This is a genomic window from Rhizobium phaseoli (assembly GCF_003985125.1).
GTDB lineage: Bacteria > Pseudomonadota > Alphaproteobacteria > Rhizobiales > Rhizobiaceae > Rhizobium > Rhizobium phaseoli.
The window spans coordinates 282,774-339,561 of the sequence record NZ_ML133570.1 but is presented as its reverse complement, the minus strand read 5'-3'; the positions used below and the strand labels follow the sequence as shown (position 1 = coordinate 339,561).

At 61.9% G+C, this 56,788-nt stretch carries 53 protein-coding genes (2 of these 53 only partly in view); 32 read left to right on the top strand and 21 right to left on the bottom strand.

Features of this window, described 5'->3' with window-relative positions; translation table 11 throughout:
- From EFD56_RS13425 to EFD56_RS13410, 4 genes are all read right to left on the bottom strand, one after another.
- Positions 1 to 183: the 5' portion of an SDR family oxidoreductase gene (locus EFD56_RS13425; protein ID WP_126905503.1), read on the bottom strand. It extends 597 nt beyond the left edge of the window; only the first 183 of its 780 coding nucleotides appear in the window; the start codon lies at positions 181 to 183; its stop codon lies beyond the left edge, outside the window.
- 79 nt (positions 184 to 262) lie between these two features.
- The gene (locus tag EFD56_RS13420) at positions 263 to 658 is read right to left on the bottom strand and encodes a DoxX family protein (protein WP_004668719.1); all 396 of its coding nucleotides are present in this window, start codon (positions 656 to 658) and stop codon (positions 263 to 265) included.
- A gap of 155 nt (positions 659 to 813) precedes the next feature.
- The gene (gene dgoD / locus EFD56_RS13415; protein ID WP_126905502.1) at positions 814 to 1,962 is read right to left on the bottom strand and encodes a galactonate dehydratase; all 1,149 of its coding nucleotides are present in this window, start codon (positions 1,960 to 1,962) and stop codon (positions 814 to 816) included.
- A gap of 66 nt (positions 1,963 to 2,028) precedes the next feature.
- A complete protein-coding gene (locus EFD56_RS13410) occupies positions 2,029 to 2,793 on the bottom strand; it encodes a FadR/GntR family transcriptional regulator (RefSeq protein ID WP_406550342.1) in 765 nt (254 codons plus the stop codon).
- Positions 2,794 to 2,995: 202 nt separating this feature from the next.
- On the opposite strand from EFD56_RS13410, the gene EFD56_RS13405 reads away from it, so the two are divergent.
- The 10 genes from EFD56_RS13405 to EFD56_RS13360 all read left to right on the top strand — a co-directional run bounded on the left by EFD56_RS13405 (position 2,996) and on the right by EFD56_RS13360 (position 16,056).
- The gene (locus EFD56_RS13405) at positions 2,996 to 3,979 is read left to right on the top strand and encodes an arabinose ABC transporter substrate-binding protein (protein ID WP_126905501.1); all 984 of its coding nucleotides are present in this window, start codon (positions 2,996 to 2,998) and stop codon (positions 3,977 to 3,979) included.
- Between the two features lie 69 nt (positions 3,980 to 4,048).
- Positions 4,049 to 5,575, top strand: a complete 1,527-nt coding sequence (gene araG / locus EFD56_RS13400; protein WP_126905500.1) for an L-arabinose ABC transporter ATP-binding protein AraG — start codon at positions 4,049 to 4,051, stop codon at positions 5,573 to 5,575.
- Positions 5,572 to 6,522 carry an L-arabinose ABC transporter permease AraH gene (gene araH, locus EFD56_RS13395; RefSeq protein WP_126905499.1) on the top strand — a complete coding sequence of 317 codons (951 nt, stop codon included), beginning with the start codon at positions 5,572 to 5,574 and terminating at the stop codon, positions 6,520 to 6,522. Before araG ends, araH begins: the two co-directional genes overlap by 4 nt.
- A complete protein-coding gene (locus EFD56_RS13390) occupies positions 6,519 to 7,409 on the top strand; it encodes an aldose 1-epimerase (RefSeq protein WP_012485312.1) in 891 nt (296 codons plus the stop codon). Before araH ends, EFD56_RS13390 begins: the two co-directional genes overlap by 4 nt.
- Complete coding sequence (locus tag EFD56_RS13385) at positions 7,409 to 8,188, top strand: SDR family oxidoreductase (protein ID WP_016737329.1); 780 nt, start codon at positions 7,409 to 7,411, stop codon at positions 8,186 to 8,188. The genes EFD56_RS13390 and EFD56_RS13385 overlap by 1 nt, the downstream gene beginning before the upstream one ends.
- A gap of 148 nt (positions 8,189 to 8,336) precedes the next feature.
- Positions 8,337 to 8,768, top strand: a complete 432-nt coding sequence (locus EFD56_RS13380) for an OsmC family protein (protein WP_004668726.1) — start codon at positions 8,337 to 8,339, stop codon at positions 8,766 to 8,768.
- Positions 8,769 to 9,002: 234 nt separating this feature from the next.
- On the top strand, positions 9,003 to 9,611 hold the full coding sequence (locus EFD56_RS13375) for a TetR/AcrR family transcriptional regulator (RefSeq protein ID WP_126905498.1): 609 nt from the start codon (positions 9,003 to 9,005) through the stop codon (positions 9,609 to 9,611).
- 49 nt (positions 9,612 to 9,660) lie between these two features.
- The gene (locus tag EFD56_RS13370) at positions 9,661 to 10,800 is read left to right on the top strand and encodes an efflux RND transporter periplasmic adaptor subunit (protein ID WP_126905497.1); all 1,140 of its coding nucleotides are present in this window, start codon (positions 9,661 to 9,663) and stop codon (positions 10,798 to 10,800) included.
- Positions 10,801 to 10,824: 24 nt separating this feature from the next.
- Positions 10,825 to 13,971, top strand: a complete 3,147-nt coding sequence (locus tag EFD56_RS13365; protein ID WP_126905496.1) for an efflux RND transporter permease subunit — start codon at positions 10,825 to 10,827, stop codon at positions 13,969 to 13,971.
- A 174-nt stretch (positions 13,972 to 14,145) separates the two neighbouring features.
- Positions 14,146 to 16,056, top strand: a complete 1,911-nt coding sequence (locus EFD56_RS13360; RefSeq protein ID WP_126905495.1) for a beta-N-acetylhexosaminidase — start codon at positions 14,146 to 14,148, stop codon at positions 16,054 to 16,056.
- Here the strand turns inward: EFD56_RS13360 and EFD56_RS13355 are convergent.
- Positions 16,053 to 16,970: an ROK family protein gene (locus EFD56_RS13355; protein ID WP_126905518.1), complete on the bottom strand. Its 918-nt coding sequence runs from the start codon at positions 16,968 to 16,970 to the stop codon at positions 16,053 to 16,055. The genes EFD56_RS13360 and EFD56_RS13355 overlap by 4 nt on opposite strands.
- A 258-nt stretch (positions 16,971 to 17,228) precedes the next feature.
- Here EFD56_RS13355 and EFD56_RS13350 point away from each other — a divergent pair, with 258 nt between their 5' ends.
- From EFD56_RS13350 to EFD56_RS13310, 9 genes are all read left to right on the top strand, one after another.
- Positions 17,229 to 17,807 (top strand): exopolysaccharide biosynthesis protein, encoded by a 579-nt coding sequence (locus EFD56_RS13350; protein ID WP_183818945.1) that lies wholly within the window; start codon positions 17,229 to 17,231, stop codon positions 17,805 to 17,807.
- Between the two features lie 137 nt (positions 17,808 to 17,944).
- Complete coding sequence (locus EFD56_RS13345; RefSeq protein WP_037141475.1) at positions 17,945 to 18,898, top strand: sugar-binding transcriptional regulator; 954 nt, start codon at positions 17,945 to 17,947, stop codon at positions 18,896 to 18,898.
- A 145-nt stretch (positions 18,899 to 19,043) separates the two neighbouring features.
- The gene (locus EFD56_RS13340; protein WP_126905494.1) at positions 19,044 to 20,354 is read left to right on the top strand and encodes an ABC transporter substrate-binding protein; all 1,311 of its coding nucleotides are present in this window, start codon (positions 19,044 to 19,046) and stop codon (positions 20,352 to 20,354) included.
- A gap of 134 nt (positions 20,355 to 20,488) precedes the next feature.
- Complete coding sequence (locus EFD56_RS13335; RefSeq protein WP_004668735.1) at positions 20,489 to 21,361, top strand: carbohydrate ABC transporter permease; 873 nt, start codon at positions 20,489 to 20,491, stop codon at positions 21,359 to 21,361.
- A gap of 1 nt (position 21,362) precedes the next feature.
- Positions 21,363 to 22,193 (top strand): carbohydrate ABC transporter permease, encoded by an 831-nt coding sequence (locus EFD56_RS13330; RefSeq protein ID WP_126905493.1) that lies wholly within the window; start codon positions 21,363 to 21,365, stop codon positions 22,191 to 22,193.
- 16 nt (positions 22,194 to 22,209) lie between these two features.
- Positions 22,210 to 23,208 carry an ABC transporter ATP-binding protein gene (locus tag EFD56_RS13325; RefSeq protein WP_004668737.1) on the top strand — a complete coding sequence of 333 codons (999 nt, stop codon included), beginning with the start codon at positions 22,210 to 22,212 and terminating at the stop codon, positions 23,206 to 23,208.
- Between the two features lie 83 nt (positions 23,209 to 23,291).
- Positions 23,292 to 24,773 carry a mannitol dehydrogenase family protein gene (locus EFD56_RS13320; protein ID WP_126905492.1) on the top strand — a complete coding sequence of 494 codons (1,482 nt, stop codon included), beginning with the start codon at positions 23,292 to 23,294 and terminating at the stop codon, positions 24,771 to 24,773.
- A gap of 89 nt (positions 24,774 to 24,862) precedes the next feature.
- Positions 24,863 to 25,552 carry an HAD family hydrolase gene (locus EFD56_RS13315; RefSeq protein WP_012485299.1) on the top strand — a complete coding sequence of 230 codons (690 nt, stop codon included), beginning with the start codon at positions 24,863 to 24,865 and terminating at the stop codon, positions 25,550 to 25,552.
- Positions 25,552 to 27,135, top strand: coding sequence for an FGGY-family carbohydrate kinase (locus EFD56_RS13310; protein WP_126905491.1), 1,584 nt, complete (start codon positions 25,552 to 25,554; stop codon positions 27,133 to 27,135). The genes EFD56_RS13315 and EFD56_RS13310 overlap by 1 nt, the downstream gene beginning before the upstream one ends.
- A gap of 134 nt (positions 27,136 to 27,269) precedes the next feature.
- Here EFD56_RS13310 and EFD56_RS13305 read toward each other — a convergent pair whose 3' ends face one another.
- The gene (locus tag EFD56_RS13305) at positions 27,270 to 28,124 is read right to left on the bottom strand and encodes a MurR/RpiR family transcriptional regulator (protein WP_012485297.1); all 855 of its coding nucleotides are present in this window, start codon (positions 28,122 to 28,124) and stop codon (positions 27,270 to 27,272) included.
- Between the two features lie 235 nt (positions 28,125 to 28,359).
- Between EFD56_RS13305 and EFD56_RS13300 the strand changes: the two genes are divergently transcribed.
- Complete coding sequence (locus tag EFD56_RS13300) at positions 28,360 to 29,073, top strand: sulfate transporter family protein (RefSeq protein ID WP_126905490.1); 714 nt, start codon at positions 28,360 to 28,362, stop codon at positions 29,071 to 29,073.
- 3 nt (positions 29,074 to 29,076) lie between these two features.
- On the opposite strand, the gene EFD56_RS13295 is transcribed toward EFD56_RS13300, so the two are convergent.
- Positions 29,077 to 29,502 (bottom strand): VOC family protein, encoded by a 426-nt coding sequence (locus tag EFD56_RS13295; RefSeq protein WP_126905489.1) that lies wholly within the window; start codon positions 29,500 to 29,502, stop codon positions 29,077 to 29,079.
- Positions 29,503 to 29,582: 80 nt separating this feature from the next.
- Here EFD56_RS13295 and EFD56_RS13290 point away from each other — a divergent pair, with 80 nt between their 5' ends.
- On the top strand, positions 29,583 to 30,161 hold the full coding sequence (locus EFD56_RS13290; protein ID WP_183818699.1) for a TetR/AcrR family transcriptional regulator: 579 nt from the start codon (positions 29,583 to 29,585) through the stop codon (positions 30,159 to 30,161).
- Here the strand turns inward: EFD56_RS13290 and nth are convergent.
- A complete protein-coding gene (gene nth / locus EFD56_RS13285; RefSeq protein ID WP_041683779.1) occupies positions 30,126 to 30,908 on the bottom strand; it encodes an endonuclease III in 783 nt (260 codons plus the stop codon). The genes EFD56_RS13290 and nth overlap by 36 nt on opposite strands.
- Positions 30,909 to 30,930: 22 nt before the next feature.
- On the opposite strand from nth, the gene EFD56_RS13280 reads away from it, so the two are divergent.
- Together EFD56_RS13280 and EFD56_RS13275 are read left to right on the top strand one after the other, a co-directional pair.
- Complete coding sequence (locus tag EFD56_RS13280; RefSeq protein WP_126905517.1) at positions 30,931 to 31,428, top strand: DUF2244 domain-containing protein; 498 nt, start codon at positions 30,931 to 30,933, stop codon at positions 31,426 to 31,428.
- Positions 31,429 to 31,508: 80 nt separating this feature from the next.
- Positions 31,509 to 32,381 carry a methylated-DNA--[protein]-cysteine S-methyltransferase gene (locus EFD56_RS13275; protein WP_126905487.1) on the top strand — a complete coding sequence of 291 codons (873 nt, stop codon included), beginning with the start codon at positions 31,509 to 31,511 and terminating at the stop codon, positions 32,379 to 32,381.
- Positions 32,382 to 32,407: 26 nt separating this feature from the next.
- Here EFD56_RS13275 and EFD56_RS13270 read toward each other — a convergent pair whose 3' ends face one another.
- Positions 32,408 to 33,388: a sugar-binding transcriptional regulator gene (locus EFD56_RS13270; RefSeq protein ID WP_037141442.1), complete on the bottom strand. Its 981-nt coding sequence runs from the start codon at positions 33,386 to 33,388 to the stop codon at positions 32,408 to 32,410.
- A gap of 422 nt (positions 33,389 to 33,810) precedes the next feature.
- Here EFD56_RS13270 and tal point away from each other — a divergent pair, with 422 nt between their 5' ends.
- The 3 genes from tal to EFD56_RS13255 all read left to right on the top strand — a co-directional run bounded on the left by tal (position 33,811) and on the right by EFD56_RS13255 (position 36,095).
- The gene (tal, locus tag EFD56_RS13265; protein WP_004668751.1) at positions 33,811 to 34,776 is read left to right on the top strand and encodes a transaldolase; all 966 of its coding nucleotides are present in this window, start codon (positions 33,811 to 33,813) and stop codon (positions 34,774 to 34,776) included.
- A 93-nt stretch (positions 34,777 to 34,869) separates the two neighbouring features.
- Positions 34,870 to 35,538 (top strand): DUF1345 domain-containing protein, encoded by a 669-nt coding sequence (locus EFD56_RS13260; RefSeq protein ID WP_164736827.1) that lies wholly within the window; start codon positions 34,870 to 34,872, stop codon positions 35,536 to 35,538.
- Positions 35,539 to 35,651: 113 nt separating this feature from the next.
- A complete protein-coding gene (locus EFD56_RS13255) occupies positions 35,652 to 36,095 on the top strand; it encodes a DoxX family protein (RefSeq protein WP_126905485.1) in 444 nt (147 codons plus the stop codon).
- A 92-nt stretch (positions 36,096 to 36,187) separates the two neighbouring features.
- On the opposite strand, the gene EFD56_RS13250 is transcribed toward EFD56_RS13255, so the two are convergent.
- The 7 genes from EFD56_RS13250 to EFD56_RS13220 all read right to left on the bottom strand — a co-directional run bounded on the left by EFD56_RS13250 (position 36,188) and on the right by EFD56_RS13220 (position 43,080).
- Positions 36,188 to 36,361 carry a DUF1328 domain-containing protein gene (locus EFD56_RS13250; protein ID WP_004678026.1) on the bottom strand — a complete coding sequence of 58 codons (174 nt, stop codon included), beginning with the start codon at positions 36,359 to 36,361 and terminating at the stop codon, positions 36,188 to 36,190.
- A gap of 121 nt (positions 36,362 to 36,482) precedes the next feature.
- Entirely contained in the window at positions 36,483 to 37,910 is a 1,428-nt protein-coding gene (locus EFD56_RS13245; protein ID WP_126905484.1) for a gamma-aminobutyraldehyde dehydrogenase, read from the bottom strand.
- Between the two features lie 13 nt (positions 37,911 to 37,923).
- Positions 37,924 to 38,736: an ABC transporter permease gene (locus EFD56_RS13240; protein WP_004678022.1), complete on the bottom strand. Its 813-nt coding sequence runs from the start codon at positions 38,734 to 38,736 to the stop codon at positions 37,924 to 37,926.
- The gene (locus EFD56_RS13235; protein ID WP_012485285.1) at positions 38,726 to 39,688 is read right to left on the bottom strand and encodes an ABC transporter permease; all 963 of its coding nucleotides are present in this window, start codon (positions 39,686 to 39,688) and stop codon (positions 38,726 to 38,728) included. Before EFD56_RS13235 ends, EFD56_RS13240 begins: the two co-directional genes overlap by 11 nt.
- Positions 39,685 to 40,671: an ABC transporter ATP-binding protein gene (locus tag EFD56_RS13230; protein WP_126905483.1), complete on the bottom strand. Its 987-nt coding sequence runs from the start codon at positions 40,669 to 40,671 to the stop codon at positions 39,685 to 39,687. Before EFD56_RS13230 ends, EFD56_RS13235 begins: the two co-directional genes overlap by 4 nt.
- Before the next feature lie 219 nt (positions 40,672 to 40,890).
- The gene (locus tag EFD56_RS13225; RefSeq protein WP_037117428.1) at positions 40,891 to 42,051 is read right to left on the bottom strand and encodes an ABC transporter substrate-binding protein; all 1,161 of its coding nucleotides are present in this window, start codon (positions 42,049 to 42,051) and stop codon (positions 40,891 to 40,893) included.
- A gap of 120 nt (positions 42,052 to 42,171) precedes the next feature.
- Positions 42,172 to 43,080 carry a LysR family transcriptional regulator gene (locus tag EFD56_RS13220; protein ID WP_004678014.1) on the bottom strand — a complete coding sequence of 303 codons (909 nt, stop codon included), beginning with the start codon at positions 43,078 to 43,080 and terminating at the stop codon, positions 42,172 to 42,174.
- Positions 43,081 to 43,258: 178 nt separating this feature from the next.
- Between EFD56_RS13220 and EFD56_RS13215 the strand changes: the two genes are divergently transcribed.
- On the top strand, positions 43,259 to 43,996 hold the full coding sequence (locus EFD56_RS13215; RefSeq protein WP_126905482.1) for a hypothetical protein: 738 nt from the start codon (positions 43,259 to 43,261) through the stop codon (positions 43,994 to 43,996).
- A 67-nt stretch (positions 43,997 to 44,063) separates the two neighbouring features.
- On the opposite strand, the gene lysS is transcribed toward EFD56_RS13215, so the two are convergent.
- From lysS to EFD56_RS13190, 5 genes are all read right to left on the bottom strand, one after another.
- On the bottom strand, positions 44,064 to 45,560 hold the full coding sequence (gene lysS, locus EFD56_RS13210) for a lysine--tRNA ligase (RefSeq protein WP_037117420.1): 1,497 nt from the start codon (positions 45,558 to 45,560) through the stop codon (positions 44,064 to 44,066).
- A 22-nt stretch (positions 45,561 to 45,582) separates the two neighbouring features.
- Positions 45,583 to 47,037, bottom strand: coding sequence for a glutamate--tRNA ligase (gene gltX / locus EFD56_RS13205; RefSeq protein WP_126905481.1), 1,455 nt, complete (start codon positions 47,035 to 47,037; stop codon positions 45,583 to 45,585).
- 242 nt (positions 47,038 to 47,279) lie between these two features.
- Entirely contained in the window at positions 47,280 to 48,029 is a 750-nt protein-coding gene (locus EFD56_RS13200; protein ID WP_126905480.1) for a TerC family protein, read from the bottom strand.
- Between the two features lie 153 nt (positions 48,030 to 48,182).
- A complete protein-coding gene (locus tag EFD56_RS13195) occupies positions 48,183 to 49,022 on the bottom strand; it encodes an AraC family transcriptional regulator (protein WP_126905479.1) in 840 nt (279 codons plus the stop codon).
- A 106-nt stretch (positions 49,023 to 49,128) separates the two neighbouring features.
- Positions 49,129 to 49,809 (bottom strand): TetR/AcrR family transcriptional regulator, encoded by a 681-nt coding sequence (locus EFD56_RS13190; RefSeq protein ID WP_010003423.1) that lies wholly within the window; start codon positions 49,807 to 49,809, stop codon positions 49,129 to 49,131.
- A 151-nt stretch (positions 49,810 to 49,960) separates the two neighbouring features.
- Here EFD56_RS13190 and EFD56_RS13185 point away from each other — a divergent pair, with 151 nt between their 5' ends.
- The 5 genes from EFD56_RS13185 to xylA all read left to right on the top strand — a co-directional run.
- Positions 49,961 to 51,175 (top strand): HlyD family secretion protein, encoded by a 1,215-nt coding sequence (locus tag EFD56_RS13185; protein ID WP_004678003.1) that lies wholly within the window; start codon positions 49,961 to 49,963, stop codon positions 51,173 to 51,175.
- A gap of 27 nt (positions 51,176 to 51,202) precedes the next feature.
- Positions 51,203 to 52,801 carry a DHA2 family efflux MFS transporter permease subunit gene (locus EFD56_RS13180; protein ID WP_126905478.1) on the top strand — a complete coding sequence of 533 codons (1,599 nt, stop codon included), beginning with the start codon at positions 51,203 to 51,205 and terminating at the stop codon, positions 52,799 to 52,801.
- A gap of 208 nt (positions 52,802 to 53,009) precedes the next feature.
- Positions 53,010 to 54,035 (top strand): LacI family DNA-binding transcriptional regulator, encoded by a 1,026-nt coding sequence (locus EFD56_RS13175; protein ID WP_004677998.1) that lies wholly within the window; start codon positions 53,010 to 53,012, stop codon positions 54,033 to 54,035.
- 18 nt (positions 54,036 to 54,053) lie between these two features.
- Positions 54,054 to 55,508 (top strand): xylulokinase, encoded by a 1,455-nt coding sequence (gene xylB, locus EFD56_RS13170; protein WP_126905477.1) that lies wholly within the window; start codon positions 54,054 to 54,056, stop codon positions 55,506 to 55,508.
- A gap of 189 nt (positions 55,509 to 55,697) precedes the next feature.
- Positions 55,698 to 56,788: the 5' portion of a xylose isomerase gene (xylA, locus tag EFD56_RS13165; RefSeq protein ID WP_126905476.1), read on the top strand. The gene runs 220 nt beyond the window's last position; 1,091 of the gene's 1,311 nt are visible here — the first part of the coding sequence; its start codon is at positions 55,698 to 55,700; its stop codon lies off the right edge, out of view.

Genomic DNA, 56,788 nt, shown 5'->3' with positions numbered 1-56,788 from the left:
GGCGGTCAGTGCGATCGACTTCCCGCCAGCGGCAGCAATTTCCCGGTGGGTTTCCAGTACCTCGCTTTCCGTACGGCTGAGCACCGCGACCTTTGCGCCTTCGGCTGCGAGCTTCAACGCGGTTGCTTTGCCGATGCCGGAGCCTGCCCCGGTCACCAATGCGCTCTTTCCTTTCAGTACCATGGCCGTTCCTCTTTGCGATCGGTGGTAGAAGCAATGATCGCGGCGGCTCTTGGTTCCGGAACGGTGTCGGACCGACGCCTTATTTGACGAGGCTGTGGCGAAGCGCCCATTTCTCCGGCCCGTGGACGGCGGCGAAAAGGAGGCCGGCGAGGAAGGTGAAGTGATCGACGAAGAAGCCGAACTCAGCCTGATTCTGCTGCCAATGGGATGGCCCATGGAAGGCAAAGGCGAGGAAGATCACGTAGATGCCTGCCAGTAGGCTGGCCTCGGTGAAGAAGGCGCCGGATATGAAGGCGAGCGCCAGCGCAATCTCGAAGAAGGCCGCGACCCAGGAGAGGAAGGTCGCCATCGGAAAACCGGCAGCGGTGATATAGGCCGCCGTCGCACCGATGTCGGCGAACTTGAAGCCGGCGGCCATGAAGAAGATGAAGCTGAAGATGATGCGGGCGACGATGATTGCGATTGCTCTGGCCATTCTCAAATCTCCTCTTTGAGTTTCCAGTATGACGGATGAGGCGCGCGATATCCGACACGGCGAACAAAAAAGGGCCGCCTGCGCGACCCCCTATCACTGTGAACTGCGTATAATCCTTTCCGAAAGTCTGTTCCGATTTTCGGGGTTATGCGCTTTTACCACTCGGCGAAACTGCCGTCGGCATGGCGCCAGATCGGGTTGCGCCAGCGGTGACCCTCCTTGGCCCGTTCGATGACATAGGCCTCGTCGACCTCGATGCCGAGACCTGGACCCTGCGGGATCGAGACGAAACCATCGGCATAGTGGAACACCTCCTTGTTGGAGATGTAGTCGAGGATGTCGTTGCCGGTGTTGTAGTGGATGCCGAGGCTCTGCTCCTGAATGAAGGCATTGTAGCTGACGGCGTCGACCTGCAGGCAGGCCGCAAGCGCGATCGGGCCGAGCGGGCAATGCGGCGCCAGCGCCACGTCATAGGCTTCGGCCATGGCCGCGATCTTGCGGCATTCGGTGATGCCGCCGGCATGCGAAAGATCCGGTTGGATGATGTCGACGTAACCGTCGGACAGCACCTGCTTGAAGTCCCAGCGCGAATAGAGCCGCTCACCGAGTGCGATCGGTGTCGACGTATGGTTGACGATATCGCGCAGCGCTTCCTTATTCTCCGAAAGAACCGGCTCCTCGATGAACATCAGCTTGTAGGGCTCAAGCTCCTTGGCGAGAACCTTGGCCATCGGCTTGTGGACGCGGCCGTGGAAATCGACGCCGATGCCGATATGCGGGCCGATCGCCTCGCGTATGGTGGCGATGGTCTCGACCGCCTTCTCGACCTTCTCATTGGTGTCGACGATCTGCATCTCCTCACAGCCGTTGAGCTTGATCGCCTTGAAGCCGCGGGCAACAACCTCCCTGGCATTGTTGGCGACATCGGCGGGACGGTCGCCGCCGATCCAGGAATAGACCTTGATGCGGTCGCGCAGCTGGCCGCCGAGCAGCGAATGGATCGGCTGGCCAAGGGCCTTGCCCTTGATGTCCCAGAGCGCCTGGTCAATGCCGGAGATCGCGCTCATATGGGCCGCGCCGCCGCGATAGAAGCCGCCGCGATACATCACCGTCCAATGGTCCTCGATCAGGAAGGGATCCTTGCCGATCAGATAGTCTTCGAGCTCGTGGACGGCAGCCTCGACGGTCAGTGCGCGGCCTTCGACAACCGGCTCACCCCAGCCGACGATGCCTTCGTCAGTCTCGACCTTCAGAAACAGCCAGCGCGGCGGAACAATATAGGTGGTGAGTTTGGTGATCTTCATCGCGGTTCTTTCAGTCTCTTCTCATGTTTCAAGCGGTGGCATGGCCGCTCATTCTCTTGGGAAACATCATTTCGTTCTGCCGATCACCTTTTCGGCGGCGGCAAGGTCGCGCACCGCAAGATCGAGCATGCGGTTGGCGCATTCGCGGGCGCCCGTTTTGTCGCGCATGCGCAAGGCCTCGACCAGTTGGCCGTGAACGAGTATGGCATCCTCCCGGTTTTCGACGGCGATATTGGAGGCATGCAATGCATATTTCAGCGCCGCGTGGATGGCGCTCGACAGGCGGCGGAACACCTGGTTGTGGCTGGCGGTGAGCAGCACCGTGTGAAACATAACATCGGCATCGGTGAAGCTTTCCGGTTCGCCGGCGCTGTCGCGCATCTGCCGCCAGGCCTTGTCGAGATCGGCGATCTCCTGGGCGCTGGCGCGTTCGGCGGCATATTCGGCGGCTGCCGGCTCGATCGTGCGCCGGGCTTCGAGAATGCAGCCGAGCAGGTCGAAGTCCTTGATGTAAGGACCCATCCACTCGAGCACTTCGGCATCCAGAATGTTCCAGTCGTCCCTGTCGCAGACGGTTGTCCCGACCCGTGGCTTGCCGCGGACGAGCCCCTTGGATTCCAGCACTTTCAGCGATTCGCGAATGACGGTGCGGCTGACGCCGTAGAGTTCGCAGAGATCGTTCTCGCGGGGCAGCGGCGAGCCCGAGGGATAGCGGTCCGCACAGATATCCTGAGCGATCGCCACTGTCACGTTGCGGCGTACGCGCGGCCGGCGTTCGCTGCTGCTGGAGCTTTTTTCCGCTCGGCTTTGTCCCTCAGATTCCAACTTCACCTCTCCGCAACCCTCCCCGGGAACAAACCGAACCTCATTATCCGAATTCCATCGGCTTTGCGACGGGTCCTGCCGGCTCCCATTGCTATCCTATTATTCTAATCATCATACATTGGCAATTGACTGGTATGATGATTTAACATAATTCATGACACACTGCCGGGGAGGCAGTTGCTCGATTTCAGAGTTTAGGGAGAGAGACATGCGCTTGTTAAAAGCAGCTATTGTGGCTGGCACTTTCGCCATTCTGACAGCCGGCTCGGCATTTTCCGCGGACGTCAAAATAGGCTTCATCGTCAAGCAGCCCGAGGAGCCGTGGTTCCAGGACGAATGGAAATTTGCCGATCAGGCCGCCAAGGAAAAGGGCTTCACCGTCGTCAAGATCGGTGCGGAAGACGGCGAGAAGGTTCAGTCGGCGATCGACAATCTCGGTGCCCAGGGCGCCCAGGGCTTCATCATCTGCACGCCTGACGTCAAGCTCGGTCCCGGCATCGTCGCCAAGGCCGAAGCCAACCAGCTGAAGCTGATGACGGTCGACGATCGCCTCGCCAGCGCCGACGGCAAGCCGCTGGAAGACGTGCCGCATATGGGGATTTCGGCGACTAAGATCGGTGAAACGGTCGGCCAGGCCATCGTCGACGAGATCAAGAAGCGCGGCTGGGACATGAAGACTGTCGGCGCGATCCGGGTCTCCTACGACCAGCTGCCGACCGCCGTCGATCGCGTCGAGGGCGCCATCTCGGTGCTGAAGGCTGCAGGCTTCCCTGCCGAGAACATCTATGACGCGCCACAGGCGAAGACCGATACGGAAGCGGCGCTGAATGCCGCGACCACGGTTCTCAACAAGCATGCCGACGTCAAATACTGGGTCGCCTTCGGCCTCAACGACGAAGCCGTTCTCGGCGCCGTCCGCGCGTCCGAATCGGTCGGCATCCCGGCGGCCAACGTCATCGGCGTCGGCATCGGCGGTGCGGAGTCGGCGATCAACGAATTCAAGAAGCCGGCCGCGACGGGCTTCTTCGGCACGGTCATCATCTCGCCGAAGCGTCACGGCTATGAAACGGCGCTGAACATGTACGACTGGATCGCCAACGACAAGGAGCCGGAAAAACTGACCCTGACTTCGGGTTCACTGGCGCTGCGCGACGATTACGAGAAGGTCCGCAAGGACCTCGGCATCGAATAATCATTCCCGAATGATGCATCTACGGCGGCCGCTTACGCGTGCCGCCGGAACTTTCGCGGCGGAGTGACGATGGCTTTCCTCGAATTCAAACACATTTCCAAGGGCTATCCCGGCGTGCAGGCGCTGGCCGACGTCTCCTTCAGCGTCGAGAAGGGCGCCGTCCACGGCCTGATGGGTGAGAACGGCGCCGGCAAATCGACGCTGATCCGGGTGCTTTCCGGCGATCAGGCCGCCGATGCCGGCAGCATCCTCATCGACGGCGAGGAACAGAGATACGGTTCCGTTCGCGACGCTTTCCACGCCGGCGTCATCGTCATCCATCAGGAACTGCAACTCGTTCCGGAGCTGACGGTGGCCGAAAATCTCTGGCTTGGCCGCTTTCCCGCCAAGGGCGGCGTGATCAATGGGAAAACCCTGATCGAGACGGTCCGGTCAAAGCTCGAAGAGATCGGTATCGATGTCGATCCGTCGGCCAAAGTCTCCTCGCTTTCAATCGGCGCCCGGCAGATGGTCGAGATCGCCAAGGCCGTGATGCTTGACGCCAGGGTCATTGCGCTCGACGAGCCGACGTCCTCGCTTTCCTCGCGCGAAAGCGAAATCCTGTTTTCACTCATCGAAAAGCTGAAGGCGAAGGGCGCGGTCATTCTTTACGTCTCGCATCGTCTCGACGAGATTTTCCGGCTTTGCGACAGCCTGACGGTGCTGCGCGACGGCAAGCTTGCCGCCCATCATCCCGAGATCGCCGGAACCACGCGCGAGCAGATCATCTCCGAGATGGTCGGCCGCGAGATCAGCGATATCTGGGGATGGCGCGCGCGCCCGCTCGGCGAAATGAGACTGGAGGTCAAGGACCTGTCGGGACCGAGACTGCGCAATCCGATCAGCTTTTCAGTCCGTCGAGGTGAGATCCTCGGCTTCTTCGGCCTGATCGGCGCCGGCCGCAGCGAGATGGCGCGGCTGCTCTATGGCGCCGATGCGAGAGACCAGGGCCAGGTGAGGATCGATGGCGCCGCCGTTTTGCCGGACGATCCGAAAGCGGCGATCGATGCCGGCATGGTGCTCTGCCCCGAGGACCGCAAGTCCGACGGCATCGTTCAGGGACGGTCGATCGAAGAGAATATCGCCATCTCCTCGCGCCGGCATTTCTCGCCCTTCGGGATTTTGAATCCCAAAAAGGAGGCGGCGCTGGCTGACGAGTTCATTGCGCGGCTTCGGGTGCGAACACCGTCACGCAAGCAGGACATCATCAATCTCTCCGGCGGCAACCAGCAGAAGGTCATTCTCGGCCGATGGCTTTCGGAACAGGGCGTCAAGGTTCTCGTCATCGACGAGCCGACGCGCGGCATCGACGTCGGGGCGAAATCCGAGATCTACGACATTCTTTATGAGCTGGCCGCCGGTGGAATGGCGATCGTGGTGATATCGAGCGAATTGCCCGAGGTCATGGGTATCTCCGATCGCATCGTGGTGATGTGCCAGGGCAGGGTGGCGGCCAATGTCGCCCGACCGAATTTTGACGAGCGCAGCATTCTGACGGCGGCGCTTCCCGACAAGAATGCCGCCGGCACCATCCAGCATCAGGAACACGGACGATGAACTCGTTGAAAAAAATCCTTCTCGGCGAACAGGGACTGGTGGTGATCTTCGCCGCCGCCTTCGTGATCGTTTCGCTCTTCGTTCCGAACTTCCTCACCGAGCGGAACATGCTGGGGCTCCTGCAGTCGGTGGTCACGATCGGCATCGTCGCCTGCACGATGATGTTCTGCCTCGCGTCTCGCGATTTCGACCTTTCGGTCGGATCGATCGTCGCTTTTTCCGGCATGGCTGCGGTGATGGTCTCAAACGCTACCGACTCCATCCCGGTCGGTCTGCTGGCCGCCCTGCTCTGCGGCGCGATCGTCGGCTTCGTCAACGGCATCGTCATCGCCCGCTTCCGCATTAACGCGCTGATCACCACGCTCGCGACCATGCAGATCGTGCGCGGGCTGGCGCTGATCGCTTCGGATGGCCGCGCCGTCGGCATCAACGATCCCGCCTTTTACCAGCTTGCGCTGTCGCGCTTCGTCACCGTTCCGACGCCGATCTGGATCATGCTCATCCTGTTCGTCTTCTTCGGTTTCGTGCTCAACCGCACCGTCTTCGGCAAAAACGCGCTGGCGATCGGCGGCAATCCGGAGGCCTCGCGGCTTGCTGGCGTCAACGTCGTCAACATGCGCGTCTGGATCTTTGCGCTGCAGGGCCTCGTCTGCGGCATTGCCGGCATCCTGCTTGCCTCGCGCATCACTTCCGGCCAGCCGAATGCGGCGACCGGGCTCGAGCTTTCGGTGATTTCGGCCTGCGTTCTCGGCGGCGTCTCGCTGGCCGGTGGCCGGGCGGCGATGAGCGGCGTCATTGTCGGGGTGCTGATCATGGGCATTGCCGAAAACGTTATGAATCTGCTGAATATCCAGGCATTCTATCAGTATGTCGTGCGCGGGCTGATCCTGTTGATCGCGGTGCTGCTCGACAATCTGAGGTCTTCGGCGGCAGGACGGCGTGGATGAGCAAGGGACATGGCGGAGATGAAATCGCGCTGAGCCACGGCGATCTCTCGGTCCGGGTCAGCCGCCGGGGCGCCGCCCTGACCGCCGCAACGTTTCGGGCCAAGCCCTTTCTCCTTCCAGCCGGCGGCCCAAGCGGAAATTTCGCGAATTTTCCCATGGTGCCGTTCGGCAACCGGGTGGAAGGCAACGCCATGTCGTTCGGCGGACGCGACTATGTCTTCCAGCGAAATTGTCACGATCCCCTCTATCTGCACGGCGATGGCTGGATCAGTCTTTGGCAGCTGGAGGAATCGAGCCCCGGGCATGTGCGTCTCTGCTTTTCGCGTGATGCCGACGGGATCTCGCCCTATGCCTATCTCGCCCGGCAGGAGATCCGCCTCGCCGGCAATCGGCTGGCGCTGACGCTTTCCGTGGAGAACCGGGGTGAGGCGGCTCTGCCCTTCGGCCTCGGCCAGCATCCGTTCTTCGTCAGGACGCCGGACACGCGATTGACGATTGCCGCCGAGCGCTTCTGGAACGAGCGGCACGATCATCTCCCAGGCGAACCCGGCCCGGTTCCCGCTGCTTTCGATTTCAGCTCCGGCAAGCCGCTGCCGCGGCTCTGGATGAACAATGCCTTCGAGGGATGGGACGGGCGGGCGGCGATCGCCTGGCCGGAGCTTGGAATTGAGGCGGCGCTGGAAGCCGATGCCGCGCTCGGCCGGTTCATGCTGTATATGCGGACCGACCGCACCGATTTCTTCTGCCTCGAGCCGATGAGCCATCTGCCGAACGGCCATCACCTGCCCGAGCTCGGAGGCCTCATACCGCTTTCGCCGGGTGAGGTTCTTTCCGGCAAGGTCACGATCGAGCTGTCGGCGCTGCCGGTTCAACCGGAGGGAAGATGATGAGCAACCGCCTACAGGGCAAGAACATCCTGATAACGGGCGCCGCGCAAGGGATCGGCCTAGCGATCGCGAAGGCATTCATCAGCGAAAATGCGGCCGTCTATCTCGTTGACCGCGATGCGGCGTTGCTGGCTCGGGCAGCGGGAGAGCTCGCGAGCACCGGCGCCCGGGTCGGCTATCTGCCGGCCGATATAACCGATGCCGGGACGATCAGGCTGGCGGTTGCCGAGGCGAATGAGGAGATCGGCCCGCTGAACGCGCTCGTCAACAATGCCGGGGTCAATGTCTTCGCCGAACCGCTCGCCACGACGGATGAAGAGTGGAGCCGCTGCTTCGACGTTAACCTCAAGGGCGCATGGAATTGCTGCAAGACAGTGCTGCCCGGCCTGATCGAGCGGGGCGGCGGCGTCATCCTCAATATCGCCTCGACGCATGCCTTCACGGTCATTCCGCATACCTTTCCCTATCCGTTGGCGAAACATGCGCTGCTCGGCATGACGAAATCCCTGGGCCTGGAATATGCCGCCCGCAATATCCGCGTGAATGCGCTGGCGCCGGGCTATGTCTCGACGCAGAAGGTGATCGACTACTGGAACAGCTTTCCCGATCCGGAAGCCGCCAAGGCTGAGACGATGAGGCTGCATCCGGGCGGGCGGATCGCAACGCCGGAGGAGATCGCCATGGCGGCGGTATTCATGATCTCCGACGAGTGCCCGTTCATGAACGCGACCTGCCTGACGATCGATGGTGGGCTCAGCATGTTGCAGCATTCGGTCTGAATGCTTCAAGCGCCGCCGATTTTTACAAGCCTGTCGTCTTCTGGAGATAGAGCATTATATTGCCCGTCGGGGGCTATCTGATCTCCCGCAGGCTCGGAGCGGCGCCCTGCCGCTTCCTTGAGAGCACAATCGAAAACAGGAGGACGGCATGCAGATCAATCGCACGGCTTCGGCTCATTGGAGCGGCGGCCTCAAGGACGGCAAAGGCCTGATCTCGACGCAGAGCGGCGCCCTGAAGGATTATCCCTACGGCTTTGCCAGCCGCTTCGAAGGCATTCCCGGCACCAATCCGGAAGAACTGATCGGCGCTGCCCATGCCGGTTGCTTCACCATGGCGCTGTCCTTGATCCTCGGTGAAGCCGGCTTCACGGCTGAACATATGGAAACCTCCGCCAAGGTGACGCTCGAAAGCGTCGAGGGTGGCTTTGCCGTCACTGCCATTCATCTTTCGCTTTCCGGCCGCATCCCCGGCGCCGATGAGGCGACCTTTACCGAACTCGCCAATAAGGCAAAGGCCGGCTGCCCGATTTCCAAGGCGCTCGCTGCCGTGCCGATCACGCTCGACGTCAAGCTGGCCTGATTTCCGTTATCCCTCGACGACGTGCCGCGCGCTTTCAAGCCGCGGCACTTTTCCATCTCGCTGGATCGTGATCATCCGGTCGCGCCAAAATCCTGATTTCACGAAACTCCGTCCGTCGGTGCAACGGGTCGCGACCCCCGCTGCCCCGGCTCCGGAGTATTGACAAATGATGCCTGATATTTTACGACTGACGAAATTCGAAAATCGTCAGTCGTAAAGTCGAGCATCGAAACTATGAACGACACCACAGAAAATACGCTTGATGTCACGCGGCAGGAGAATGTCACGCGCATTCTCGACGCGGCCGAGCGGCTGTTCCGCCACTATGGCTATAGCAAGACGACGGTGGCCGACATTGCGCGCGATCTCGGCATGTCGCCGGCCAATATCTATCGATTCTTCGCTTCCAAAGTGGAAATCCACCAGGCGCTCTGCGGGCGAATGCTCGCGACCGCTTATCAAATCGCCTATGACATCCGCCATCAGCCGGTCAGTGCCAGCGAGCGGCTGCGCCGCTATGTCGAGACCCAGCATCAGTTGACGCTCGACCTGATGCTCGACGAGATGAAGGTGCACGAGATGATCATCGTCGCGATCGAGCGCGACTGGCATGTCATCGAGAAACATATCGATCGCGTTCATGATCTGATTGCCGAAATCATTGCCGAAGGGATTGCTGTCGGCGAGTTCGCCGAGCAGGACCCGGTTGTTGCGTCACGTTGCTTCGGCGCGGCGACAATCAATCTCTGCCATCCGCAGATGGTGGCGCAATGTCTTGCCAAAACCAACCGCGCCAGCGTCGACGAACTGATCGACTATGTGATCAGGGCGCTGAAGAAATAACGGGCGGCAGCCGCCGTCGAATCCCCGAAACGATCCAGGAGTGCGGACGATGTTTTCGCTCAAGACCCTTAGCCACCGCATGCCGTCCGTCGCCGGCCTCGTGCTCGTCAGCGCCGTCGGCATCGGCCTTTCCGCCTGCTCGGAGGAGAAGGCCGAGGTGAAAGAGGTCATCCGGCCGGTGAAGGTCGTCGAGATCGCCAGAGCCGGCGACACCCGCAAGCTCGATTATTCCGGTTCGGTCAAGGCACGCACGGAGATGAATCTCGGGTTCCGAGTCGCCGGCAAGATCACCGAACGCCTGGTCGATATCGGCGATCGGGTGACGCCGGGCGATGCGCTCGCCCGCATCGATGCCACGGATTACCAGCTGGCGGTCAAGACGGCGGAAGCCAATCTCGCCGCAGCCGAAAGGGGCGTGGAAACCGCCGATCTCGCCAACAAGCGCGCCGAGCAGCTTTTCGACAAGAGCGTCGCTCCGAAGTCGCAGCTCGAACAGGCGGCGCTGAGCCATGACCAGGCGATTTCGCAGCGCGATGCCGCGCTTTCCGCGCTCGACCAGGCAAAAAACCAGGTGAGCTATACCGATCTCAAGGCCGGCCAGAACGGCATCGTGACCGCGATCAATGCCGATATCGGCCAGGTCGTCGGCTCCGGCACCCCCGTCGTCACCGTTGCCGTCGATGGCGAGAAGGAAGTGCAGATCGCCGTTCCGGAAAACGACATCGCCGAATTCAAGCCCGGCAAGACGGTCAAGGCAAGCTTCTGGGCCGACGACAGGCTGGTGCTCGATGGTAAGGTGCGCGAGGTTTCCGGCAGCGCCGACCAGCAGTCGCGCACCTTTGCGGTGCGGGTGAGCCTGCCGAACGATCCGCGGGTGCTTCTCGGCATGACGGCGACGATCGAGGCCGATATCAGCAACGGCAACAGCTACGTCTCGATCCCGCTCAGCGCGCTCGCTGAAAAGGACGGCAAGCAGATGGTCTGGACTGTCGACCGCGACACGGCGACCGTGCATGGCCGCGATATCAAGATCGCCGATTTCACTGGCGACGGTGTGCACGTGACCCAGGGCCTCGATACCGGCGATCTCGTCGTTGCCGCCGGCACGCAGTTCATGAGCGAAAATCTGAAGGTGAAGGTGCCGGACCAGCAATCGGCCTTGGCCGCCACGGGCCAGACGGTTCGCTGATCGCGTCGCGAAGGGAAGAAGACCATGGATGCCACCACCACTGAAAAGCGGCCCTTCAATCTGTCGCGCTGGGCGATCGGCCATCCGAGCATCGCCCGCTTCCTCTTCGGCCTGATCATCATTACAGGTGTGCTCGGCCTGATGCGCATGGGCCAGCGCGAGGATCCCGAATTCACCTTCCGCGTCATGGTCGTCCAGGCGATCTGGCCGGGCGCTTCCATCCAGGAGATGGAAGACCAGGTCGTCAACAAGATCGAGCGCAAGCTGCAGGAAACCCCGCATATCGACTGGGTCAAGTCCTATACGCGGGCGGGCAGCGCGATCATCACCCTGCAGGTCAAGGGTGATACGAATTCGAAGGACGTGGCGGATGCCTTCTACCAGGTGCGCAAGAAGGTCGGCGACATCTCCAGCGAGCTGCCGCAGGGCCTGCTCGGCCCCTATTTCAACGACGAATTCGGCGATACCTTCATCACGCTGCATTCGGTCAGCGGTGACGGCTATTCCTATCCGGAACTGAAGAAATTCGCCATTCAGGCACGCGACATGCTGCTGACGACGCCGGGCGTCGAGAAGGCCGCCATCATCGGCGATCAGCCGGAAAAGATCTATATCGACGTCTCGTCCAAGGCGCTCGCCGAGCGCGGTCTGACGATCCTCGACCTGCAGAACGCCGTCAAGGGCCAGAACAACGTCGATCCGGCCGGCTCCGTCGATACCGGCCTGCGCTCGGTGCGCATCTCCGTCGAAGGCGACGTGAAGAAGGCAGCCGATATCCGTGAGCTGCGCCTTCGCGCCGGCGGCCAGGTGACGCGCCTCGGCGATATCGCCACAGTCAGCTCCGGCCTGGAGGATCCCTATCAGCGCAAGTACCGCTTCAACGGCCATGATAGCGTCCAGGTCGGCGTGGTGATGGCCAAGGGCTTCAACGTGACTGATGTCGGCAAGGACGTCGAGGCGACCTATCAGCGCTTCGAGGAAGCGCTGCCCTACGGCGTGGCCGTCGACCAGATCGCCAACCAGCCCGACGTGGTGACCGATGCGATCAGCGAGTTCATGCATGCGCTCGGCGAAGCGCTCGTCATCGTGCTTGTCGTCTCGTTCCTGTCGATCGGCTGGCGCTCGGGCCTTGTCATCGCCATTGCCATTCCCTTGGTGCTCGCCGCCACTTTCGCGCTGATGTACGAACTCGGCATCGACCTGCAGCGCATCTCGCTCGGGGCGCTGATCATCGCGCTCGGCCTGCTCGTCGACGATGCGATGATCGTCGTCGAGATGATGGAGCGAAAGCTGGAGGAGGGCCTGGTCAAGGTCGAGGCGGCGAGCTTTGCCTATTCCTCCACCGCCTTCCCGATGCTGACGGGCACGCTGATCACCACGGCCGGCTTCATTCCCGTCGGTTTCGCCGCCTCGACGGCCGGTGAATACGTACGTTCGCTGTTTTATGTCGTGGGCATCGCACTGGTGACTTCGTGGTTCGTCGCGGTCTATTTCACGCCGTGGCTCGGCTACATGATCCTCAAGCAGCGCCATCACGCCGGCGAGCATCACGACGCCTTCGACACGCGGTTCTATCGCCGGCTGCGCGGCACGGTCGGCTGGGCGGTTCGCCATCGGGTCATCGTGCTGCTTTTGACGCTCGGCACCTTCGTCACCAGCCTCTGGGCTTTCCAGTTCATCCCGCAGAATTTCTTCCCGCAGTCCTCGCGGCCGGAAATCCTGGTCGATCTCTGGCTGCCCGAAGGCACCAGCATCAAGGAGGTCGAGGTTCAGGCCAAGGCGCTGGAAGCGAAGATGATGGACGATCCCGACAAGAAGTTCATCGCCACCTATATCGGTGAAGGCGCGCCACGCTTCTTCCTGCCGCTCGACCAGCAGCTGCGCAATCCGAACTTCGCCCAGCTTCTTGTCATGGCCAAGGACGAACCGGCCCGCGAACGGCTGATCGTCAAGTTGCGGACGATCCTTGCGGAAGATTTCCCCTCGATCCGCGGCAAGGTCGACCGCCTGTTCCTTGGGCCTCCGACCGGCTGGCCGGTGCAGATGCGCGTCATGGGGCCGGACCGACAGGAGGTGCGTGCGATCGCCGACCAGGTGAAGGCACGCTTTGAGGCCAATCCGATGCTCGGCGCCATTCATGACGACTGGCTGGAACAGGTGCCGGCAATGAAGCTGGTGATTGACCAGGACCGCGCCCGGGCGCTGGGCGTCACCTCGCAGCGGGTGCGCCAGATGCTGCAGACCGCCATGTCCGGCGCGCCGCTCGACGATTTCCGCGACGGCGAGGAGACGGTCTCGATCGTCGCCCGTGAGCCGGATTCCAGCCGTTCGCTGCTGTCGGCGGTCAATTCGGTCTATGTCCCGACGGATTTCGGTGGCTTCGTGCCGGTCTCGCAGGTCGCCAAGGTCGTGCCTGTCATGGAGCAGGGCATCGAATGGCGTCGCAACAGGCTGCCGACCATCACGATACGGGCGACGCTGCCCGATGGCGTCCAGCCGAACGACGTGGTGATGAAAATGTATGCCGACATGAAGGACCTGCGCGACAGCCTGCCGGCCGGCTACAAGGTCGAGATCCAGGGCGGCGCCGAGGATGCGGCGGAAAGCCAGATGTCGATCGCCGCCAAGGCGCCGATCATGCTTGCCGTGATCATCGTGCTGCTGATGGTGCAGCTGCAGCATTTCGGCAAGGCGATGCTGGTGCTCGCCACCGGACCGCTCGGCATCATCGGTGCGGCAGCCGCCTTGCTGATCAGCGGCGCGCCCTTCGGCTTCGTAGCGATCCTCGGCGTCATCGCGCTGCTTGGCATCATCATGCGCAACTCGATCATCCTGGTCGATCAGATCGACCAGGATATCAAGGCCGGCATGCACCGGCAGGAGGCGATCGTCGGTGCTGCCGTGCGGCGTTTCCGGCCGATCATGCTGACGGCTCTGACCGCCGTCCTGGCGCTGATCCCGATCTCACGGGGCGTCTTCTGGGGTCCGCTCGCCTACGCGATGATGGGCGGCATCCTGGTTGCGACCGTGCTCACCATTCTGGTTCTGCCCGCCGGCTACGCCCTTTTCTTCGGCCGGGAGCCGAAGGCAAAGGACGAGCCAGGCCGAGATGCCGACGCCATCCAGGAAGAGGCGGATGACAGACATCCGCCGGCGTTGGCAGCCGAGTGAGGACGGCGCGGCGAAAGCCGCGCCGTTTTCCCTTCTAAGTCACTGATCGTCGTCAAAATGTGTCGGTGCGGATTGCCATCACCATCGGCTTTGCCCGGGCTTGCGCCGATTCCCTTGCCGTCTCAAAAAAGCTAAGCTGCAAAGCATGCCGGGAGACCAGCGGAGGGCGCGACCATGGCCGATTATCGTCTGGAAACAAGCTGGCGCCCGGTCGAAAACAGTTTCGGGCGCTTGACCTTCACGCTCTTCAATCTTTCGACCGAGCCGCTGTCCGGCTTCTCGCTCGCCTACACGACGGAGACGCGGGTCGCCGACAATCATGTTTGTGACGGCGGCAGCCTAAAGCGGCAGGTGGCGCATTTCCATGAGTTCCTGCCGCCAGAGGGGCTGAGCGTGCGGCCGGGCGGACATTGGCGCTTCACGGTCGAAGGGCTGACGAGAGAGCCGAAACATGTCAGCGCTGGCGTCAAGTCGGCCTATCTAACACTCGCCGAAGGCCGCCATGTTCCCGTGGAGTTCAGCGATCTCCATTTGGAAGGCCGCGACGGCGGGGCGGCGGCGCCGCTTCTGCCGGTTGGCTCAGTCCCGGACCCGTATTCGCTGCTGCCGTGGCCGCTCTTGCTCGGACTGAAGGCGGGAGAGCTGCCCGTCATTCTCTATCCGGCCGAGAAGACGCGCCCCGACGCGATCAAATCGCTCTCCCTGGTGCTTGCGCTATATCAGCGCCTTTATCCTGCTGCGAATGCGCCGTTTTCGTTGAGCGCCATCAAAGGCGGGCGCGCCATTCGTTTCGCAGCCGAATCGTCGATCGCCGGCTCCGCCTACGAGTTGCGTTTCACCGCACATGAGATTGTGCTGTCGAGCGCGGATGAAGCAGGGCGCCAATATGGGCTGATCAGCCTGGCGCAGCTAATGCACGGCGCTCGCGCCGATCGCGAGCGCTTCAAATTTCCGAATTTCGGCACGATCGCCGACCAGCCGCGGTATGACTGGCGCGGCTGCCATCTCGATGTCGCCAGGCAGTTCTATCCGGTCGCCGACGTCACCCGGCTGATCGATATTCTTGCCTGGAACAAGCTCAACATCTTTCATTGGCACCTGACCGACGACGAAGCTTGGCGGCTGGAGATCAAGGCCTATCCGGCTTTGACGGAGATCGGCGCGCGGCGCGGGCCGGACGAGGTGCTGGTGCCGCAGCTCGGCGACGGAGCGGAAACACGCGCCGGCCACTACACCCAGGACGACGTCCGCCAGATCGTGGCGCATGCCGCTTCGCTGCATATCGAGGTGGTGCCGGAAATCGACATTCCGGGTCACGGCACCGCGACGCTACTCTCGCAGCCCGAGCTCGTCGACAAGCAGGAGGCGCCCGACAGCTACCGGGCGGTGCAAGGCTATCCCAACAACGCACTCAATCCGGCGGTCGAATTCACCTATGAATTCCTCGGCAAGGTGTTCGACGAGGTGGTAGCGCTGTTTCCCAGCGAATATCTTCATATAGGTGGCGACGAGGTGGCGCAGCGGGCGTGGCTTACCTCGCCGCTCTGCAGCGCGCTGATGGAGCGGGAGAAGCTTGCCGGCACTCCCGAACTCCAAGCCTATTTCCTCAGACGCATCAAAACCATGCTGTCGGAGCGTGGCAGAAAGCTCGCCGGCTGGAACGAGGTCTCTCATGGTGGCGGCGTGGATCGTGACGGCACGCTGTTAATGGCTTGGGAAAAGCCTGCAGTCGGCATCGAGCTGGCGCAGCAAGGCTACAATGTGGTGATAACGCCGGGGCAGGCCTATTATCTCGACATGGCACAGTCGGAGGCCTGGGCCGAGCCTGGCGCGGCGTGGGCAGGTTATTCGTCGCCAGAGCATAGCTATGCTTACGAGGCCGTGGGCGATCTGCCCGAAGTACTGCAGGAGAAGATGCGTGGTATCCAGGCCTGCATCTGGACCGAGAACTTCGTCTCGCGCGCCTACTTCAATCGCCTGGTCTTTCCCCGCCTCTCGGCTGTTGCCGAAGCGGCCTGGACGCCGTTGACGCGCAAGGACTGGGACCGGTTTGCAGCGATCGTGCGGATGTGGCCAATACTTTAAACAGTGGCTGCTTCGGCCTTCAGCCCCAGCAGCGCGGCGCCGATCAGGCCGGGTTCGATACGGCATTGGCTCGGCACCACCAGCGGGCGGTCGAACTTGCGCAGGATGCGGGCACGTACGGCGCGATCGAGTTCGGCGAGCAAGGGCTCGACGTTGGACAGGCCGCCGCCGACCGGCACGATGGTCGCGCCGGTAATGTTGACCGTTAGCGCCAGGGGCGAGGCGACGAGATCGACATAGACGTCGATGGTGCGGGTCGCCTTTTCCTCGCCCTGCCGCCATTGGCCGATGATCTCTTCGCTGGAAAAATCGAGATCGTGCAGCGTCCTGTGCAGGCGCTCCAGGCCGCGGGCGCCGCCGACGGTATCAACGCAGCCTTTCTGGCCGCAGCCACAGGCATAGGCGGGAATGGCGACAGGCGGATTGCCGGCTGCGAAGGCGATGATCGGGCCGTGACCCCATTCGCCGGCAAAGCCACCGGCTTCGTTGACGAGGCGGCCGTCGGCAACCAATCCGCCGCCGACGCCGGTGCCGAGGATGGCGCCGAAAACGATGCGGTGGCCAAGGCCGGCGCCGAGGCCGGCTTCTGCCATGGCAAAACAGTCGGCGTCGTTGGCGATCAGCGCCGGCAGACCGAATTCGGCTTCGAGATCGGCGGCCAGCGTGCGGCCATGGATGCAGGGAATGTTGGCGCAGATCAGCCGCTGCGTGTCCGGATCGACGACGCCGGCGATGGAGAGCGCGATGCGGCTCGGTTTCTCGCCGGTCTCGGCGATGATGGCGCGCAGGGTATCGACGAAAGCGGCGAAATCGTCCTTCGGCGTCGGCCGGCGGCCGAGAGGAATGATGTCTGCCTCGGAGCGGGCGATGCCGCCCTTGATGGCGGAGCCGCCGATGTCGAACGAAATGATCATTGCCACGCTGCCGCTTTCCTGGTCTATGCCGTCTGCTCGCACTGTTGGCATGGAATTACAAGCCTTCTTTCCCGCGTCGGTTCAAGGTCGTGCCGCAATTTCCGGCCGCATAAGTCATTCATTTGGCATATTGCGCGGCCAAAATCGGAGCCTGTCCTTCCATCATTCGCCGGTATCATGACCATCGAAAACGCCGATTCCCACAGACGCAGAAGACCACGTCCGCCACGTCCCAAAGGCCGCCGCCTCTCAGCCATCCTGCGGCAGCTTGCGGCCGACCGCAGCCGGGAGCGGATTTCGATCGGTGATCTGTTCCAGACAATGGGAGACAGGGCGATCAGCGCGCTGATGCTGATTTTTGCCCTGCCGAACGCCTTTCCCACGCCGCCCGGCACCTCGGCGCTGCTTGGCGCGCCTTTGGTGTTTCTGGCGGCGCAGCTGACCTTCGGGCTGAAGCCCTGGCTGCCGAAGGCGATCGCCGGCCGTTCGGTGCGGCGGGAGGATTTCGAAAGCGTCGTCGTCCGCATTCATCGCTGGCTCGCCTGGGCCGAACGCATGCTGAAGCCGAGGCTTGCGATTTTCGCCGAGCCGCCGGCAGAGTATTTCGCCGGTCTCGCATGCTTGCTGCTGTCGATCGTACTGGTACTGCCGGTTCCGCTCGGCAACATCCTGCCGGCGGTGACGATCTCGGTCTTCGCCTTCGGCATTATGGGCCGCGACGGACTCTTCGCCCTCATCGGCTTCATCATGACGGCGGTGTCGCTCGCCGTCGCCGGCAGCGTGATCTACGGCCTCCTAAAGGGGGGGATCTATCTCGTCATGCACTGGTTTGCCTGAATAGAAGCGGTTATTCCGGCACCCCCTTTGTCAACAGGCTCGACATTTTCAGGAATTTTGTTTTGATCTGGCGCGGTACAGACTCGACATCATATTCGGCGGCGGCAAGCCGGCGCACTTTGCGTGGTAGGCAGTAGATGGCAAAAAGATCCGAGACCCCTGCACGGCTCGACGATGCGGCGCGTGCCGGTTGGCTTTATTATGTCGCCGGGCGCACCCAGGACGAAATTGCCGCCTCGATGGGGATCTCGCGACAATCGGCGCAGCGGCTGGTGTCGCTGGCGGTCGCCGAGCGCCTGATCAAGGTGCGGCTCGACCATCCGATCGCCGCCTGTCTTGAACTCGGCAGTCAGCTGCGGCGGAAATTCGGGCTGAAACATGTGGAGGTGGTGCCGAGCGACCCCGGCTCCTCCTCGACCACCATCGGCATTGCCGAGGCGGCGGCGGCCGAGATCGAACGGTGGCTGAAGCGAGCCGAGCCGATCGTGCTTGCGGTCGGCACCGGCCGCACGCTGAAGGCGGCCGTCGACCAGCTACCGGCGATCGAATGTCCCAATCACCGCATCGTCTCGCTGACCGGCAATATCGCGCCGGACGGATCGGCCGCCTACTACAACGTCATCTTCAGTATGGCGGATGCGGTGAAGGCACGGCATTATCCGATGCCGCTGCCGGTGCTCGTTACCTCGGCCGAGGAGCGGGAGCTGCTGCACGGCCAGCAACTGGTGCGCTCGACGCTTGATATGAGCGCCCAGGCCGATGTCACTTTCGTCGGCATCGGCGAGCTCGGCATCGACGGGCCGCTTTGCGTCGACGGTTTTCTTGAGAAGGACGAGATGATGGAGCTGATGCGCGGCGGCGCGGTCGGCGAGATCTGCGGCTGGATCTTCGATGTCGACGGCAGGCTGCTCGACAACCCGATCAACGAGCGTGTTGCGTCCGCACCGATCCCGTCGCGCGAGGCGTCGATGGTCATCGGGCTCGCCAAGGGAAAACGCAAATTCAAGGCGATCAGGGCGGCTGTTGTCGGCCATCAGATCAATGGATTGATCACCGACGAAGAGACTGCTGAGTTTTTGCTCAAAGGCTGAGCAAAAAATTCCTGTTCTGAATCAATTAGATAGGTAGGATGTTCGGCATCGCAGCAACGATTGCCGATTGACATTTTTTGCTGTTTGGTGAGTAATTGCCCATGAGCAAAGCGAATGCTCACATCTCGTCTTCTGGGAGGAAGATATGACATTGAGAACCTTTTTGCTGGGCGCCTGCTCAGCACTGGCGTTTGTCGGCATGGCTTCGGCCGAAACGCTGACAATCGCGACCGTCAACAACGGCGACATGATCCGGATGCAGAAGCTGACGGATGATTTTAAGGCGAAGAATCCCGGCATCGACCTCGAATGGGTCACCCTCGAAGAGAACGTGCTGCGCCAGAAGGTCACGACTGACATCGCGACCAAGGGCGGCCAGTACGACGTTTTGACGATTGGTACCTACGAGGTTCCGATCTGGGCAAAACAGGGCTGGCTGCTGCCGCTCGACAATCTCGGCCCCAATTATGACGTCGACGACCTGCTGCCGGCGATCCGCAGCGGCCTGACCGTGGACGGCAAGCTCTATGCGGCGCCATTCTACGGCGAAAGCTCGATGGTGATGTACCGCAAGGACCTGTTCGACGCCGCCGGGCTGAAGATGCCCGATGCCCCGACCTGGGATTTCATCGCGGACGCAGCCCGCAAGGTCACCAACAAGGATAAGGAAATCTACGGCATCTGCCTGCGTGGAAAGGCCGGCTGGGGCGAGAACATGGCCTTCCTGACGGCCATGTCCAACTCTTTCGGCGCGCGCTGGTTCGACGAGAAGTGGAAGCCGCAGTTCGATCAGCCCGAATGGAAGGACACGCTCGATTTCTATGTCAAGCTGATGAAGGATGCCGGCCCTCCGGGCGCTTCCTCCAACGGCTTTAACGAGAACCTGGCGCTCTTCCAGACCGGCAAGTGCGGCATGTGGATCGACGCAACGGTTGCCGCTTCCTTCGTCGCCGATCCGAAGCAGTCGCAGGTCGCCGACAAGGTCGGCTTTGCGCTCGCCCCGGACAAGGGCCTCGGCAAGCGTGGCAACTGGCTCTGGGCCTGGAGTCTGGCCGTCCCGGCAGGTACGCAGAAGGCGGAAGCTGCCGAGAAGTTCGTCGCCTGGGCGACGAGCAAGGAATACAGCAATCTGGTCGCCGAGAAGGAAGGCTGGCTGAACGCACCTCCGGGCACCCGCAAGTCGCTCTATGCGAATGCGGACTACCAGAAGGCGGCTTCGTTCGCCAAGATGACGCTCGACTCGATCAACTCAGCCGATCCCACCAAGCCGACCGTCAAGCCGGTCCCCTATGTCGGCGTTCAGTTCGTGGCGATCCCGGAATTCCAGGGCATCGGCACGGCTGTAGGCCAGCAGTTCTCGGCAGCACTTGCGGGCCAGATTTCGGTCGATCAGGCGTTGAAGAGCGCACAGCAGTTGGCAACCCGGGAAATGACCAAGGCCGGCTACATTAAGTAAAACCTCCTGAGAAGAGGCGGATCCTTGACAATCCGCCCCTCTGGCCGCCGATCGCCCGAACCGCATCGGCGGCCTCTTTTCCAGACAAAGCTTCCTGCGGCCGCTCCCCGCGTCAGACCAGATCGGTGATTGCCATGGCAACCTTGCACACTCGCTCCGCAGCGCGCCTGATGATTGCGCCCTCCGTGCTGCTCCTTTTTGCGTGGATGATCGTTCCGCTTGCGATGACGATCTATTTCTCGACGCTGAACTACAATCTGCTCAGCCCCGGCATGGAGAGCTTCGTCGGTCTGCTGAACTACGAATATTTCCTGTCCGATCCAGCCTTTATCGCGGCGCTGCTCAATACGCTGCTGCTCGTCGCCGGCGTTCTTGTCATCACCGTTATCGGCGGCATCGCCTTCGCGCTGCTGCTCGACCAGCCGATGTACGGACAAGGCATCGTGCGCATCCTTGTCATTGCGCCGTTCTTCGTCATGCCGACGGTGGCGGCACTGGTCTGGAAGAACATGTTCATGAACCCGGTCAACGGGCTCTTCGCGCATCTTGCCAAGGCGCTCGGTCTGCAGCCGATCGACTGGCTGGCGAATGCGCCGCTGTTCTCAGTCATTCTCATCGTCGCCTGGCAGTGGCTGCCCTTCGCCACCCTCATCATGCTGACCGCGCTGCAGTCGCTCGACGAGGAGCAGAAGGAGGCGGCCGAGATGGACGGCGCCGGGGCGATCTCGAAATTCATCTACATCATCCTGCCGCATATGGCCCGCGCCATCACCGTGGTGATCCTGATCCAGACGATCTTCCTGCTTTCGGTCTTCGCCGAAATCCTCGTCACCACCAATGGCGGACCCGGCACCGACAGCACCAACCTCACCTATCTCGTCTATGCACAGGCGCTCTTGCAGTTCGATATAGGCGGCGCTTCGGCGGGCGGCATCGTCGCGGTCGTGCTTGCCAATATCGTTGCGATCTTCCTCGTGCGCCTCGTCGGCAAGAATCTGGAGGCTTGAGATGGCCAGAAAAGTCACAACGCAGCACAAGGTCATCGTCACCGCGATTGCCTGGACGCTCGGTATCCTGATCTTCTTCCCGATCCTCTGGACCTTCCTGACGAGCTTCAAGTCGGAAGCCGACGCCATCGCTTCGCCGCCGCAGTTCCTGTTCTTCCACTGGACGACGGAGAACTACGCGGAGGTGCAGAGCCGGTCGAACTATCTCAGCCACTTCATGAACTCGGTGATCATATCCTTCGGCTCGACGCTGATCGGCCTGATCATCGCGATCCCGGCCGCCTGGGCGATGGCGTTTTCGCCGACCAAGCGGACCAAGGACGTCTTGATGTGGATGCTCTCAACCAAGATGATGCCACCGGTCGGCGCGCTGATTCCGATCTATCTGATGTTCCGCAATTCGGGCCTGCTCGACACACGTATCGGGCTGGTGATCGTGCTGACGCTGATCAATCTGCCGATCATCGTCTGGATGCTCTACACCTATTTCAAGGAAATCCCCGGCGAGATCCTCGAGGCGGCCCGCATGGACGGGGCGTCGCTGATCAAGGAGATCGTCTACGTGCTGACGCCGATGGCGGTGCCCGGCATCGCCTCGACACTGCTTCTGAACATCATCCTTGCCTGGAACGAGGCGTTCTGGACGCTCAACCTCACCGCCTCCAAGGCGGCGCCGCTGACCGCCTTCATCGCCTCCTATTCCAGCCCGGAAGGTCTGTTCTACGCCAAGCTCTCGGCGGCATCGACCATGGCGATCGCGCCGATCCTGATCCTCGGCTGGTTCAGCCAGAAACAACTCGTCCGCGGCCTGACCTTCGGCGCAGTGAAATAAGAAAAGGGAGACAAACATGGGCAGCATTACCCTTCAGAAGGTTTCCAAGGTCTTCGGCGAAGCCAAGGTCATCCCTTCGATTGATCTCGACATCAGGGACGGCGAATTCGTCGTCTTCGTCGGCCCGTCGGGCTGCGGCAAGTCCACGCTGCTGAGATTGATCGCCGGTCTCGAGGATGTCTCCGGCGGCAAGATCGTCATCGACGGCAGGGACGCCACCGAAAAAGCGCCGTCGGAACGCGGCCTTGCCATGGTGTTCCAGTCCTACGCGCTCTATCCGCATATGAGCGTGCGCAACAACATCGCCTTCCCGCTGAAGATGGCGGGCGTCGATAAGGCTGAGATCGACCGCAAGGTGGCGGATGCCGCCCGCGTGCTGAACCTGACCGACTATCTGGAGCGCAAGCCGCGCCAGCTTTCCGGCGGTCAGCGCCAGCGCGTCGCCATCGGCCGCGCCATCGTGCGCCAGCCTTCGGCCTTCCTGTTCGACGAGCCGCTGTCGAACCTCGATGCCGCATTGCGCGTCAATATGCGCCTTGAAATCAGCGAACTGCACCAGCAGCTGAAGACGACGATGATCTACGTCACCCACGACCAGGTCGAGGCCATGACCATGGCCGACAAGATCGTCGTCTTGAACCGGGGCAATATCGAGCAGGTCGGCTCGCCGCTCGAGCTTTACAGCCGCCCGCGCAACCTTTTCGTCGCCGGCTTCATCGGTTCGCCGAAGATGAATTTCATCAAGGGCCAGAACGCGGCCGAGCTCGGCGCGCATACGATCGGCATCCGCCCAGAACATATCCTGCTGTCGATGGAGAGCGGCGACTGGAAGGGCAGGGTCGTGGTCGCCGAGCATCTCGGCTCCGATACCTTCCTGCATATCGATATCGAGGGCATTGGCATGGTGACGGCGCGCGGCAGCGGCGATTTTGCCGCCAAGGCGGGCGATACCGTCTACCTGACGCCGGACCGTTCGCGCATTCACAAATTCAACGAGGGCGGCCTTGCCATCTGAGGCAGGCGGCCGGCTGGGGGCAGGCATGCGAGCCGGGCGATGGCGCCCGGCCGTTTGGGCAAGACCTTCAAGAGGACTGGAACATGACGTGCAAACTATCGCTGGCAACGCTTCCGGACGCGGCGCGCACTGCCGCCATCCCGGGATATGACAGGGCGTCGCTGAAAGCCGGCATCGTGCACTTCGGCGTCGGCAATTTCCACCGCGCCCACCAGGCGATTTATCTCGACGATCTCTTCAACGCAGGCACGGATCACGACTGGGCGATTGTCGGCGCCGGTGTTCTGCCGTCCGATGCCGCCATGCGTGAGAAGCTCGCGGGCCAGGACTTCCTGACAACCGTGGTCGAGCAGGACAACAACAGGACCGCGGCGCGCGTCACTGCGCCGATGATCGACATCCTGCCGGTCGGCGATGCCGCCGCGATCATCGCCAGGCTTGCCGATCCCGAGATCCGTATCGTCTCGCTGACGATCACCGAGGGCGGCTACTTCATCGATGCATCGGGCACCTTCAATCCTGCCCATCCTGATATCGCCGCCGACGGAAACAATCCCGATGCGCCGAAGACGGTCTTCGGCCTGATCGTCGCCGGCCTGAAGGCGCGTCGGGAAAAGGGCATTGGTGCCTTCACTGTCATGTCCTGTGACAACATTCCCCATAACGGCATCGTCACCGCCAATGCCGTGGTCGGCACGGCGGCACTTTCTGATCCCGCCTTTGCCGATTGGATCCGGACGAATGTCGCCTTCCCGAATGCGATGGTCGACCGCATCACGCCGGCGACCGGCCAGCGGGAGATCGATTTCCTCAGGGACAATTTCGACATCGAAGATAATTGGCCGGTCTATTGCGAGGAATTCAAGCAGTGGGTGCTCGAGGACAAGTTCACCGCCGGCCGTCCGGCGCTGGAAAAGGTCGGCGTGACCTTCGTGCCCGATGTCACCCCTTATGAGCATATGAAGATCCGAATCCTCAACGGCGGACATGCGGCGATCGCCTATCCGGCGGCGCTGATGGATATTCATTTCGTTCATGACTCCATGGAAGACCCGTTGATTCGCGCCTTCCTGGCGAAGCTCGAGAAAGACGAAATCATTCCGATCGTGCCGCCGGTGCCGAACACGTCGCTCAGCGATTATTTCGCCCTGATCGAACATCGCCTGCTCAATCCGAAGATTGCCGACACCATTCCGCGTTTGGCCCAGGACGGTTCGAACCGCCAGCCGAAATTCATCCTGCCGTCGACGCTCGACAACCTCCGCCAGGGCAGAGACGTTGTCGGCCTGGCGTTGGTCTCGGCGCTGTGGTGCCGTTATTTCGCCGGCAAGACCGACAGCGGCAAGGCTATCGTCTTCAACGATGCCAGCGCCGAGCGCCTGCATGCGGCGGCGCTGAAGGCAAAGGACGATCCGGCCGCCTTCCTCGCCTTCGACGATATATTCGGCGAGGTGGCAAAATCCGAACTCTTCCGCAAGCGTTTCGCCCATGCGCTCAAAACCCTGTGGGAAAAAGGCACGCGAGAAACGCTGCAACTCTATCTCGACGGCAAGCTTGCGGTGTAAGGACCGGATGGCGGCATTCGCGCCGCCATCCATCCGTCCTTGCGGGCGGCGCGGACGTGCGTGCGAATTGAACTCAGGTTGGGTCTTTCATGGCTGATGCTGAACCACGGCTGGTCATTTTCGATTGCGACGGTGTGCTCGTCGACAGCGAACCGATCTCGATCAGCGTCCTCGTCGGCGCGATGAACGATCTCGGCGTCTCGATCAGCGAAGATCAGGCCTATGAGCGCTTTCTCGGCCGCAGCCTGTCGACGCTCATCTCTACGTTGGAAACCGAATTCAACATTCATGCCAGCGAGGAATTCCTCGAGCGCATCCGCACCGATCTCTACGCTCGCTTCCGCACCGAATTGAAGCCGATCGACGGCATCGCCGCGACGATCGACCGGCTCGGCATTCCGTGCTGCGTCGCTTCGTCCAGCCAGATGGAGCGAATCCGGCTGTCGCTTTCCGTTACCGGCCTTCTGGGCAGATTGCCCGACATCTTCAGCGCAACGATGGTCAAGCGCGGCAAACCGGCGCCCGATCTCTTCCTGCATGCGGCCCGGCAGATGCAAGTCGAACCCGGATCCTGCGTGGTCGTCGAGGACAGTCCGGCCGGTATTGCCGCCGCCAAGGCGGCGGGTATGACGGTCTTTGCCTTCACCGGCGGATCACATGCGAATTTCGCTGGATACCGTGCCGAACTCGACCGGCTTTCGCCGGAAGTCGTGTTTGACGCCATGCCGGATTTGATACACCTTGTCCGCAACCATAAGCTGGACGGGACCAAGATTTGATGCGTGATCATGTGGTTGCGGTCGATGTCGGCACCGGCAGCGCGCGCGCCGGTGTCTTCGATGCCGCCGGCCGTCTGCTCGCCAAGGCCGAACATCCGATCGCAATGAACCGGCCGCGCGAAAACCACGCCGAGCACGATTCGGAAGACATCTGGTCGGCCGCCTGCACGGCGGTGCGCGGGGCGATGGCGCAATCCGCTATTGCCGCCGCGTCGGTCGGCGCGATTGGTTTCGATGCCACCTGTTCGCTTGTCGTGCGCGACGGCGAGGGTCGGCAGATCAGCGTTTCCACTGGCGGCGAGCAGCGTTTCGATACGATCGTCTGGCTCGACCATCGGGCGCTGAAGGAAGCCGATTTCTGCACGGCGACGGAGCACGGGGTGCTCGAGCATTCCGGCCACGTGATGTCGCCGGAAATGGAAATGCCGAAGCTGATGTGGCTGAAGAAGAAGCTGCCCGCCACATGGGAAAAGGCCGGGTACTTCTTTGATCTCGCCGATTTCATGACATGGAAATCAACCGGATCGCTCGCTCGCTCGCGATGCACGCTGACGGCAAAATGGAACTATCTCGCCCATCTGGAAAGAGGCTGGCAGCAGGATTTCCTGCAGCGCATCGGTCTCGAAGATCTTCAGGCGCGCGGCCGCCTGCCCGATGAGACGACGCCGGTCGGCGGCAGCGTCGGCCGGCTGACACCGGAGGCGGCGGAAGCCCTTGGGCTGACCACCGATTGCCACGTCTCGGCCGGGATGATCGACGCCTATGCCGGCGCGCTCGGCGCACTCGGCGGTTATGCCGCCGATCCTGTGAAACGCGAGCATCAGCTGGCGCTGATTGCCGGCACGTCGAGCTGCATCGTCGCCTTTTCGCAAGACCGCAAACCGAGCCACGGCATGTGGGGTCCTTATTACGAAGTGGTCTTCCCGCAATCCTGGCTGGTGGAGGCCGGGCAATCGGCGACCGGAGCGCTGCTCGACCACATGGTCCGCATGCATGCGGCCGGCGGCCAGCCGACGGCGGCGCTGCATCAGAGGATCGTCGCGCGCATTGCCGAATTGCGGGCCGAGGAAGGCGATGCTTTCGGCGAGCGCATCTTCGTGCTGCCGGATTTTCACGGCAATCGTTCACCGCGCGCCGATCCGCATGCGGTCGGCGCCATCAGCGGGCTGACGCTCGATACCTCCTTCGACGGACTCTGTGCACTCTATTGGCGGTCTGCGGTGGCCATTGCGCTCGGCATTCGCCATATCCTGGAGAAGATGAAGGACTATGGTTACGTGCCGGATACGCTGCACATCGCCGGCGGGCATGTGAAAAACCCGGTGCTGATGGAACTTTATAGCGATGCCACCGGCTGCAAGCTCGTGGTGCCGAAGATGAATGAGGCGGTGCTGCTCGGCACGGCGATCGCGGCATCGGTCGCCTGCGGCTTGCACCGGGATTTGGCGGCGGCCGGTGAGGCGATGTATCCGGGCGGCGAGGAACGGCTGCCCAACAGGGCGAAGCAGGCTCTCTACGACCGCGATTATCGCCGCCTTCTGGCGATGTACCGACATCGCGCCGAGCTGGAAACGATGCGTTAGACGCATGGTTTTAGGCCGGGTCGGCCTAAATCTGAATCCTGTTCTAAATTGAAGAGTTAGAGCATGATGTCGTCCGAAAACCGCTCACACTTTTCGGCATCATGCTCTAGCCGCCGAAAGGATCTAAGTCTGTTTCAGTGGTTGGCCGTCTCGCCGAGGACGGTTGCGAATTCCAGCATGCGGCGGCGGCGAAGTGCTGCCTCTTCCCCGACGTCGAGGATGACCGACTCCGACAGGCAATCGAGCAATGCGATCAGCGGCGGAAGATTATCGAGATCGGGGGCGCGGGCGGGCGGCAGCGGCAGCATGACGTTCGACTGATCCGCCATCCAATCGGCCTGCTGCGGTGAAATGAGGACCACCTTGTAGCCGTAGCGACGCGCGGTTCTGGCAAGCAGGCGCGCCTTGGCAAAGCGACGACAGTCGATGATGACGAGCAGCGCGTCATCGACCGCTGGTCGGGCAAAGAGGTCGGCAAAACGGTTGTCGGCGCTGTCGAGCGTGTGAACGCCGTCGCGGGCCTGCGTCAACCGCTGGCAGAAATGATGGGCGAGGCTTGCAAGCCGCGCGTGGGTGGCAATCGACACTTCGCGGGCGGTGCTGATCAGGCTGACAGCTTCGGACCAGTGCGGTTGCGCCGTCAGATGATAGATATGATGAAGCGCCTGGATCTGTTCGGCGACCAGCACGGCGAGCGGTTTGCCTTCCGCAGCATCCGCATGCAGTTCACTCATGGCGCTCTGCAACTGCGCCGGCGACGTTGTCACGGTCTCGCGGATCTCCACTTTGACGCTGTCCAGGCCCTGGTATCCGAGCGCGCGCAGGAAGCGCCCGACGGTCATGGGCGACAGATCCAGCCGGTCGGCAACCGACGCGGCCGTCTCGAACGGCAGGTCATTCAGGTGTTCGGAGAAATATTTCGCGATACGGCGTTCGGCCGGCGTGCCGCTTTTAACGTATTGCCTGAGTTTGTGCACAAAATCTTCCACATCAGCCTCCCCCGTATTCCCTCAGAGGCGTTCCGTGGATGCGCTATCGCGATCCCTTGTCTTTGCAACTATTGTCGGAAGCTGCTTCTCAGGCCCATGTTTAATTCTATCGGCCATAATATTATATTAGCACTTATATTGCGACAAGTTTCTATTACAGCCTGCAATTTTATTCTCTCTTGCCGGTGGCATTGCCCTTTCCTACATCTTCTGCGCAACTGGAGACGCTGAAGAAATGATCCTTGACGCCGCTCGACTATCGCTCGCCAACCTGTTCGCGCCGGAAACGCGATCGGTCTTCTGGAAAGTGCTCGGCCTGACGATTCTGGTGCTGGTCGGTCTCTGGTTTGCATTGCGCGGGGCCTTCATGGCCTTCCTCTTTCCCTGGCTGACAAGCTTCTTTCCCGATATGCCGGGCTGGGCGGGGTGGTTTGCGCTGATCTTCGCGATCATTGCCGGTATCGGCCTTGCGCTCATGCTGGCGCTGCTATTGTCGCCGGTAACGGCGATGATCGCCGGTCTGTTTCTCGACGATGTCGCCGATGTCATCGAGAAGCGCGATTATCCCGGCGCCGCCCCCGGCGCCGCCATGCCGCTCGGTCCTGCCATGGCAAGCTCGATCAAGTTTCTCGGCGTGGTGATCCTCGGCAATATCGTCGCCTTGCTGCTGCTGTTTATCCCCGGGGTCAATCTGATCGCCTTCTTTCTGGTGAACGGCTATCTCCTTGGACGGGAATTCTTCGAGTTCGCCGCCATGCGCTTCCGTCCGCCGCAGGACGCGCGACTCTTCCGGGCCAAACATGCGCCGACCGTCTTTCTCGGCGGGCTGGTGATCGCGCTGTTTCTGATGATCCCCATCGTCAATCTGCTGACACCGCTCTTTGCCGCCGGCATGATGGTGCATCTGCACAAGCTGATTTCCGCGCGCGATACCGGGTCGCGCGTCTGAGGCTCAGCCGGGCAGGGCCGAGGCGTCGTACATCGCCGCGAATTCCGCACTCGGGGGAATCGGCTTGATCACGTCGATCAGCACGCCGTTCGGATCGGCGGTGATGAAATGCCGCTGGCCGAAATCCTCGTTGCGGATCTCCCTGAGAATCGGCAGGCCACCTTTCAGGCAGGTTTCGTAGATGGCATCGACATCCTCGACCTCGAAATTGAGCAGCAGGCCGCGAACGCCGGCGCGGGCGACGGCAGGAATGGTCTCGTGGCGGCTGTCGAGGATGGCAAGCGCGACGTGCTCCGTCTCGGCCGATTGCAGGTGAACGTACCAGTCGGTTTCGAACAGAGCCCTAAAACCGAAGTGGCTGCTGTAGAAGCCAGCGGTGCCGGGAACATCATCCGTCATGATCACCGGATAATAGTTGGTCGATTTCATCTCTCGCTCCCTAGTTTACATACAGGCTGTATGTTTTTTTGCCTATTAACATACATGCCGTTTGTATGTAAATGGCTCTTATGGGCCGCAGCAATCGCGAGAGAACGGAACAGACGAGGCGGGCGTTAGTCGACGCCGGACGGCGCCTTTTCGTCGAAAAGGGCTATGCCGAAACGGCAACCCCGGAAATCGTTGCGGCGGCGGGCGTGACACGCGGTGCACTTTACCATCATTTCGAGGACAAGAAGGCGCTTTTCCAGGCGGTGATCGCCTCGGAGGCGCAAGCGGTGGCCAAGTCGATCGAGGCGTCTTCAGCGCCGGGGGATGGGCCGCGCGTGGCGCTGATCGCCGGCGCTTCGGCCTATTTCGCTGCAATGGCCCAGCCAGGGCGAACGCGGTTGCTGCTGATGGAGGCGCCAGCCGTTCTCGGATGGCCGGCGGTCGCGGCACTGGATGCGGAGAATGCGGAGGTGAGTTTGCGGCACGGGCTTGCAGCGCTTCTGCCCGAGGCAGGCGGACTGCTCGGCCCGCTGACGACACTGCTGTCGGCAGCCTTCGACCGTGCGGCGATCGCGATCGAGGCGGGTGGGGACAGGCGGGATTACGAGAAGGCGATCGCGGCCTTAGTCGACGGCCTCGCCGATCAGCTGCGGCGGTAGCTCGACGAGCGGCGCCGGAATATCCGAACTTTTTTCCGGCGATTTGCAGATGTCGGCGATGACGCAGCGCTCGCATTCGGGACGGCGCGCCTTGCAGGTATAGCGGCCATGCAGGATCAGCCAGTGATGGGCGTGATAGAGGTAGTGTTTCGGAACCACCTTCATCAGCCGCGCCTCGACCTCATCAGGCGTCTTGCCGGGAGCAAGCCGGATGCGGTTGGCGATACGGAAAATATGCGTGTCGACCGCCATAGTCGCCTGGCCGAAGGCCATGGAGAGCACGACATTGGCAGTCTTGCGTCCGACGCCGGGCAGGCGGACCAGTTCCTCACGTGTCTCCGGTACCCTGCCCGCGAATTCGTCGACCAGCATCTGGGAAAGCGCGATGACGTTCTTTGCCTTGTTGCGATAGAGGCCGATCGTCTTGATGTAATCGCGGACCTTCTCCTCGCCGAGATCGAGCATTTTCTGCGGTGTATCGGCAATCTTGAAAAGCGCCCGCGTCGCCTTGTTGACCCCGGCATCGGTGGCCTGGGCGGAGAGCGCGACGGCGACGACGAGGGTGAAAGGATTGGTGTGTTCGAGCTCGCCCCTCGGTTCCGGCCGCTGCACCGAGAAACGGCGGAAGATTTCCTCGCGCTCGGCCGGGGAATAGGCGGTCTTCACTGCCGCCGCCGGCTTGCGGCGGGCGATCACATTCGAGTTTTGCGATAGTTTGCCCACGGATTTGAGTTTCGGATTCGCCATGGAGAATCTATACTCAACGGTCATGACGGAAAGCAACGCCGACAGCTTCAACGAGCCGCCTGTTTTCGCCGCCGAGCTGCTTCCCCATCGGTCGCTCGGCCGCCGGGGCTTCAAGGTGCTGCTCATTTTGTGCGGCGCCGTCTGCTTTGTCTATGGGATGTTCTTCATCGCCACCGGCGCCTGGCCGATCGGCTTTTTCTTCGGGCTGGATTTCGCCCTGCTCTACGGCGCCTTCTGGCTGAACTACCGCTCCGGACGGGCGCGCGAGGAGATCACCGTCTCGCGCACCGACGTATCGGTGCGCAAATTCGCGCCATCCGGGCGGATGGTGGAGCATCATTTCAATCCGTTCTGGACGCGCTTCCTCGTCCGCCGGCACCAGGAGATCGGCATTCTCTCCATGCATATTTTCGGCGAGGGCCGGCGCACGGATATCGGCTCCTTCCTCAACCCCGATGATCGCGAAAGCTTCGCCAAGGCCTTCAAGGGGGCGCTCGCGACCGTCAAGCAGCGCATCTGAACGGATCAGGCGCGTGCCGCAAGAATCGGGTGGTTTGGCCGAGGCCTATTGATTATCTCCTTGTGACAAGGAGAAAGACGATGGATATGATTTCGAACCTGCAGACAGACATCACGCCTGACGGCCCTGATTATGATATCGTCCGTCGGGTGATCGAACTCATCACCGAGGATTACCGCGATCAGCCTTCGCTGGAGGCGATCGCGACGCGGCTCAATCAGTCGCCGACGCAGCTGCAGAAGACCTTCACCCGCTGGGCCGGCCTCTCGCCCAAGGGTTTCCTGCAGGCGGTGACGCTCGATCACGCCAAGCGGCTGCTGCGCAAGGAAGACATGCCGTTGCTGGAAACCTCGATCGAGGTCGGCCTCTCCGGGCCAAGCCGCCTGCATGATCTCTTCGTCACCCATGAGGCGATGTCGCCGGGCGAATGGAAAGCCAGGGGCGGAGGTCTCACGATCCGCTACGGCTTCCACATCTGCCCCTTCGGCGTGGCGCTGATCATGGTGACCGATCGTGGCCTTGCCGGCCTTGCCTTCAGCGATTCCGGCGACGAGCGGGCCTGCCTCGAGGACATGACCTGCCGCTGGCCGAACGCCTGTTACATCGAGGATCTACAGGCGACGGTTCCTTACGCCGCCCGTATCTTCGAGCCCGGCAAATGGTCTTCCGATCAGCCGCTGCGCGTTGTGCTGATCGGAACGGATTTTCAGGTGCGCGTCTGGGAGAGCCTGCTGAAAATCCCGTTCGGCAAGGCTGTCACCTATTCCGATATCGCCAATGATATCGGGCGGCCGACGGCGCAGCGCGCCGTGGGTGCGGCGGTCGGCGCAAATCCGATCTCCTTTGTGGTGCCCTGCCACCGGGCGCTCGGCAAGAACGGCGCGCTGACGGGTTACCACTGGGGCCTCACCCGCAAGCGGGCGATGCTCGGCTGGGAATCGGCGCACGCCTGACCGGGCGGGCGCGGGTCGTTCGTCGCCTATCGCTCCGCCAGTTCCAGCAGCGCCCGCGCGGCGCCCTCATCGGTGATCAGCGTGTTGCAGCCGATGCGCTTGATCGTGGCGCGGATGGCGATGGCTCTGTGGGCGCCGCCGGAGGAGAGCACGATGTGCTTGGCCTCCTTCAGCGTGTCGAGATCGACGGACATCACCCGACGATTGATCGAGTGGTCGACCGAGTTGCCGTCCTTGTCGAGGAAGTTGAACATGGTGTCGCAGACGCAGCCGGCTTCGATCAGTTCCTGCAGTTCGGCCTTCGAGATCCAGCCTTCCGACAGCGAGGTCGAGTGCGGGCCGATATCGCCGCAGCTGACGATCGCTAGATCGAGATTCTCGGCGAGACGATAGATCGTGTCCAGCCCGCATTTTTCGATCAGATTGCGCTTGGTCGCGATGGAATCGACGAGAAGCGGCGCCAGGAACATGTAGCATTCGGCGCCGAGCTGATTTGCCAGCCGCCATGTGTAGTCGATCGGGTTCGTCTGGTGGACGGCGACGATGCCGCCGAGCAGCGAGACGACCTTGCAATTGCTCCGGCGCGGCGGCCGGAAGCTCGATAGCGAGGCGGTCATGGTGCGGCCCCAGCCGACGCCGATCGTATAGTCATCCGGAATGGCTTCGGAAAGGAACTGGCCAAGCGCAAGGCCGACATTCTTTGCCAGCGAATCGACATCGCCATGGACCGGTGACGGCACAACGATCGCCTCGTCGAGACCGTAGGCGCGCTCCAGCTTCACCGCGAGTTCGACGCAGTCGCCGATTGAATCGTTGATCCAGATCTGCACCTCGCTGCGTTTCATCGCTTCGTCGAGCAGGCGGATGACGGTGGTGCGGCTGATGCCGAGCTGTTCGGCGACATCCTTCTGGGTCAGGCCCTCGTTGTAATAGAGCCATGCGGCGCGTAGCCGCAGCGAGGATGCCTCGGAATAGGCGGTGTGCGTGCCGCGTTTGAGCTTGACCACATCTCCTCCAGCCGAATTCCTGCCCTAAATCCCTTTTGGGATGAACGGCTGTCACGGCGCGTTTGTTGCCGGAATAATGACGGGCGTGACACTTATGTCAATTGAAATGCACAAATGTCCTTGACTTTTCCTCGGGCGAATGGCGATAGTCCGGGCGACACGAAATCGTTCTGTCCGTCCGAGGAGGACATAGTGCGGGCATGCCGAAAGTCACGACCGGCCTTCCAGCCGCAGGCGACATCGCCTGCGTTCGGCGTGCGGTTTGCCCGCGGGAACATGGCCACTGTCCTTCACGTTTATGAATCATCCGTGACGGGCATGCGCATTTTCGCCTGCAGCAAGCAGACAACCTGTCGCTAGATCACCTTTGCCGGGCGGAACTCGCGCCGGTCACAGCCCAAGTTCAACAAGGACTATTGACCATGACATCCAAGCTTGACCAACTCCGCGAGATTACTACCGTTGTCGCCGATACCGGCGACATCGAGGCCGTCGCTCGCCTGAAGCCGGTCGATTGCACGACGAACCCGAGCATCGTACTGAAGGCGCTCGGCACGCCGATGTTCGCCGACGCCATCAAGGAAGCCGTCGCCTGGGGCAAGACGCAGGGCGGCAATCCTGAAGCCGTCTCCTCCGCCGTCGCCGATCGCCTTGCCATTTCCGTCGGCGCTGCACTGGTGAAGCTCGTCCCCGGCCGCGTCTCGACCGAGGTCGATGCCGACCTGTCTTTCGACACCGAGGCTTCACTTGCCAAGGCGCGCTCGATCATTGCCGCCTATAAGGATCGCGGTATCGAACGGGACCGCATTCTCATCAAGCTCGCTTCCACCTGGGAGGGCATCCGCGCCGCCGAAGTGCTGCAGAAGGAAGGCATCGACTGCAACCTGACGCTGCTCTTCAGCAAGGCCCAGGCGATCGCCTGCGCCGATGCCAAGGTGTTCCTGATCTCGCCCTTCGTCGGTCGCATTCTCGACTGGTACAAGAAGTCGACCGGCAAGGATTACACCGCCGAGGAGGATCCGGGCGTCATCTCCGTCCGTGATATCTACAACTACTACAAGGCGAACGACATCAAGACGATCGTCATGGGCGCCTCCTTCCGCAATGCCGGCGAAATCGAAGCCCTTGCCGGCTGCGACCGGCTGACCATCAGCCCGGCCCTGCTCGATGAGCTTGCCAAGGATGAAGGCAAGCTGGAGCGCAAGCTCTCGCCGGAGAGCCGCAAGCCCGACGCCAAGGTTTCGGTCGACGAGAAGACCTTCCGCTGGATGATGAACGAAGACGCGATGGCGACAGAAAAGCTCGCCGAAGGCATCCGTGCCTTCGCCAAGGACCTGACGACGCTGCGCACCATGGTGCAGAAGGAACTGCAGCTCGCCGCCGCCTGATAGAGCTGTGCAAACAATTGGAGGCGCGGAGGCCGGCTGGCCCCCGCGCCTTTTTCATGCTGATATCAACGGCCTATGCGGTCGGAGACGATGATCGTGCAAGACGAGCGGGCAATCCCTTTGGTGACTTTTTTCCGAAGACATGCGAGCTTCATCATCGCTTTCTTGGGCGGGCTGGCGGTATTTCTACTGGTAACCTCGCGTGAGGTCACCGCCCGCAACATCTTGTTCGGATGGAATGCGAGCGCCGGCTTCTTCATCGTGCTCAGCTGGCGCAAGATGCTGCGGGCGACGGTCGAAAGCATCCGCCAACGCGCCGCGGACCTCGATTTTTCCGATACGGTTCTTTTGGCCCTTTCGATCGGCGCAGCCCTTGCGAGCATTGCCGGCATCGGCCTCGAGCTTCATTTGATCAAGGACGCTACACCCGACGTGGCGCTCACACGGGCGGGCGGCGCCGTGCTGACGATCCTGATCTCCTGGGTCTTTCTGCACACGCTCTTCACCATTCACTATGCCCATTATTTCTATGGCGGGACGGACGAAGCGATCGGCTTGAAGTTTCCCGACGGGATCGAAGAGCCCGGCTATTGGGACTTCCTCTATTTCTCCTTCACCATCGGTGTTGCGGCGCAGACGGCAGATGTCGCAGTCGGGTCGACCAGCATGCGCAAGCTGACGCTGTTGCATGCCGTGCTGTCTTTCCTGTTCAATACGACGATCCTGGCGCTGGCAATCAATGTCGGCGCAAGCCTGCTATAATGCGCTTGCCACAGCGGCGGCGAGGATCGGAGAACCGTCTGGCTCACGACAGCATGACGGGGAGGTGAGGAAAGAGCGGCTGGCCGATCGGCGCTCTTCGACTGGAGGGTAAGATGGAAAGCGCCTCAAGCCGGCTGCGGCCGGCCGATCTCATTCTCCTCCTGGGCAGGCTTCTGCTGTCGCTCATCTTCCTGCACGAGGGCTTGTCGCTTGCGGCCGATCTCGCCGCGACCCTGGACGCCTTCGAAAAACTCGGCCTTTCGGCGCCGATCGCCTTTGCCACCATTGTCCTTCAGATCGGCGCCGGCCTTTGCGTTGCGACCGGTTTCCTCAGCCGCCTCGGCGCCTTGGCGCTGGCGCTCTTTTGTCTGGCAACCGCCTTTCTCTTCCACACCAACTGGGCGAGCCAGAACGAACTCCTGCATTTCGAGAAGGATCTGGCGATTGCCGGCGGCATGTTCGTCCTGGCGGCTGCGGGGCCGGGATCGATATCGATCGACTGTCTGCTGAACACGCGGACGGAGCATATGCCCCGTTGGCTAAGGGCGATATTGTAACGGGCGGGATGCTGCCCGCTGCTCCCGATGGGCCGGATAGAGGGACGTGGCTTCAGGCCGGCGGGGTGCCAAATGTCGGCGGCCGCCAACGCTTACAGAACTGCCTGTCCAGCCATCAGTGCAAGGACGAGGAAGATCAGGAAGATCACCAGCGCGATGCCGAAGAGCACGCGGGCGATGGTCGCCGTGGCTGCGGAAACACCGGAAAAACCGAAGAAGCCGGCGATGATCGAAATCACGAAGAATATCAGAGCCCATTTCAGCATGGCGTCATCCTTTGCTTTTGCCTGAGAAGACGCGTCAGCCGGGAAATTGTTCCACATCGTCGGCAGGCGATCGGCCGGATGAGGCCAGACCGCCCGAGCCTCCCCGATCTGCCTTACGCCGTCAGCCGTGATTGATCATCACGTGGCGAACGGCGGTGTAGTCCTCCAGAGCATAGGTCGACAGGTCCTTGCCGTAGCCCGACTGTTTGAGGCCGCCATGCGGCATCTCGTTGACCAGCATGAAATGCGTATTGATCCAGGTGCAGCCATATTGCAGCCGGGCGGCCGTCTTCATGCCGCGGCCGATATCCTTGGTCCATACGGAGGAGGCCAGGCCGTAATCGCTGTCGTTTGCCCAGGCGACGGCATCATCGGCATCGGAAAAGCGGGTGACCGAGACGACCGGGCCGAAGACCTCGCGGCGGACGATCTCATCGTCCTGCAGGGCGCCGGCAATGACGGTCGGGGCAAAGAAGAAGCCCTTGTCGCCGGAGACCTTGCCGCCGGTGGTGATCTCCATATGCTTGTGCTCTGAAGCGCGGGCAACGAAGCTTTCGACGCGGTCGCGCTGGCGCCTGGAGATCAGCGGGCCGATCTCGTTTACGGTGTCGTCGGCCTCATTGAAGCGGATGCTGGAGACGGCCGAGGAGAGGTCAGCAACAAAATTGTCGTAGACCCTGGCGTCGGCATAGACGCGGCAGGCGGCGGTGCAGTCCTGGCCCGCATTGTAATAGCCGAAGGTGCGGATGCCTGAGACGACGGCATCGATATCAGCATCGTCAAAGACGATGACCGGGGCCTTGCCGCCGAGTTCCAGATGGGTGCGCTTGACCGTTTTGGCGGCGGCCTGCAGCACCTTTTTGCCGGTGGCGATATCGCCTGTTATCGAAATCATGCTGATCTTGGGATGATTGATCAGCGCGTTGCCGACGCTTTCGCCGCGGCCGAGGATGATATTGACGACACCTTCGGGCAGGATTTCGGAGAGCAGCTTCGCCATCTTCAGCGCTGTCAGCGGCGTCTGTTCCGAGGGCTTGAAGACGACGGTATTGCCGCCGGCGATCGCCGGCGCCAGTTTCCAGGCCATCATCATCAGCGGATAGTTCCACGGTGCGATCGAGCCGACGATGCCGATCGGATCGCGGCGGATCATCGACGTGTGGCCGGGCAGGTATTCGCCGGCGGCCGGTGCGTGCAGATTGCGCACAGCACCGGCGAAGAAGCGATAACAATCGACGATCGCCGGAATCTCGTCGTTCAGCACGGCATTTATCGGCTTGCCGCAGTTCAGCGCTTCCAGCGCGGCGAAGCCCGCGGCGTCCTTCTCGATGGCGTCGGCGATCTTCAGCAGGTAGCCGGAACGCTCGGAAGGCGTCGTCTGCGACCAGCCCGCAAAGGCCTTTTCCGCGGCGTCGACTGCGGCGTCGATCTGGGACAGCGAGGCTTCGGCAAGGTCGATCACCGTCTCGCCGGTCTTCGGGTTCAGGATGTGCTCTTCCGTCTCCGTGCCTTTTTCGAAGCGCGAACCGATCAGCATCTGGGTATCCATGATGTTCTCCCTGTTATTTGCCGCCGCCGGCGATCTGGTCGCCGTCGCGGGTGAGGTAATAGGCTGCCAGGATCGGCAGGAAGGTGACGAGCACCACCACCATGGCAACCACATTGGTGACCGGGCGCTGGCGCGGGCGGATGAGTTCTTCGAGCATCCAGATCGGCAAGGTCGATTGCTGGCCGCCGGTGAAGGTGGTGACGATGACCTCGTCAAAGGAAAGTGCGAAAGCCAGCATGCCGCCCGCGAGAAGGGCGGTGCCGATATTCGGCAGAATGACATGGCGGAAGGTCTGGAAGCCGTCGGCGCCGAGATCCATCGAGGCCTCGATCAGTGAGCCCGAGGTGCGGCGGAAGCGGGCGACGGCATTGTTGTAAACGACGACGACGCAGAAGGTGGCGTGGCCGAGCACAATGGTCCAGACCGAAAACGGGATGTCGAACAGGCTGAAGGCGGAGCGCAGGGCAATGCCCGTGATGATGCCGGGAAGGGCGATCGGCAGGATGACCAGCAGCGAGATCGCCTCGCGGCCGAAGAACTTCGTCTGGCTGACGGCCGCCGCGCAGAGCGTGCCGAGAATGAGCGCGATCGCGGTGGCAATGACGGCGACCTGCACGGACAGGCCAAGCGCCGACCAGACATCCGGCCGGTTCCAGGCGATGGTGAACCATTGCAGAGTCAGGCCGGGCGGCGGCCATTGATAGCTCTTTTCCTCCGTCGTGAAGGCATAAACGAAGATCAGCAGGATCGGCAGGTGCAGAAAGAGCAGCCCGCCGGCGGCGGCGATTTTCAAGGCTAGCGGCGATGTCTTGAGGTCAGAGCGCATCGAAGGCCCCCAGCTTTTTGGCGAGCGACAGATAAAGCGCCATGATGACGATCGGCACGACGGAGAAGGCGGCGGCGAGCGGCACGTTGCCGGCCGTTCCCTGCTGGGCGTAGACGGCCTGGCCGATGAACAGCCTGGACGAGCCGATGATCTGCGGGATGATGTAATCGCCCAATGTCAGCGAGAAGGTGAAGATCGAACCGGCGACGATGCCAGGGAGCGCCAAGGGCAGCAGCACGGTGCGGAAGGTCTGGCGCGGCGTGGCGCCGAGATCGGCCGAGGCCTCGATCAAATTGCCGGGCACCCGCTCGAGGGCCGCCTGGGTCGGCAGGATCATGTAAGGGAGCCAGATATAGACGAAGACGATGAAGGTTCCGAGATAGCTCACCGAGAGCGAATTGCCGCCGACCACGGGCAGATTGAGGATGCCATCGAGCAGCCAGGCGAGATGGAGCTTCTCGAAGATCCAGGTGAGGATGCCTTCCTTGGCGAGGATCAGTTTCCAGGCGTAGATCTTTACGAGATAGCTCGACCACAGCGGCAGCATGACGCCGAGGTAGAAGAGCGCCTTCCACTTGCCCTGCGCATAACGCGCCGCGTAATAGGCGATCGGAAAGGCGATCAGCGCGGCAACAATGGTGACGAGCGCGGCCATGACGACCGTGCGGATGATGATGTCGAAATTCGTCGGGCTCAGAAGCTGGGCATAGGTCGCAAGGGTGAATTCGTAATTCACCAGGCCGGAGAAATCGTCGATCGAAAAGAAGCTCTGCAAGAGCAGGGCGATCAGCGAGCCGATATAGATGATGCCGAGCCAGAGCAGCGGCGGCGTCAGCATCAGGAAGAGCAAGAGCTTCGGGTGCCGCCAGAAGACATCCGACATCCGGCCGAACAGCCCGCTGCGTCCCGGCAGGATCGATGTCTTGGCGCTGGAGAGGGTGAGCGCCGTCATGCCGCATCGTCCATATAGTGGATATCGGCCGGCTGCCAGGCAAGCCGGATATCGGCGCCGACATCAGGCACAGGCGCACCGGCCGGCAGCATCACATGCAGCCGGCTGCCGCGGAGATCAACGCCGAGACGGGTGGCGGCGCCGAGGAAGCTCGCATGTTCGACTGTGGCCTCGATGCCGTCACCTGCCAGGCGGATCGCCTCGGGCCGCAGGCTCGCCCAGCGTTTCTCGCCGCCGAGTGCGGCCATCAGATCCGGTGCGATGACATTCGAGGAGCCGACGAAATCGGCGACGAAGCGGGTCCTCGGGCGGCGGTAGATATCCTGCGGCGTGCCTTCCTGGACGATGTTGCCGTTGTTGAAGACGGCGACACGATCGGCCATGGACAATGCTTCGCCCTGATCATGCGTCACGAAGACGAAGGTGATGCCGAGCGCGCGCTGCAGGCTCTTCAATTCCTCCTGCATCTGCTCGCGCAGCTTCAGGTCCAATGCGCCGAGCGGCTCGTCGAGCAGCAGCACCTTCGGCTTGTTGACGAGGGCGCGCGCAAGCGCCACGCGCTGCCGCTGGCCGCCGGAGAGCTGGCCGGGGCGGCGGGCGCCATAACCCGGCAGCTTGACGAGCTCCAGGGCATCGTTCGCGGCCTTCATCCGCTCCGTCTTGCCGACGCCCTTGACCATCAGTCCGTAGGCGACATTGTCGAGGATGTTGAGATGCGGGAAGAGCGCATAGTCCTGGAATACGGTGTTGACGTTGCGGCGATAGGGCGGAACGCCGTCGGCCGTTTCGCCGAAGATCTGGATATGGCCGGCGCTCGGCTGCTCGAAGCCGGCGATCAGTCTCAGGCACGTCGTCTTGCCGGAGCCGGAGGGCCCGAGCATGGCGAAGAATTCGCCCGGCGCGATCTCGAGATCGACGCCGTCGACGGCGCGAACCTGGCCGAAATGGCGCGATACCTGCTGGAAACGGACGGCTGACGTCATGGGGAACTCCGGGCCTTTCATGTTCAGAGAGGGTTTTGGTCTTGGCTAGTGAAGACCCCGCCCCAAACCCCTCCCCACAAGGGGGAGGGGCTTAACCTACCGTACCCTTTCGCAAATACCTTGGTGTTTCGGCAGGATTCGGCGGTGCCACTTGTAGCCCCTCCCCCTTGTGGGGAGGGGTTGGGGCGGGGTCTTCAACCACACAAGCTGACCTGGCTATTACCGCCCGCCGATCACGCCGATATAATCCGAGACCCAGCGATGATAGGGCACGCATTCGCCCTGCGTCGCGCATTTGGCGACCGGGGTCTTCCAGAACTTGATTTTGTCGAAGTGATCGAAGCCGTTGGTGGCGCAGCCGGCATCACCCATCAGTTCGTTGCCCTTGCAGGCGGCGGGAACCGAGGGCACGGCGCCGAACCAGGCGGCGGCGTCGCCCTGGACTTTGGCCTGCAGTGAATGTTCCATCCACATATAGGCACAATTCGGGTGTTCGCTGTCGGCGTGCAGCATGGTGGTGTCGGCCCAGCCGGTGACGCCTTCCTCCGGGAAGGTAGAGGCGATCTTCTGTTTGTCGGCCTGCAGCAGGTTCACCTGGAAAGGCCAGGAGCCGGAGGCGACGACGCCTTCGTTCTTGAAGTCGTCGATCTGGATCATCGCGTCGTGCCAATAGCGGGAGACGAGCTTGCGCTGGCCGCGCAGCAGATCGAGGGCGGCCTTGTATTGATCCTCGGTCAGTTCGTAAGGGTCCTTGATGCCGAGATCCGGCTTATGGGCCATCAAATACATGGCTGCGTCGGCGATGTAGATCGCGCCGTCGTAGGCCTGGACGCGGCCCTTGTTCGACTTGCCGTCCGGCAGCGTCTGCTCCTCGAAGACGACGTTCCAGCTGGTCGGCGCCTTGTCCTTGAAAGCATCGGTATTATACATCAGCACATTCGGCCCCCAGAGATAGGGCACGCCGTAATGCACGTCGCCGACTGTATACCAGGCGCCCTTCTGCAGGCGATTGTCGACATTCTTGAAGCTCGGGATCAGATCGGTGTTGATCGGCTGGACACGTTTGCCGGCGATGAGGCGGAGCGACGCGTCGCCCGATGCGGTCACGAGATCGAAGCCGCCCTCGTTCATCAGCGATACCATTTCATCCGAGGTGGCGGCGGTTTTGACGGAGACCTTGCAGCCGGTGTCCTTTTCGAAGCCGGTAACCCAGTCGTAATTCTTGTCAGTTTCGCCGCGCTCGATGTAGCCGGCCCAGGCGACGATGCTGACGGCGCCTTCGCCCTTGCCGAGCGCCTTCAGCGGTTCGGCGGCGATCACCTGTGTCGCGAAGCTGAGGCAGGCCACTCCTGCCATGCAGGATTTCAAGAGATTCGTCATCATCTGTCTCCCGGTTTGGTGCCACTTTCCGTGGCCGTTCGTTCCCAATTATGAAGGTGAGCCGAAAAAGCCGCTTTCGCAAATTCATTTATCAGAAAGGCGATATCGGAAATTCCGATATCAGCGAATGCGCCCTGAGCGCATGCTTTCGGCGATCCCGACGAAATCGCGCGCCGCTTGCGGCAGGCTGGAGCCCTTGCGCCAGACCATGCCGACCTGCACGACCGGCAGCGACCCGGAGACGTCGCGGCTCTCGATGCGGTCGCCTTCCAGCGACCACGGGCGGTAGACGAGATCGGGAAGCAGCGCCACGCCGGCGCCCGTTGCAACCAGGCTGCGCACCGCCTCCACCGAGCGGGTGCGGAAGGCGACATGCGGGCGGGCGCCGAGCGCCGACAGCAGCTTGCCGGTATTTTCCTCGATTTCGTCGACCGTCAGCATGATCAGCGGCTCGCGGGCGATATCGGCGACCGAGATGATGTCGGCCGAGACCAGCGGATGGCCCATCGGCAGCCATAGGCGATAGGGCGAGGTCTCGAGGATTTCCGCCTGCAGCGCCATGCGGTCGCGCAGGTTGGAGATCACCATAACGGCGACATCGAGTTCGCCGCCGACCAGGAGATGTTCGAGATAGCCGCCATTGTCCTCGATCGCACTGACCTCGACTCCAGGACAGGCGCGCCGGTATCGCGCCAGCAAGTCGGAGAGCACGTAGCCGGCGACCAGCGAGGTGACGCCGATGTTCAACGTGCCGGAAAGGGCGCTCTGCCGGCCGGAGAAGCTGGTGCGCGCATCGGAGACAGAGGCGAGGATCTTGGTGGCGTGACGGAGGAATTGGTGTCCGTTGTGGGTGATGGTCAGGCCGCGCGGATGGCGCTCGAAGAGCTCGACGCCGAGGTCGGTTTCGAGCTCCTTCAGCGCCTCCGTCACCGAGGATTGCGAGATCGAAAGGTTCTGCGCGGCGCGTGTCACCGAACCCTGTTCGGCGACGGCGACAAAATACTGGATCTGGCGAAGCGTGAAGGCCATGGGCGTTTAGAGCATGACGGAATGTGCGGTGGCAAGCGGTTGAAAAAGGCGGACCTTTTTTGGTCTTTTTTCAAAATGGAGCAGGCTTGGCATGCTCACTTAAACTTTCGGAAACGTCATTTCTCTAGCATCTCAGCACCTGTCCTGCGTTGGAGTTTGAGATGGCGGAGCAGTTGGCGTGAAGGCCTTACTGCGCATATTCCGGCCTTCCCGGAAATTGGCAATCATCATCGGCGGCGTCGCGCTTCTGGCGGGCGTTTCCGGTGGTGCGGCGCTTTACGTCGGCAAGGACAGGCTGATCGGTGTCTCGAGCGGCGGCTACGGACTCGAATGCTCCGACGTCAATCTGGTGACGATCAAGAAGCAGGATCACGTCTGGGTGCGGAAATACATCAAGACCGAACCGACCGACGGCATGACGCGGGTCAGGACCGCGCTGCGCGTCGCCCAAGCCGTCTATGCCGCGCAGAAACCGGATCTGGTGCAGGTGGTGGTGCTCGACGAGAACGGCCCGACGCTGCGCGCCGACATTCGCGGCCGGGCGATCGGCGCCGACGTCGTCTACATCCCGCATCCCGACAAGACGGTTCCCGGTCTCGACGACAAGCCCTATACGGCGCGCTACTATGACGGCAAGGCCAGCGAAAACGGGCTGTTCTTCGGCGAGCGTATCGACATGCCGGTGGATGAGATCGCCATGATCAGCGCCGGCTTCAAGGATCCCGAGGATTGCGTCGACCCGGTCGCGGTTGGCTCGACCAAGAATGAGGGAAAGGGCAAGAAGGCTGCAGGCGGCGAACGCGCCGAAGTACCGGCTGCCGAAAGCGAAGCCGCGCCTGCCGCCGAAGGGAAGGGCGAGGTAGTGGCCGAGGCGCCGGCCGAAGAGCCGCCGGCAGAAGTTACGAAGACACACTGACCGCAAGCAGGAAAAAAAACGGAGCGCCAAAGGCGCTCCGTTTTCAATTTTCGATGATCCGTTTCTGTCAGTCGGCCTTGTTGCGGCGGGCCGGGAAGAGGATGACGTCGCGGATCGACGGCGCGTTGGTCAGCAGCATGATCAGACGGTCGACGCCGATGCCGAGACCGCCGGCCGGCGGCATGCCCTGGTCGATCGCGTCGAGGAATTCCTCGTCCAGCTGCTTTTCCTTTTCGCCGCGGGCATGCGCCTGTTCCAGCTGCTCGACCATGCGGCGGCGCTGCTCTTCGGGATCGTTGAGTTCCGAGAAGGCGTTGCCGAGTTCCCAGGCGTTGCAATAGGTTTCGAAGCGCTCGACCAGGCGCGGCTCGCCCGGCACTTCCTTGGCGAAGGGTGAGATGTCCTTCGGGAAATGCGTGACGTGGGACGGCTGGATCAGCGTGGCTTCGACCTTCTCCTCGAAGATGAAGGCGAGACATTCGCCCCAGGTCCAATCCTTCTCCACCGCGAAGCCGGCAGCCTTGGCGGCGGCGCGCGCTTCCTCGTCGGTCTTAATCGCCAGGAAATCAATGCCGGTCGCTTCCTTCACGGCATCGGGCATCGGCACGCGCTTGAACGGGCCCTTGAAGGACAACCGCTTGTCGCCGAAATCGAATTCGGTCGTGCCGTGAATGGAGAGCGCCAGGGTCTCGAACAGCCGCTCGACGAGGTCCATCATGTCCTCGTAATCGGCATAGGCCCAATAGCACTCCATCATAGTGAATTCGGGATTGTGCCGGGTGGAGACGCCTTCATTGCGGAAGTTGCGGTTGATTTCGAAGACCTTGTCGGTCAGGCCCGAGACCAGCGTGCGCTTCAGGAACAGTTCCGGCGCGATGCGCAGATACATGTCGAGCTTCAGCGTGTTGTGATGCGTCTTGAACGGCTCGGCGGTGGCGCCGCCATAGATCGATTGCAACATCGGCGTCTCGACTTCCATGAAGCCGTCATTTTCCATGAAGCGGCGGATGCCGGAGACGATCTTCGAGCGCTGCTGGAAGCGCAGCTTCGAATCCTCATTGGTCATGATGTCGAGATGGCGCTTGCGATAACGCAGTTCGATATCGGAGAGGCCGTGCCACTTCTCGGGCATCGGCAGCAGCGATTTGGTCAGCATCTCGATCTTCTGGGCGTTGATCGTCAGCTCGCCGCGCTTGGTGCGACGCACGACGCCGGTGACGCCGATGATATCGCCGATGTCGATCATCGGCAGCAGGGCACGGGCTTCCTCGCCGGTGACGTCCTTGTGCGAGAAGATCTGGATCTTGCCGGAAGCGTCATGGATATCCATGAACATGCCGGAGTTGCGCGAGGAATAGACGCGGCCGGCGACGGTGACCACTTCCTGCGTCTCGACATCCGGTTCCAGGGATTCGTATTTGGCGCCGAGCTCGGCATTGGTCATCGTCCGGTGGAAATGCGCCGGATAGACGTCGCCGATCTGCTCGCGCAGCAGCTTCAGCTTCTGGGCGCGCACTTCGGTCGCGTCGGAGGAAAGAGCGTTTTCGGTCTTGTTGTCAGCCACTGTCGAAATCCTCTGACTGTTCTTACTTCGAGCCGACGAGAGCGGCGACCGCCTGCGCGGCGAGCTTCAAGCGCTGGCGCACGACCGAACGGCCGAGGATCGCCATGGAATCGAAGAGCGGCAGCGAGCGCGATGAGCCGGAGACGGCGACGAAGAGCGGCGAGACCACGACCTTCAGCTTCTTGCCCATGCGGTCGGAGATGGCGCGCAATTCCGCCTCGATCGTCTCGACATTCCACTCCAGGATCTTTTCGAGATCCGGCTGAACGGTGTTGAGGATCTCCAGAATCTCTTCCGGCGGCGACTTGATCTTGGCGAAGTCGGACGGCTGCAGGCCGAGATCGGACTTCAGCAGGAAGCCGGCGAGATCGGGCAGCTCGCCGAGCTTGGAAATTCGGGTCTGCGACAGACGCAGACCCGCCTTTAGACGGTCGTTTTCCATCGCCCAGGCCAGCACGCGCGCCTGGAATTCCTCTTCGGACAGCTTCTCGCGGATCCAGCGACCGTTCAGCCAGTCGAGCTTCTGGATATCGAAGATCGCGCCGGCCTTGGACAGGTTGTCGGGGTCGAACTTCTCGGAGAGTTCGTCCATCGTCAGCAGCTCTTCGCCTTCGGCGATCTGGATGAAGAACAGGCCGAGGAAGTTCATCAGCGCTTCCGGGATATAGCCGAGCGCGGAATAATAGGAGATCGAGGTCGGGTTCTTGCGCTTCGACAGCTTCGACTTGTCGGCATTGCGCATCAGCGACAGATGCATGAAGACCGGCTGGTCCCAGCCGAAATAGCGATAAAGCAGGATGTGCTTCGGCACCGAAGCCAGCCATTCCTCGCCGCGCGCCACATGGGTGATCTTCATCAGATGGTCGTCGATGACGTTGGCCATGTGATAGGTCGGCATGCCGTCGGCCTTGATCAGCACCTGCATGTCGACGGAATCCCAGGGGATGGAGACATCGCCATAGACGCCATCGGTGAAATCGCAGGAGCCTTCGGCCGGGATCTTCATGCGGATGACCGAGGCTTCGCCGGCGGCGGTGCGCGACGTCACTTCCTCCGCCGTCAGGCTGAGGCAGAGACCGTCATATTTCGGCGGCTTGCCGGCGGCGCGCTGCGCCTCGCGCATCTGCTCCAGCCGCGCTGGCGTGCAGAAACAGCGGAAGGCGTGGCCCTTGTCCAGCAGTTCCTGCGCATAAGGCTGGTAGATCGGCTTGCGGTCGGACTGGCGATAGGGGCCGTAGGGGCCTCCGATATCGGGACCTTCCTTCCATTCCAGCCCGCACCATTTCAGCGCGTCCAGCACCTTCGTCTCGAATTCCGGCGTCGAGCGCGTCGCATCGGTATCTTCGATGCGCAGGATGAATTCGCCGCCGTGCTTCTTGGCGAAGAGATAGTTGAAGAGAGCGATATAAGCGGTGCCGACATGCGGCTCGCCGGTCGGCGAGGGAGCGATGCGGACGCGGACGCCGGAAGTTGTCATTGCTATGGCCCGTCAATGAATGCCGGACGGTTTTCGCGGGAAAGCGACGTTCGGCCGGAAGGATGCAGATATCTTCGGCAAACCGGCCGGAAAAAGGGCATGCGCCCGCACCATCCGCCGATCGTCCGTTCGGCTGGCCTTAGGCCATATTCAACCCGGCGCGTCAAGAAAAACCGCGCCTGCAAGGGCCTAGCGACACTGGGGCAGGGCGCGCCGGTTGCGGCGCGCCCCTTGCGTCGGTCTCAATGGGCGCCTTCGCGTTTGCGCTTGCGGGCATTGCGCGCGAACATATTCAGCACCTCGACCAGCGCCGAGAAGGCCATGGCGGCATAGACGTAGCCCTTCGGCACGTGGAAGCCCATGCCTTCGGCGATCAGGGTCGTACCGATCATCAGCAGGAATGCGAGCGCCAGCATGACGATCGTCGGGTTCCGCTCGATGAAGTTGGCAAGCGGGTTTGCGGCAACCAGCATGACGGTGACGGCGGCGATGACGGCGATGACCATGATCGGCAAATGCGGTGTCATGCCGACGGCGGTGATGATGCTGTCGACGGAGAAGACCAGATCGAGCAGCAGGATCTGGCCGATCGCCGATGCGAAGCCTGTTGTGGCGGATGTCGCGATGAAATCCTCCTGATGGTCGACCGGATCGACGGTGTGGTGAATTTCCTTGGTGGCCTTCCAGACGAGAAACAGGCCGCCGGCGATCAGGATCAGATCCTTCCAGGAAAAGCCGTGGCCGAAGGCCGTAAACAACGGTTCGGTCAGTTGGACGATCCAGGCGACGGTGCCGAGCAGTCCCAGGCGCATGACCAGCGCCAGACCGATGCCGATCTTGCGGGCTTTTTCTCGGTGTTCGGGCGGCAGTTTGTTGGTCAGAATAGAAATGAAGATCAGGTTGTCGATCCCGAGAACGACTTCCATCACCACCAGCGTGATGAGCGCCACCCAGGCGGCCGGATCCTGAATGAGCGTCATGATGTCCTGCATCAGCATATACCCCTTTGCGTCACATGAATGAATGACGCGCGCAATGTAATGTCGGCGGCCTGCCACGCAAGCGCCGCAAGGGGGTATACGGAATCGATGTTACTTTTATTCCCTAGAGCAGGATGTTGTCCGACCCGCTCACAGTTTTCGGCATCATGCTCTGATCGGCAACCAGATTTCGGTGACGCCCATGCCGGTATAGGGGTCGAAGCGTTCGTCATAACGCTCGAACATATCGGGTGTGTCGCCGTGTTCGAGGCCGGAGGTCGGCCACCATGTGCCGAAAATCCGGTGCATGGTCGCGGAAATGCCGGAGACATGGCCGCGATGGGTGAAGACCACATAGCGCTGGCCCGGAAGCTTGAGCGTCGCAAAATCCGCCGGCAGATCGCCGGCGTCGGAGACTTCGACCGCGGCCATATAGCGGAATTTTTCCGCCTCGCCGTCGATATGGGTGCAGACGCCGTAGGCGACATTCCCCTTCTGGCCTGATATATGGCCGAAATGGGCATTGAATTTCTGCCAGAGAGACGGGATGGCGGCATTGCCGCCATAGGGATAGATCTCCTGCAGGCCGGCAAGGAGCATCGGCTGCAGGCTTTCGAAGCGGGGTGGTTCGAGGTCGTTGAGGTGGGCGGGGTCCATTCTGATCGGCTCCAGCAAAACAAGGTTACGGGTGTGCCCCTGCCGGCGCACCGCCTCCGGCGTCAGGCCGAACTGGTCGCGGAAGGCACGGGTGAAAGCCTCGTGCGAGCTGTAGCCCGCGCAAAGCGCAACCTCGAGAATGGTGGCTGAACTACCGACAAGCGCTGGCACGGCACGGCTGAGGCGCCGCCCTCTGATATAGCCGCTGATCGAGTGGCCGGTGACGAGCCCGAAGACGCGCGACAGATGATAGCGCGACAATCCGGCTGCTTCCGATATCTGTTCCAGCGATAGATCGCTTTCGAAATGGCTCTCGATGAACCAGATCGCCCGTGCGATGGCGCTCATCCCTTACTCCCTGGCTGCGACCTCTCTCTTAAAGAAATTCCGGCAGCCGGGTTTGATCGTCGTTGCGGAAATTTTGGCCGATGCAGGGCGGCAGTCAAGAATGGCGTTAGCCGGCCTCATGCCGGCGAGCGCCGTAGGCGGCCATGAAGACCCGGATCGCGCCGCGGATGACGCGGTCGATTTCCTCGCGGGACGGCGGCTCTTCCATGCTTCCGAACAGGCGGAGCTTGAAGAAGCTGCCGCTGGCGAGGTCGAGGAACTGGCCGGCGGCCAGATCGATGTCGTCGATCTTAAGCGTGCCTTCGGCGACGTGCCGTTCGAGGAAATCGCGCATGATCGTGCGCAGGTTCACCGGACCCTTGAAGAAGCGCTGACAGAGCACCGGCATGCGGTCGCGAACGCCAAGAACGGTGCGCATCGCGTTGATGACCTTTTCGTCGGTCATGTGGGTGACGAAGCTTATCCCGAATTCGTACAGGCCGGCTTCGGGATCGTCATGCTCGGCAAGCGCGGTGCGCACAGCGTCCACGAACGCGGCGCGCTCGGCTTCGATCATTGCCGAAAACAGTTCTTCCTTGTTGGTGAAATAAACGTAGAGCGTTCCCTTGGAGACGCCTGCTTCACGCGTCACGTCGTTCATGCTGGCGGCGTCGAAACCCATCTTCATGAAGACACGTTTGGCGCCGGCGAGGATCTGCTGGCGTTTTGCCGGATCTTCGCCCGCAGCAAACCGGCCTCCGCCAACGGGAGGGCTGAAGACGGCGGCATGGTCGGGTTTCAAGGTCATTTTTCCTTAACCGTGTTCACGGTTTCGTCTTTTCTTTAAAGAAATCGAACCGATTGGTTCTATACACCTTGATATGACGGCAAAACAGGTTTAAGTCAACTGAACCGAACCGTTCAGTTCGATTATTTACTCCAAGATCGGTAAAGTGGCCATGTCGAGCAACCAGAAAAGCAACGTCGCGCGTATCGTCAGCGAAAAGGCCGGGTCGGAAGAGATCAAGGCCGAGGGCGTGACCGTTGTTGAGGCTCCGACGGCGGAAGCCCTGGAAAAGCCGTCTGCCCCTGCGCAGTCGGCGCCGGCTTCGGTCGCCGCACCGGCGGCGGCCAAAAAGCGCCGCAGCCCGGTACTGCCGATCGTCGTGCTTGCTCTGCTGGCAGGCGGCGGCTGGTATGGATACGAATGGTGGACGAACGGCCGCTTCATGGTGTCGACGGACGACGCCTATATCGAGGGCGATATTGCAACGATTTCGCCAAAGGTCACGGGCTACGTCGCGAAGGTGAATGTAGTCGCCAACCAGGAAGTCAAAGCGGGCGACGTGCTTGCCACGCTTGATAACGGCGACTATCAGAATGCCCTCGATCAGGCGCAGGCCCAGATCGCCACCGAACAGCTTTCGCTGCAGCGCATCGACGCGCAGATCGAAGGCGCCAATGCAAGCCTTGCGCAGGCGCAGGCGCAGAAGGTGGCACTCGAAGCGGCCGTTCGTGGCGCCGAGATTACCCAGAAACGCCAGAGCGAGCTTCAGGCGAAGTCGGTCGGCACGGCTGCCGATCTCGACAATGCCAATATCGCGCTCGACCAGGCCAAGGCCAATCTTGCCGGCGGCGACGCCAATATCACCGCTGCACAGGCCAATATTACTATTCTGCAGGCCCAGCGTAAGGAAGCCGAAGGCTCGGTCCGGGCGCTGGAGATCTCGCGCGACAAGGCCGCCCGCGATCTCTCCTTCACGGTGCTCAAGGCGCCTTATGACGGCATCGTCGGCAATCGCTCGGTCCAGGAAGGCGATCTTGTCTCGCCCGGCCAGCGGCTGATGGCGCTCGTTCCGGTGCATGAGCTCTATATCGACGCCAACTTCAAGGAAACGCAGATCCAGCATCTCGTTGCCGGCTCGAAGGTCAACGTTCATGTCGATGCCTATAGCGACCATCCTGTCGTCGGCACCGTCGAATCGATTTCGCCGGCGTCCGGCTCGGTCTTCTCGCTGCTGCCGCCGGAGAATGCGACGGGCAATTTCACCAAGGTGATCCAGCGCGTGCCGGTGCGCATCGCGCTGCCGCAGGATGCGCTCGACAGCGGCCGTCTGCGCGCGGGCCTCAGCGTCGTCGTCGACGTCGATACGCGCACGGCGCCAAGCAAGTAAGCCTTTAGACAAGGCGGAGGTGGTCCGATGACCGGAAGCGCGACAGCAACAGCGGGGACGATTCCGGCAGCGCCTGCCCATGCCGGGGATCGCATGGATCCGCGGAAGCTCATCGCCTTCTTCGCGATGGTGCTCGGCATGTTCATGTCGATCCTCGACATCCAGATCGTCTCGGCCTCGCTTGCCGAAATCCAGGCCGGGCTTTCGGCCGGCTCGGACGAGATCGGCTGGGTGCAGACGGCCTATCTGATCGCCGAAGTGATCATGATCCCGCTGTCGGGCACGCTGGCGCGTATCATTTCGACGCGTTATCTCTTCGCGATCTCGGCCGCCGGTTTCACCATGGCGAGCGCGCTGGCGGCGACGGCGACGAATATCGATCAGATGATCGTCTACCGCGCCATCCAGGGCTTCATCGGCGGTGGCATGATCCCCTCTGTGTTTGCGGCCGCCTTCACGATATTCCCGCCGTCGAAGCGCAGCATCGTCTCGCCGATCATCGGCCTGATCGCGACGCTGGCGCCGACCATCGGCCCGACAGTCGGCGGCTATCTCAGCCACGCCTTCTCCTGGCACTGGCTGTTCCTGGTCAATATCGTTCCCGGCATCATCGTCACGCTGGTCACCTGGAACTTCATCGATTTCGACAAGCCGGAACTGTCGCTCTTCAAGAAGTTCGACTGGTGGGGGCTGATCTCGATGGGGATCTTCCTCGGCACGCTGGAATATGTGCTCGAAGAGGGCAATTCGAACGACTGGTTCAACGACAGTTCGATCGCGATTGCCGCCGTCGCCTCCGGCGTTGCGGCCATCGTCTTCTTCTACCGCGCCTTTACGGTGGATTTTCCCGTCGTCGACCTCAAGGCCTTTGCCAACCGGAATTTCTCCTTCGGCTCGGTGTTTTCCTTCGTCATGGGCATCGGCCTTTATGGGCTGACCTATATCTATCCGGTCTATCTCGGCCGCATCCGCGGCTATGACTCGTTGATGATCGGCGAGACGATGTTCGTCTCCGGGCTGGCGATGTTCTTCACCGCGCCGATCGCCGGCCGGCTGTCGACCAAGATGGACCTACGCCTGATGATGGTGATCGGCTTCATCAGTTTCGCCGCCGGCACATATATCATGATCCATCTGACGGCGGATTGGGATTTCTACGAGCTGTTCATCCCGCAGATCCTGCGCGGCTTCGGGCTGATGATGTGCATGGTGCCGATCAACAATATCGCGCTCGGCACCATGCCGCCCTCGCGCATCCGCGGCGCGTCCGGCCTGTTCAACCTGACCAGAAACCTGGGCGGTGCCGTCGGCCTTGCTGTCATCAACACCGTGCTGACCAACCGGCAGGACGTGCATTACGAGCGGCTGCGCGAGAATATGGATTGGGGCAATCCGGCGGCGATCGACCAGATGAACAACATGGCCGCCAATTTCAACAGCTACGGCATGGATGGCAGCTCGGTCGCGATCAAACAGATGGTCGGCCTTGCCACCAAACAGGCGGTTATCCTCTCGTTCAGCGATATCTTCCTGATCCTGACCGCGCTTTTCGTTGCGATGATCTTCGGCGTCGCGATGATCAAGAAACCCGCGCCGCAAGGCGGGGGAGGCGGTGGCGGCCACTGACCTCCGGCCTGCCGCCCCATGAAAAGGTCCTCTCCGGAGGGCCTTTTTGTTTGCAGTTTTCCGGCCGCTATGCGATCAGCCAATAATAGCCTTGCATCCCGGCCTCAGGCCGTCGGCAATGCGGGAAAAGCGGTGCGCGAGTCGGCCCGTTCGATTTTTTGATTTACGTACATCAAAATTGACGTTAATGGTCTCGTCAGGAGGAATGATGAGGCCAACAGTTCACGATATCGCTGCCGCTGCCGGGGTCAGTCTTGCGACTGTCGATCGGGTTCTTAACCAGCGCCCCGGCGTGCGTCACGTCACTCGGGAAAAGGTCGAGACAGCTATTCGCGAGCTCGGTTATATCAGGGACGTGGCCGCCGCCAATCTCGCCAAAGGGCGCACCTATCCCCTCGTTTTCATCCTGCCGGCCAGCGACAATTCCTTCATGCACGGGCTGAATGCCGAGATCCGGCAGGCGATCGTTCGCTCGCCGGCCGAACGCACCAATATCCGCACCATCGAGGTGTCGGCTTTCGATCCGGCCGCCCTTGTCTGCGTGCTGGAAGGGCTGGCCCGGGAGAAGCCTTGCGGCATCGCAATGGTGGCGACCGATGCGCCGGAAGTTCGTGCTACCGTCGACAGGCTGGTGCGTGCGGGATTTCCGATCGTCACTCTGGTGTCTGACCTCACGGGGTCGCTGCGCCACCACTATGCCGGCGTAGACAATATCGCCGCCGGCCGCACGGCGGCGCGTCTGCTCGGCCGCTTTCTCGGGCCGCGAAAGGGCGAGATTGCCGTGCTCGCCGGGTCCATGCTGGTGCGCGACCATCGCGAGCGGCTGGAGGGCTTCACCGCAGTCATGGCCGAGGAATTTCCCGATCTGGCGATCCTGCCTGTTCTCGAAGGTCGTGACGATCCGGAGATCGCCCATATGCTCGTCGCCGGCGCGCTTGCCAGGAATGCCGGCATTGTCGGCGTCTATAGCCTCGGCGCCGGCAATCGCGGCCTCGTCCGCGCGCTGAAGGAGAAGGCCGTCGACCGGACGCTGACCGTCATCGCCCATGAACTGACCACCCATACGCGGGCGGCGCTCATTGACAATACGATCGATGCGATCCTCAATCAGGACGCCGGCCATGAAGTGCGCAGTGCGATCCGCGTGCTGAAAGCCAAGGCGGACGGGCTCCCGGTTATCGACGCGCAGGAGCGCATCCGTCTCGACATTTTCCTGAAAGACAATCTGCCGTAACGGCAAAGGAGCAACCCCATGTATCTCGGTCTCGATCTCGGAACTTCCGGCGTCAAGGCAATGCTGATCGACGGCGATCAGACGATCGTCGGCTCGGCCAATGGTTCGCTCGACGTCTCGCGTCCGCATTCGGGCTGGTCGGAACAGGAGCCGGCCCATTGGGTGCGCGCCGCGCAAGAGGCCGTCGCCGGTCTCAAGGCAAAACATCCGAAAGAGCTTGCCGCGGTGAGGGGTATCGGCCTTTCCGGGCAGATGCACGGTGCGACGCTGATCGATGCCGCCGACAAGGTACTGCGCCCCTGCATCCTCTGGAACGATACGCGCAGCCACGTCGAGGCCGCCGCCCTCGACGCCGATCCGCGTTTCCGTGCGCTCACCGGCAATATCGTCTTCCCCGGCTTTACGGCGCCGAAACTCGCCTGGGTGAGGAAGCACGAGCCTGAGGTTTTCGCGAAGATCGCCAAGGTGCTGCTGCCGAAGGACTATCTGCGTCTGTGGCTGACCGGCGAATATATGTCCGAAATGTCGGATTCGGCCGGGACCTCCTGGCTCGACACCGGCAAGCGCGCCTGGTCGTCCGAGCTGCTCGCCGCCACCGATCTTTCCGAGGAGCAGATGCCGGCGCTTGTCGAAGGCACGGCGCAGGCCGGCAGACTACGCTCCGAACTGGCGGCACAATGGGGCATATCAGGGGATGTCGTCGTTGCCGGCGGCGCCGGCGACAATGCGGCTTCGGCCTGCGGCATGGGCACCGTCAGCGATGGCGCCGCTTTCGTCTCGCTCGGCACCTCGGGCGTGCTTTTTGCCGCCAATGGCTCCTACCTGCCGAAGCCGGAAAGCGCCGTGCATGCCTTCTGTCACGCGCTGCCGAATACCTGGCATCAGATGGGCGTCATCCTGTCGGCCACCGATGCGCTCAACTGGCATTCCGGCGTGACCGGCAAATCGGCGAGCGATCTCACCGGCGAACTCGGCGAGACGCTGAAGGCGCCGACCGGCGTTACCTTCCTGCCTTATCTTTCCGGCGAACGCACGCCGCACAATGATGCGGTCATCCGTGGCGCTTTCATCGGCCTGGAACATGCAAGCAGCCGCGCCGTGCTCACCCAGTCCGTGCTCGAAGGTGTCGCCTTCGCCATCCGCGACAATCTCGAAGCGCTGCGGTCGGCCGGCACCGGCATCTCTCGCGTCACGGCAATCGGCGGCGGTTCGCGCTCGCGCTACTGGCTGGCGGCGATCGCCACTGCCCTCGGCGTTCCGGTCGACCTGCCCGCTGACGGCGATTTCGGCGCGGCCTTCGGTGCCGCCCGCCTCGGCCTGATCGCCGCTACGGGTTCCGATCCGGTTGCCGTCTGCACCCCGCCGGTGACATCAGGCACGATCGAACCGGTGTCGGCGCTGAGCGGCGCTTACGAGGATGCCTATAGGCGTTACCGCGCACTCTATCCGGCGATCAAATCGCTGGCGCATTGAGAGTTTGAGCCAGCGGCCCCCTCATCCGACCCTTCGGGCCACCTTCTCCCCGCGGGGAGAAGGGAAAGAGGCGCCGCGGCGAACCTCTTCTCCCCTCGGGGAGAAGGTGCCGGCAGGCGGATGAAGGGGCCTCTGGCGTAGACCATCAATTCAGAACTTCGAAAAAATACGAACCCAAGGAGACCTGACATGAGCACCGGATTTTTCGGCGATATCCAGAAAATCAAATATGAAGGCCCCGACAGCACCAACCCGTTGGCCTTCCGCCATTACCAGCCAGACGAGATCGTTCTCGGCAAGCGCATGGAAGACCATCTGCGTTTTGCGGTGGCCTATTGGCACACCTTCACCTGGCCGGGCGGCGACCCCTTCGGCGGCCAGACCTTCCTGCGTCCGTGGTTCGAAGACACGATGAAGGCTGCCAAGCTCAAAGCCGACGTCGCTTTCGAATTCTTCTCGCTGCTCGGCGCGCCCTATTACTGCTTCCATGACGCCGACGTGCGCCCCGAGGGCAGGAACTTCGCCGAGAACACCAAAAATCTCAACGAAATCGTCGACTACTTCGCCGAGAAGCAGGCGGCGACCGGCACCAAACTGCTCTGGGGTACGGCCAACCTCTTCTCCAACCGGCGTTACATGTCGGGAGCGGCGACCAACCCGGATCCCGATGTCTTTGCCTTCGCAGCCGCGACGGTCAAGACCTGCATCGACGCCACGCAGAAGCTCGGCGGCGAGAACTACGTGCTCTGGGGCGGCCGCGAAGGTTACGAAACGCTGCTCAACACCGATCTCAAGCGCGAGCTCGACCAGCTCGGCCGCTTCCTCAACCTCGTCGTCGAATACAAGCACAAGATCGGCTTCAAGGGCACGATCCTGATCGAGCCGAAGCCGCAGGAGCCGACCAAGCACCAGTATGATTACGACGTCGCGACCGTTTACGGCTTCCTCAAGAAGCACGGCCTTGAAAACGAGGTGAAGGTCAATATCGAGCAGGGCCATGCGATCCTCGCTGGCCACTCCTTCGAGCACGAGCTGGCGCTCGCCAATGCGCTCGGCATCTTCGGCTCGATCGACATGAACCGCAACGACTACCAGTCCGGCTGGGACACCGACCAATTCCCGAACAATGTTCCGGAGATGGCGCTTGCCTATTACCACGTTCTGGCAGGCGGCGGCTTCAAGACCGGCGGCACCAACTTCGACGCCAAGCTGCGCCGCCAGTCGCTCGATCCGGCAGACCTGCTGATCGGCCATATCGGCGGCATGGATTGCTGTGCCCG

Excerpts from the sequence above, each read along its gene's own strand:
- xylB (WP_126905477.1), top strand. The coding sequence starts at position 54,054 with ATGTATCTCGGTCTCGATCTCGGAACTTCCGGCGTCAAGGCAATGCTG.
- EFD56_RS13375 (WP_126905498.1), top strand. The coding sequence starts at position 9,003 with ATGAACGACACCACAGAAAATACGCTTGATGTCACGCGGCAGGAGAAT.
- EFD56_RS13200 (WP_126905480.1), bottom strand. The coding sequence starts at position 48,029 with ATGCAGGACATCATGACGCTCATTCAGGATCCGGCCGCCTGGGTGGCG.
- EFD56_RS13275 (WP_126905487.1), top strand. The coding sequence starts at position 31,509 with ATGGATATGATTTCGAACCTGCAGACAGACATCACGCCTGACGGCCCT.
- EFD56_RS13370 (WP_126905497.1), top strand. The coding sequence starts at position 9,661 with ATGTTTTCGCTCAAGACCCTTAGCCACCGCATGCCGTCCGTCGCCGGC.
- EFD56_RS13325 (WP_004668737.1), top strand. The coding sequence starts at position 22,210 with ATGGGCAGCATTACCCTTCAGAAGGTTTCCAAGGTCTTCGGCGAAGCC.
- EFD56_RS13365 (WP_126905496.1), top strand. The coding sequence starts at position 10,825 with ATGGATGCCACCACCACTGAAAAGCGGCCCTTCAATCTGTCGCGCTGG.
- tal (WP_004668751.1), top strand. The coding sequence starts at position 33,811 with ATGACATCCAAGCTTGACCAACTCCGCGAGATTACTACCGTTGTCGCC.
- EFD56_RS13195 (WP_126905479.1), bottom strand. The coding sequence starts at position 49,022 with ATGAGCGCCATCGCACGGGCGATCTGGTTCATCGAGAGCCATTTCGAA.
- EFD56_RS13235 (WP_012485285.1), bottom strand. The coding sequence starts at position 39,688 with ATGACGGCGCTCACCCTCTCCAGCGCCAAGACATCGATCCTGCCGGGA.
- EFD56_RS13390 (WP_012485312.1), top strand. The coding sequence starts at position 6,519 with ATGAGCAAGGGACATGGCGGAGATGAAATCGCGCTGAGCCACGGCGAT.
- EFD56_RS13240 (WP_004678022.1), bottom strand. The coding sequence starts at position 38,736 with ATGCGCTCTGACCTCAAGACATCGCCGCTAGCCTTGAAAATCGCCGCC.
- EFD56_RS13330 (WP_126905493.1), top strand. The coding sequence starts at position 21,363 with ATGGCCAGAAAAGTCACAACGCAGCACAAGGTCATCGTCACCGCGATT.
- araG (WP_126905500.1), top strand. The coding sequence starts at position 4,049 with ATGGCTTTCCTCGAATTCAAACACATTTCCAAGGGCTATCCCGGCGTG.
- EFD56_RS13380 (WP_004668726.1), top strand. The coding sequence starts at position 8,337 with ATGCAGATCAATCGCACGGCTTCGGCTCATTGGAGCGGCGGCCTCAAG.
- gltX (WP_126905481.1), bottom strand. The coding sequence starts at position 47,037 with ATGACAACTTCCGGCGTCCGCGTCCGCATCGCTCCCTCGCCGACCGGC.
- EFD56_RS13360 (WP_126905495.1), top strand. The coding sequence starts at position 14,146 with ATGGCCGATTATCGTCTGGAAACAAGCTGGCGCCCGGTCGAAAACAGT.
- EFD56_RS13320 (WP_126905492.1), top strand. The coding sequence starts at position 23,292 with ATGACGTGCAAACTATCGCTGGCAACGCTTCCGGACGCGGCGCGCACT.
- EFD56_RS13335 (WP_004668735.1), top strand. The coding sequence starts at position 20,489 with ATGGCAACCTTGCACACTCGCTCCGCAGCGCGCCTGATGATTGCGCCC.
- EFD56_RS13405 (WP_126905501.1), top strand. The coding sequence starts at position 2,996 with ATGCGCTTGTTAAAAGCAGCTATTGTGGCTGGCACTTTCGCCATTCTG.
- EFD56_RS13345 (WP_037141475.1), top strand. The coding sequence starts at position 17,945 with ATGGCAAAAAGATCCGAGACCCCTGCACGGCTCGACGATGCGGCGCGT.
- EFD56_RS13290 (WP_183818699.1), top strand. The coding sequence starts at position 29,583 with ATGGGCCGCAGCAATCGCGAGAGAACGGAACAGACGAGGCGGGCGTTA.
- EFD56_RS13230 (WP_126905483.1), bottom strand. The coding sequence starts at position 40,671 with ATGACGTCAGCCGTCCGTTTCCAGCAGGTATCGCGCCATTTCGGCCAG.
- nth (WP_041683779.1), bottom strand. The coding sequence starts at position 30,908 with ATGGCGAATCCGAAACTCAAATCCGTGGGCAAACTATCGCAAAACTCG.
- EFD56_RS13385 (WP_016737329.1), top strand. The coding sequence starts at position 7,409 with ATGAGCAACCGCCTACAGGGCAAGAACATCCTGATAACGGGCGCCGCG.
- EFD56_RS13310 (WP_126905491.1), top strand. The coding sequence starts at position 25,552 with ATGCGTGATCATGTGGTTGCGGTCGATGTCGGCACCGGCAGCGCGCGC.
- EFD56_RS13245 (WP_126905484.1), bottom strand. The coding sequence starts at position 37,910 with ATGGATACCCAGATGCTGATCGGTTCGCGCTTCGAAAAAGGCACGGAG.
- EFD56_RS13185 (WP_004678003.1), top strand. The coding sequence starts at position 49,961 with ATGTCGAGCAACCAGAAAAGCAACGTCGCGCGTATCGTCAGCGAAAAG.
- EFD56_RS13340 (WP_126905494.1), top strand. The coding sequence starts at position 19,044 with ATGACATTGAGAACCTTTTTGCTGGGCGCCTGCTCAGCACTGGCGTTT.
- EFD56_RS13190 (WP_010003423.1), bottom strand. The coding sequence starts at position 49,809 with ATGACCTTGAAACCCGACCATGCCGCCGTCTTCAGCCCTCCCGTTGGC.
- EFD56_RS13220 (WP_004678014.1), bottom strand. The coding sequence starts at position 43,080 with ATGGCCTTCACGCTTCGCCAGATCCAGTATTTTGTCGCCGTCGCCGAA.
- EFD56_RS13250 (WP_004678026.1), bottom strand. The coding sequence starts at position 36,361 with ATGCTGAAATGGGCTCTGATATTCTTCGTGATTTCGATCATCGCCGGC.
- EFD56_RS13295 (WP_126905489.1), bottom strand. The coding sequence starts at position 29,502 with ATGAAATCGACCAACTATTATCCGGTGATCATGACGGATGATGTTCCC.
- EFD56_RS13225 (WP_037117428.1), bottom strand. The coding sequence starts at position 42,051 with ATGACGAATCTCTTGAAATCCTGCATGGCAGGAGTGGCCTGCCTCAGC.
- EFD56_RS13180 (WP_126905478.1), top strand. The coding sequence starts at position 51,203 with ATGACCGGAAGCGCGACAGCAACAGCGGGGACGATTCCGGCAGCGCCT.
- EFD56_RS13280 (WP_126905517.1), top strand. The coding sequence starts at position 30,931 with ATGACGGAAAGCAACGCCGACAGCTTCAACGAGCCGCCTGTTTTCGCC.
- araH (WP_126905499.1), top strand. The coding sequence starts at position 5,572 with ATGAACTCGTTGAAAAAAATCCTTCTCGGCGAACAGGGACTGGTGGTG.
- EFD56_RS13175 (WP_004677998.1), top strand. The coding sequence starts at position 53,010 with ATGAGGCCAACAGTTCACGATATCGCTGCCGCTGCCGGGGTCAGTCTT.
- EFD56_RS13300 (WP_126905490.1), top strand. The coding sequence starts at position 28,360 with ATGATCCTTGACGCCGCTCGACTATCGCTCGCCAACCTGTTCGCGCCG.
- EFD56_RS13355 (WP_126905518.1), bottom strand. The coding sequence starts at position 16,970 with ATGATCATTTCGTTCGACATCGGCGGCTCCGCCATCAAGGGCGGCATC.
- EFD56_RS13255 (WP_126905485.1), top strand. The coding sequence starts at position 35,652 with ATGGAAAGCGCCTCAAGCCGGCTGCGGCCGGCCGATCTCATTCTCCTC.
- EFD56_RS13420 (WP_004668719.1), bottom strand. The coding sequence starts at position 658 with ATGGCCAGAGCAATCGCAATCATCGTCGCCCGCATCATCTTCAGCTTC.
- dgoD (WP_126905502.1), bottom strand. The coding sequence starts at position 1,962 with ATGAAGATCACCAAACTCACCACCTATATTGTTCCGCCGCGCTGGCTG.
- EFD56_RS13315 (WP_012485299.1), top strand. The coding sequence starts at position 24,863 with ATGGCTGATGCTGAACCACGGCTGGTCATTTTCGATTGCGACGGTGTG.